We start from the raw sequence: 50481 nt of genomic DNA, 5'->3' as shown, positions 1-50481 counted from the left end.
CAAACTTTATATTGATGTGGTGGTGAAGGCGAAGAGGTCACACCTGTTCCCATGCCGAACACAGCAGTTAAGCTCTTCAGCGCCGATGGTAGTCGGGTTTACCCCCGTGAGAGTAGGACGCCGCCACGTCATTTAAAAAACCTTCAGGATTTATTCCTGAAGGTTTTTTGTGGTTTTTATTAAAACTCATCCTTTCTCTTCTATATCAAAATCTATTTTCTTTCATTTCAATGTATAAGGTTGATAGATTCGGAGATACTAAGTGTAAAGACATAGAGACTAAAGAGAGGAGGAGAACGAATGAGCCGTAAAGATCATTGCAGTATATGTGAGAGAGAAACAGAAAAGGGAATTTATCTATTAAGGGTTTTTATTTGTGAAGATTGTGAGGGAGAAATGATCGACACACCAGCTGATGACCCGAAATATGATTACTTTGTGAAGCGTATGGCCAAAGCCCATCGTTCTATGATTCCGTCTTAATATAAATAAGCGTAGCAGCTATGAAGAAGAATACACATCCATCCTCATATCTAGGGTGGATTTTTTATTGTTTAGGAAATGTAAATTCCCATACTGCGAACGCGGAGACTTACTTCAGCCACATTATTTACATGCTACTGTTCGCCAAGGGATATTCTATTGCCGAATCGTTTATTGCTTGTCTGTGGCTCTTTATGTAAGCTTGAACATGGAAGAAGGTGATTCATATGAACCCTACATATATGCCGCTGTACGAAGCGCTTAAACGGAATATAGATCGAAATCCTTTATCTTTTCATGTTCCAGGCCACAAATATGGAAAAGTGTTTGAGAAGCAGGGTTATGAAAAGTTTCAATCCATTTTACAATTGGATGCTACAGAAGTAGAAGGTTTGGATGATCTGCATGCTCCAGAAGGTGTGATCCAGGAAGCACAGCAGTTAGCGAGTGAATTTTTCCATAGTGACCATACCTTTTTCTTAGTAAATGGTACGACGGTTGGCAACATGGCTATGATCTTATCTGTGTGTAACTCAGGGGAAGAGATTATTGTGCAGAGAAATTGTCATAAGTCTGTATTGAATGCTCTGGAACTTTCGGGTGCATCTCCTGTATTTATCTCTCCAAGGTATGAAAAGGAAACAGGACGACATAGTCACGTATCTGTAGAAGATGTCGAGCAAGCTTTAAGGGATCACCCTGACAGTAAAGCCGTTTTTTTAACGTACCCGGATTATTTTGGAAAGGTTTATGATTTGGAAGAAATCGCAGAGGTCGTTCATAGCTGGCGTATCCCCTTACTGGTTGATGAAGCCCACGGGGTTCATTTCCAACTCGGGACCCCTTTCCCAAAGGCTGCCTTAACTGCAGGCGCAGATGGTGTAGCTCAGTCTGCACACAAAATGGCTCCTGCCATGACTATGGCTTCGTTCCTTCACGTACAAGGGGACAGGGTCGATCTGAACCGGATTCATCATTATTTGCAAATGCTGCAGTCGAGCAGTCCTTCCTATCCTCTGATGGCGAGTTTAGACGTGGCGAGGGCTTATTTAGCTTCATGGAGTCCCTCTGATAAAGAGGAATTGTTTTCTTTCTTAGAAAAAGCGAAGTCCTTGTTCAGGTCGTATAACTATTGGGATGTGAGAGCAACGGATGATCCGTTGAAGCTTACGCTGGAGGTTACAAGCGGAACAGGATTTGAGTGGGCGGATGTCTTGGATGGTGTTGGTATCGTACCGGAACTTGCGACAACGAATCAAATTTTACTCGTGTTTGGTCTCGCCCCGAGTGTGGATTTGCTGCTATTGGAAGAACGACTCAAGACCTTGGATTCCCAATTAAAAAAGCATACAAACCGTGCTACAATAATAGAGGATCAAATCCAATTTCCGCCGGTTCAGAAGCTGGAATACAGCTATTCGGTCATGCAGAGAATGGACGTGGTGAGGTTGGATTGGCAAGAAGCTGCAGGACGTGTGGCAGCAGAAGCAATTATCCCTTATCCACCAGGCATTCCTTTAGTCATGAAGGGAGAGCGGTTGGATGAGCAACACATAGCTCAGGTGCATGCCTTGTTGAGTCAGGGTGCACGCTTTCAAAATACAGGTATGGAACAAGGTGTTCTTGTTTTTAAAGGAGAATAGATGTGAAAGGATTGTTTGTATCATTCGAAGGTGGTGATGGAGCTGGTAAATCCTCCATCCTGCGTGAGATTGGAAAAGAATTGAGAGAGCAAGGGTATTCCGTATTGGAAACGAGAGAACCTGGCGGGATCCGCATCGCGGAAAAGATACGAGAAGTGATCCTTGATCCTTCTCACACAGAGATGGACGGACGTACAGAAGCTCTGCTTTATGCGGCTGCACGTAGACAGCATCTTGTAGAAAAAGTCATCCCGGCATTAAACGAAGGGAAAGTTGTACTTTGTGACCGGTTTGTAGACTCCAGTCTTGCCTATCAGGGAGTGGCCCGCGACCTTGGTCTGGAGGAAGTACTTAAAATTAACGAATTCGCGATCGATGATCATATGCCGGATGTGACTTTGTTGTTTGATATCAAGCCTGAACGAGGGTTGGAGAGAATTGCTGCGAACCAGGGAAGAGAGAAAAACCGTCTGGACCTTGAACATATCGATTTTCATGAAAAAGTCTATGACGCCTACCAGCGACTGGCCGAACAAAATAAGGAGCGCATCAAGGTAATCGATGCTGATCAGGAGTTCGAATCTGTAAAAAGAGATGCGTCCCACGTTTTAAGCGGTTATCTCTCATCATAAATTCCAGCTATTTGTTATAATAGGAGAAAACACCCAACAGGAGGGTATGATTGCATGAAGATGATCATTGCGGTCGTTCAGGATAAAGATAGCAATCGTTTGACGGATGCCTTAGCAGAGAATGATTTTAAAACGACCAAACTATCAACAACAGGTGGGTTTTTACGAGAAGGAAATACCACGTTCATGATCGGTTGTGATGATGATGATGTGGATGATGCGTTAGATATTATTAAAGATAATTGCAGCCAACGGGAGCAGATGGTTGCTCCTATATCCCCGATGGGTGGAAATGCAGACTCTTACATTCCTAAACCAGTCAAGGTTGAGGTAGGGGGAGCCACTGTATTTATTTTGCCGGTCGATTCCTTTTTTCAGTTTTAACTTAGAAGGGGTACAAGTATGAAGATCAATCAAGAAATACGGACACAAATGGATGCGGCAAAAAAACATTCCTCTCATCAGACGAACGGGAAGCCTAGTTTTGATGCGATGGTGCAGTTCCAATCAAGGCAGCTTCAAGAAGCCCAATTGAACCGGCTGATGAATCATATAACAGCACAGGGGGAACGGGTGGCAAGGGCTCGGTCCTTCCGTGATTTGGCTAAATACAAGCGTCTCATCAAAGACTTCATGAAAGAATCCGTTCAATATGGGATGAACTTGAAGCATTCTCATAGTTGGAATGTACACGGGCAGACCCGTAAGTTGACGATTGTAGAATCTGTCGATGAGAAGCTATCTGAACTGACAGAGGCAGTCATGGATCAAGAAAAGCGAACGGTTCATCTGCTTGGATTGATTGGTGAAATCAAAGGTTTGCTCATTAATTTATATACGTAAGGACGGAAGTAGTATGCAGACTTGGACACAAATGAAAGACATCCAGCCTCTAGCTGCCCAAATGCTGATGAACAGTTTCAAAAAGGATCGGATTTCACACGCTTATTTATTTCAAGGCAACCGTGGGACCGGTAAACGGGAGATGAGCATCCTTTTTGCGAAAAGCATATTTTGCAAAAATAAAGAAGGGGCGGAACCTTGTCAGAGCTGCAGGGACTGCCACAGGATCGATTCAGGTAACCATCCTGACTTGCACTGGATTGAGCCTGAGGGACAATCCATTAAAAAAGAACAAATTCTTCATTTGCAAAAAGAATTTACTTATACAGGGTTGGAGTCAAATCGGAAAGTCTATATCATCGTTGATGCAGAAAAAATGACGGTCAACGCTTCGAACCGGTTATTGAAATTTTTAGAAGAACCGAGTCAGCAGACGACAGCGATGCTTCTGACAGAGAGTGGACCGACCATCCTCGATACCATCAGGTCCCGCTGCCAATTGCTCGCCTTTCAACCTCTGAATCCCTTGCGTGTCCAGGAAAAACTGGTTGAAGAAGGAGTCTCTGAATCAAATGCGAGACTTTTGTCCTCGTTAACGAATAACTTGACAGAAGCCCTCGAGATGAATGAAGATGAGTGGTTTGCGAATGTGCGAAAACTAGTGATACAATTAATTGAAGTGCTTCAAAATAAACCAAATGAAGGACTTTTGTTTATCAACCATCAGTGGATGCCTCATTTCAAGGAACGAACGCAGCTGCAGCGTGGTCTGGATGTATTGATGCTCTGGTTTCAAGATGTGATCAACCAACTTTTGGACCGGGAAGAATCGATTATTTTCACGACAGAGAGAGAAAATTTGAACCAGGCAGCAATGCGTTGGTCACGTCAGTCAGCCGCGCGAAGCTTAACAGATATTCTTGAGGCGAAACGAAAGATAAATCAAAATGTCCATCCTAATTTAGTGATGGAACAACTTACCCTTCAACTACAGAGGTGATGATCGAATGATCGAAGTTGTAGGTGTCCGATTTAAGCAGGCGGGTAAGGTATATTATTTCGATCCGGGGGGACTGCGGATGACGACGGATGATTATGTCATCGTCGAAACCGTACGCGGAATCGAATTCGGAAAAGTTGTCATTGCTAATAAATCCATAGATGAAGAAGACGTTGTTTTACCTCTTAAAAAAGTCATCCGTATGGCAGATGATAAAGATAAAGTGACGGTGGATGAAAACAAAGACAACGCCGCAGAAGCTTACCGGGTTTGCGAAAAGAAAATCCGTGAACATAAATTGGACATGAATCTTGTGGATGTCGAATATACGTTTGATCGTAACAAAGTCATCTTCTATTTTACGGCTGATGGCCGTGTGGACTTCCGTACATTAGTCAAAGATCTTGCGTCGGTCTTCAAGACGAGGATCGAACTGCGCCAAATCGGCGTCAGGGATGAAGCGAAAATGCTCGGGGGGATCGGTCCATGTGGACGGATGCTTTGTTGCTCAACATTTTTAGGTGATTTCGAACCTGTTTCTATAAAAATGGCCAAAGACCAGAACTTATCCTTGAACCCAGCGAAAATTTCTGGACTTTGCGGCCGCTTAATGTGTTGTCTCAAGTATGAAAATGATGATTACGAAAATGCGAAGAAAGAGCTTCCTGACCTCGGTGAAAGCATTGCGACATCCTTCGGTAAAGGAAAGGTCGTCGGGCTTAATATGCTGGAGCGTATGGTACAGATTGAATTCCGCGACAAAGAGCGCGTTCTTGAATACTCTCTGCAAGAATTGATCGATGAAGGAGTTCTTCAAACCGAAGCCTCAGAATAAAGGGTGGAGTCGAGCGTGAAGAAGAAAGCCATATTTGAACAAGTATCCCATTTCGAAAGTCAAATCGGTGAGCTCTATGAACAGCTCGGCGATTTAAAGAAACAGCTGGCCTATCTCTTAGAAGAAAACCAGCATTTATCGCTTGAAAATCATCACTTGCGACAACGGTTGGAGAAAGAAAATGAAAAGGATCAATCTTCCTCAGGATCCAAACAGGACAAGGGTGCAGTCGTTGGGGAAGGCTATGATAACCTTGCGAGGCTCTACGAAGAAGGCTTTCATATTTGTAATCTTCACTTCGGCAGCCCGAGAGACGAAGATTGTCTGTTTTGCTTATCTTTCTTGAACAAAAAGAAATAATTCCAGGTCCAAGCCTTTCCTTGCTCGTTCGAGGAAGGGCTCTCTTTATATCATGGCGATCGTGTAAGAGTGGATTTCGAGATGCTTGCGTGAGTTAGGGGTTACGGGAAATGATTCGCTTTCCGTGGGGCGGGCGCTGAGCCTCCTCAAGCTTCGCTCTGCGGGGTCTCAGCTGTGCCGCCATCCCCGCAGGAAAGCGAGCCGTTTCACAGCCACTATAAACTCATACGATAGTCTCGAAACTGAGTATCAAACTTATATATCATAGAAAATAGAGTGAAAAAAGAAAGGAAAGCGGAAATGGTTCAATTATATGGAGATGAACGAATTGATTTTTTATTAGCGAAAGAAAACATGCGGATCATCCAAAGTCCGAGCGTATTCGCTTTTTCGTTGGATGCGGTGTTACTCGCTGACTTTACTTATGTACCAAAAACACGAGGGAAAATCCTGGATTTATGTACAGGGAATGGGGTCGTCCCTCTTTTTCTTTCCACCCGCTCAAGCGTTCCGATTACCGGAGTGGAGATTCAGGAGCGGCTCTATGATATGGCCCTCCGTAATATCGAGCTGAATGAACTCGGAGATCAACTTGATATGATACATGGGGATCTAAAGGACATGCCCGGGCATTACGGTAATGACAAATTCGATCTTGTCACATGCAATCCTCCTTATTTTCCTACTCCGAAAGCGGATGAACAAAACTTGAATGAGCATTTGGCGATCGCCAGGCATGAAATCCATTGCAGTTTAGAAGACGTGGTAGAGTCCTGCAGCAGACTGGCGAAGTCCGGGGGAAAAGTATCGATGGTTCATCGTCCTGAGCGCATGGTGGAAATCATTCAATTATTCAAGAAGTATAAGTTGGAACCGAAACGTATGCAGCTTGTATATCCGAAAGAAAGAAAAGAGGCGAACATTTTACTGATTGAAGGAGTCAGAGACGGAAAGCCCGGACTGAAAATCTTACCTCCGTTATACGCTCTTACGGATGATGACGAATATACACCAGAACTAAGGGAAATTCTTTATGGAGAATAGTCATTTCGTCTATATGCTCAAATGTAAGGATGGGACCCTTTATACCGGTTACACGAACAACTTGGAAGCTAGACTGGAAAAGCATCAGAGCGGCAAAGGGGCTAAGTATACAAGAGGTAGGGGGCCGCTTGTGCTAGAAGCATATGAAGTGTATAAAACGAAGTCAGAAGCCTTACAACAAGAATACCGGCTGAAACGGATGACAAGGAAAGAGAAAGAAGGCTGGATTGAAAAAAGAAAGGAAGGAGTGAGCGTGGATGAACGTACAAAAAAGTTTCATGGATCATGAACAAGGAACGCTGTATATTGTACCCACTCCAATCGGGAACTTAGAAGATATGACCTTCCGAGCCGTCCGCACTTTAAAAGAAGTGGATATAATTGGTGCTGAGGATACGAGGAATTCTAGAAAATTGCTCAATCACTTTGAAATCTCTACGACACTTATCAGTTACCATGAACATAACAAACAGACGAAAGGGCCGGAGTTGATTGAAAGACTTCGTGATGGACAGAACATCGCCATCGTCAGTGATGCCGGCATGCCTGGGATATCAGATCCGGGAACAGATCTCGTTCAAAAAGCGGTGGAAGCGGATGTTCCAGTCGTTGTTCTACCAGGCGCGAATGCCGCCTTGCCTGCGCTGGCTGGATCCGGGCTATCCACAGAAGGGTTTTACTTTCATGGATTTCTACCTAGAAAAAAGAAAGATCGCGCCGCCGTTTTACAGCAACTTCAATCCATCCAAGCCACTCTGATTTTTTATGAATCTCCCCATCGATTGAAAGAGATGTTAAGCCATGTCCATGAAGTGCTTGGAGACAGAAAAGCCTCACTAGTCCGGGAACTCACGAAACGGTATGAAGAATATGTCCGTGGTGATTTGGGAGAATTAGTTGATTGGGCTCATGGTGAACAAGTGCGTGGAGAATTTTGTGTAGTGATTGAAGGATCCGACGATGTAGAACCTGCGGATAGCCAATGGTGGGCAAGTTTATCGGTCGTCGATCACGTCCAGCACTATATTGAAAACGATGGCATGAGGAATAAAGAAGCAATCAAGCAGACCTCTCTAGACCGGAAGCTTCCGAAACGGGATGTCTATCAGGCCTACCATGTAGAAGAAAAATAAAAAAGCATGAAAAAACCCCTTACTGTCAGGCCTGTGAACAGTAAGGGGTTGCTTTAACATATGTCTTTTTTCTCTCTATAACCAGTAAATCGTCTCTTATCTATTTATCTCTAAATCTGATTTATTTAAGGTTGTCTTGTAGTTCTGAAAGGAGCATTTGCGCGCCTTCCTTGCTTAGGACTAGATTGCCGTTTGCCAGTTTCATATTTTCATCTGAAACTTCCCCTGTGACATGGCAAGTCATGTTGGGCTTATATTTTTTTAGAACGATGCGATCATCGTCCACATAAATCTCCAACGCGTCCTTTTCGTTAATGCCTAGTGTGCGGCGAAGTTCGATCGGAATAACCACCCGGCCGAGCTCGTCGACTTTACGTACGATACCTGTAGATTTCATATTTCTGTCTCCCCTCAATCAAAAGTTTAGCTGTCATGTTTCGACATATGTCTCGACAATATAGTACCAACCATTCCCAGACGTGTCAATTACTTAAAAAGGGATAAGAATTTCCAACTCCATATACTGGTGCAGGTATTGAAAATGGGTGAGTGGAGCGTTTCATCCAGGCCTCTTTCCAACTCAACCCATCCCTTTCATCCCAAATCTGGTTGGTTTATCCAACCTGTCTATATACATTTTATTTTACCAGAGTATTTACAGATGTGAAATTATAATGTTTGGTTCTTTTGACAGTTTTACGTAAAATTCGGTATATTTTAATGTTAGGAATGGAAATAAAGGAGATAAATCGATAGAATGATACCATGACCTTTTATGACTTATGGTATGAAGATTTTGAGGAGGGAACAGGATGCCTGAGGAAAATAAGACGTTTTATATAACGACACCTATTTATTACCCTAGTGGTAATTTGCATATTGGACATGCCTACACGACCGTAGCGGGTGATGCGATGGCACGCTACAAACGTTTGCGAGGATACGATGTCATGTATTTGACTGGAACGGATGAGCATGGTCAGAAGATCCAGCGGAAGGCTGAGGAAAAAGGAGTCTCCCCCCAAGCTTACGTGGATGATATTGTGAGCGGAATTAAGCAGTTATGGGATAAACTCGACATTTCCTATGATGACTTCATTCGTACAACACAGGATCGCCACAAAGTAGTGGTAGAGAAGATTTTTGATTACTTAATGAAAAAAGGCGACATTTATTTGGATGAGTATGAAGGCTGGTATTGTACGCCGTGTGAATCCTTTTTTACAGAACGTCAGCTTGAAGACGGTCGCTGTCCGGACTGTGGCGGTGAGGTAGAAAAAGTAAAAGAAGAATCCTACTTCTTCAAGATGAGCAACTATGTGGATCAATTGCTTGAGTTCTATGAAAAGAACCCGACATTCATCCAACCTGAAAGCCGTAAAAATGAAATGATCAACAACTTCATCAAACCAGGTCTTGAGGACTTGGCTGTTTCCCGTACGACGTTCGATTGGGGAATTGGAGTGCCAGGAAACGAGAAGCACGTCATTTACGTATGGATCGATGCGTTAAGCAACTATATTTCAGCGCTTGGCTACGATAGTGATGATGATTCCAAATACCAAAAATACTGGCCGGCCGATGTTCAACTCGTCGGAAAAGAGATTGTACGTTTCCATACCATCTATTGGCCGATCATGCTGATGGCTCTGGACTTGCCTTTGCCGAAGCAGGTATTTGCCCATGGGTGGATCTTGATGAAAGACGGAAAAATGTCCAAATCCAAGGGGAACGTCGTGGATCCGGTCCAACTGAGCGATCGTTATGGTCTGGATGCTTTACGCTACTACTTGCTTCGTGAGGTACCATTCGGTTCTGATGGGGTGTTTACACCAGAAGCTTTCGTTGAGCGTACAAACTATGACCTTGCGAATGATCTCGGGAACCTGTTGAACCGTACGGTCGCGATGATCAGTAAATATTTCGATGGTGAAATTCCAGCCCTGAAATTAGGGGAGGACGAATTTGACCAAAGCCTTGAAAAACTTGCCCAAGAGACGAGAATCTCTGTCGAAGATTCACTCGAGAACATGGAGTTTTCTGTGGCTCTTGCCGATCTTTGGAAATTCGTCAGCCGTACGAATAAATATATTGATGAAACACAGCCATGGGTGCTGGCTAAAAATGAAAACCAAAAAGAACGCCTTGGTAATGTCATGGCTCACCTGGCTGAATCACTTCGTCAAATTGCCGTGATGCTTCAGCCGTTCTTGACACAGACTCCTGAGCGTATCTTCCAGCAGCTCGGAGTCACAGCAGATGAGCATAAAGCATGGGAGAGCCTCAGTGAATTCGGAATCCTTCCTGCTGGAACGCAGGTACAAAAAGATCAGCCGATTTTCCCGCGCCTTGAAGCGGAAGAAGAGACTCAAATCATCAAGGACATGATGAAGAAATCAGCTCCTCAAAAAGAAGAAAAGAAAGAGGAGAAAAAGGATCAAGCGGAAGAAGTAACGATCGACGATTTCATGAAGCTTGATTTCCGTGTCGCTGAAGTCCTGAAAGTCGACAAGGTGAAAAAAGCAGATAAGCTGTTGAAAATCCAATTGGACCTCGGATATGAGCAGCGCCAAGTGGTTTCTGGCATCGCTGAACATTACACTCAGGAAGATCTTGTTGGAAGAAAAGTTATTTGTGTAGCCAACTTGAAGCCGGTCAAACTTCGTGGAGAATTGTCTGAAGGAATGATTCTTGCGGGTGAAGATGACAATGGCCTTTCTTTAGCCTCCGTGGATCAAACGTTGAAAAATGGTACGAAAGTGAAATAACACACCAATAAAAAGGGAAAGCTCTCCATAGTGCTTTCCCTTTTTTTACATGACGATTATTTGATGAAGGTGGGAAAATGAATGTTGTTTGATACGCACGTCCACTTGAATGCAGATCAGTTCGAGGAGGACTTGGAAGAAACAATTGAAAGAGCTCAAGAATCTGGTGTCCAGTATATGACCGTTGTAGGCTTCGACAGGAAAACGATCCCGAAAGCAATGGAAATTGCCGAGCGGTATGAGAACATCTATGCCGCTGTAGGCTGGCATCCGGTTGATGCCATAGATATGACGGATGAGGACCTTCAATGGATCGAGGAATTGTCTCAGCACCCGAAAGTCGTAGCAATCGGGGAAATGGGACTCGATTATCATTGGGATAAATCACCGAAAGACGTGCAAAAAGAAGTCTTCCGTAAACAAATCCGTCTGGCAAAGAAAGTGAAGATGCCGATCATCATCCACAATCGTGAGGCGACTGATGATATCGTTGAAATTCTTAAGGAAGAGAATGCATCGGAAGTCGGTGGAATCATGCACTGTTACAGCGGTCCTGTCGAAACAGCGCAGGAATGCATTGATATGAATTTTATGATCTCCTTAGGAGGTCCTGTCACTTTTAAAAATGCAAAATTACCGAAAGAAGTGGCGAAAGCGGTGGATCTTAAGCATTTGTTAGTAGAAACGGACTGCCCGTTCCTTGCTCCGCATCCGAACCGCGGGAAACGAAATGAACCGGCGTATGTGAAGCTCGTGGCCGAACAAATCGCCGAGTTAAAGGGAATTTCCTATGAAGAGGTCAGTGAAACGACGACCTCGAATGCTCTCGAATTCTTTGGAATCCAGTCGTAATAACGAAGACCTTGGAGGGTATATTACAAAACTCATCCAATTGTATGGGAACTGTAACATGTTTGTTATGTTAATCATCTAGGTAAAATAGCATAATAGAGGAGTCAGTGATGGTCATGCTGGCTCCTCTATTTTTGTGTAAAGAGGATCCATTTGACATGAGTTTGTCACTTGACTACAATAAAACGCGTGCTTTAGAAAGGAGGCCAAAGGATGAAAATAGGAAACTTGTTAAAATCAGCCATTAGTCACATAATGGTATGGGCAACTGTGATTGCCGTCCTATGCATCGCCTTTTTAGTAACCGTTTCGTATGAAGCTACTAAAGCTTCTGTGCAAGTGACACAAAATGGGCAGAAAGAACTAATACGCACTCATGCTGATACAATCGATGAATTATTATCAGAGCTCGATGTCACGGTCCAACAACATGATGAATTATCACATAACTTATCCGATCCGGTTGAGTATGGAATGGATGTCACGTACATAGCATCTAAGTCTATCAATCTAGCCATCGATCGTAACCATACAGAAGAATACTTTACAACAGCCTCGACGGTGGAGGAATTCTTTGAGCAGGAGGGTCTAGAGTTCAAAAAACGGGATGAAGTTTCCCATGATCCGGATGCTCTCATTGAAGAAGGCATGGATATCGATGTCCAGCAGGCCTTCCAAGTGACCGTCAATGATGGTGGGGAATCCGGAAAAGTCTGGACGACCGCATCCACGGTTGACGAATTGCTTCAAGAAGAGGGAATCACTCTGAACAAACTGGATGAGTTGAATCTCAGTGAAGAAGAAGAACTCTCCGCCGATAAAAAGGTCATGATTACAAGAGTTGAAAAAGTGACCGATATTGTAGAAGAGGAAGTTGATTTCACAGTGGAAACAAAGAAAGACGACTCTCTTCCAAAAGGGGAAAAGAAAGTCGTTTCCAGTGGTGAAAAAGGTTTGATTACGAAGGAATATGAAGTCATCTTGAAAAACGGTGAGGAAGCAAGCCGTGAACTGGTCAAAGAAACAGTGGAACAAGAGAGTAAGACGGAAGTAGTTGCTCTTGGAACGAAAGTAGAGAAAAAAGCGACAGTTGCTGCTACAAGCTCCTCCAACTCGTCCGACTCGTCCAGCTCTTCCCGTTCTTCTTCTTCAAGTGAAGCTTCTACAACGGTTTCGCGAAACGATACAAGTGGAGCGAAGACCTTATATATGCATGCAACGGCCTATACGGCGAACTGTACAGGCTGTTCCGGTATTACAGCTACAGGTATCAATTTGAAAGCCAATCCTAACCAAAAAGTCGTAGCCGTCGACCCCAGCGTCATTCCGCTTGGAAGCCGCGTCTGGGTAGAAGGATATGGCTATGCCATTGCTGGGGATACAGGCGGAGCTATTAACGGAAACAGAATCGATTTATTCGTTCCTTCCAAAAGTGAAGCCCTGAAATTCGGATCTCGTAATGTAAAAGTAAAAATATTGGATTGATGGAGATAGCAGAGGAATCGTTCCTCTGCTTTTTTCCGTGTATAGAGTCATGGTATGCTATGGAAAGATGATGAAGGGAACGCAACAGGAGGAAAGACAGTGAAAATTAAAGAAGTGATTGTCGTGGAAGGGAAAGATGACACCGCCCGAATTAAATCAGCCGTGGATGCAGATACCATTGAAACGAATGGATCTGCGATTGATGAGAGCGTTCTTGATCAAATTAAACATGCCCAGGATAAAAGAGGGGTCATCATTTTTACGGATCCTGATTATCCTGGGGAACGGATCAGACATATCGTAAGCCAACATGTTCCTGCGTGCAAGCACGCCTTTTTACCAAAACATTTAGCACGGGCGAAACATGACAAGGGGATCGGAATCGAGCATGCGACGGTTGCTGATATCCAGGAAGCACTTTCTGCGGTTTATGAACTCGTAGATATCCAGGAAGGTGAAATAGCAAAAGCTGATCTCGTCAACTACGGGCTCATCGGAGGACCGAGAGCTTCCAAGCGACGTGAGAAATTAGGGATCGCCCTTCAAATAGGCAAGACGAACGGAAAACAGTTATTGAAGCGATTGAATATGTTTCACATTACATCTCAGCAGCTAAATGAAGCGATGGATCAGATCATACAGGAGGAAAGAAATGAACAATAAAGCAGTAGCCACACCGACAAGAACAAAAGAAATCTTGAAGAACTACGGGTTCTCCTTTAAGAAAAGCTTGGGGCAAAACTTCTTAATTGATGTGAACATCTTAAAAAATATCATTGCAGAGGCGGGGATCGACCGTTCGGCGAGTGCGATAGAGATTGGACCAGGGATCGGGGCGCTAACCGAACAGCTGGCTCAGCACGCCGATCGTGTCGTTGCCTTCGAAATTGACCAGCGTCTCCTTCCGATTTTGGAAGAAACTCTTGGGAACTACGACAATGTAGAAGTGATCAACCAGGATATTCTCAAAGCGGATGTCGCCCGTGTGATCGCTGACCATTTCACGCCTGGTCAACAGGTCCGTGTCGTAGCTAACCTTCCATATTATATTACGACACCAATTCTGATGAAACTTCTGATGGATCGGTTACCCATCGACAGCATCACGGTCATGATCCAAAAAGAAGTAGCCGATCGTATGGCTGCTGAACCGAACACGAAAAGTTATGGTTCTCTTTCCATAGCCGTCCAGTATTACACCGAAGCAAGTGTGGTCTTGAATGTACCTAAGACCGTCTTTATGCCTCAACCGAATGTTGACTCTTCCGTTCTTCATCTGGAAATGAGGGAGAAACCACCCGTCGATGTTGAGGATGAAGAGTTCTTCTTCGATGTCGTAAAAGCGACATTCGGTCAACGCAGAAAAACGTTAATGAATAACTTAGCCCGTCATTTCAAAGGGGAAATGGATAAGGAAGAGCTCAGAAGTCGTTTGGAAAAGGTCAACATTGATCCTTCAAGAAGAGGAGAATCCTTGTCGATGCAGGAATTCGCCGATCTAGCCAATGTTTTATATAAGTAACGGGAATTAGACACAAAGCCCATGTTCACACATACACTACAGTAGTGTATAGAGTGAGGTGGGGAAGTGATGATATCAAGTGGAGACCTTGTAACACGGAAATCCTATCAGCACGACATCATTTTTCGAGTGAAGTCAGAGAAGGGACCGCTCTTAAAATTGATGGGCGAACATGTACGACTCGAGGCCGACGCCCCTCTCGATGATCTTGAAAAAGTAACTGGAGCTGAGTATCACCGTAGAAAAAGTGAAGTGGATGAGAAGGAAGCCTATTCCTACCGTTTGTTTCGTCAGGATTACAGGCTCCTCAAAGAAAAAAGGGAAGCAGAAGCGGGAAGCGGGTATGCAGATAAGAAAGAAACCAATTACTTTCAAATACCGCCCCGTATTCTTCATATAGATGGAGATCCATTGTTTTTGAAAAAGTGTATTGCTTTATATGAACAACTTGGTTTGCAAGTCCATGGACAATATCTCCACGAGAAAGAAATGCCGAACCAAGTCCTGTCTCTAATCGAAAAAGTGCACCCGGAAATTGTCGTTTTGACGGGACACGACTCTTACTCCAAAGCGAAAGGAACCATCAGGGAGTTAGAGTCTTATCGTCATTCCAAATATTTCGTAGAAGCTGTCCGAAACATAAGGAGGAAATACCCGAATTTCGATCAAATGGTCGTCTTTGCGGGTGCCTGCCAATCCCATTTTGAATCGATTATAAGGGCCGGAGCCAACTTCGCGAGCTCCCCAGCCAGAGTTAACATTCATGCCATCGACCCGGTCTATGTCGCTGCCCGTGTGGCGTACACTTCGTTTATGGACCATATCAACATATGGGAAGTTATTCGCAATACCATAAGCGGAGAAGATGGCCTTGGCGGAATTGAAACCAAAGGGTTGCTCCGTATTGGCATGCCCTATACCGAAAACCAAACGGAAGAAACCGAAGAAACATAAAACCAAGCCGTCATCACGCCATGACGGCTTTTTTATATTCATCTTCAACTAATGGCAGGATTGGGGAAGACTCGATTTCGAGATGTTTGTGTGGATTTAGGGGCTCCGGGAAAAGGTTCGCTTTCCGTGGGCGAGTGATGAGCCTCCTCGAGCTAACGCTCTGCGGGGACTCATCTACCACGCACTTCCCACAGGAGTCTCACCTTATCCCTCCGCCCCTTTGCCCTATGAGGTTCTCGAAATCCCTCTTATAGTACCTTGCCTGAAACTGTTTTAAATCCTTCTTAAAAACCGCGTTGATATAGGATTCTCAACCAAAAAAGCTCCTAATGCTGGAAGGTAGTTTCGAGAATTCCTTCCGGTAAGTGGGCGGAGGGGAATGGCGAACCTCCTGCGGGAAAAAAGTGCATGGTGAGACCCCACAGGACGCAGTCCGAGGAGGCTCACCGCGCTCCCGCGGAAAGCGAGCTATTACCCGCAGCCCCATCCACTCCACAATAATTTCGAAACTGAGGCTTACCCAATCAGGAGCTTTAGTGGAAGAGGGATATGTACGAATGAGAAGAGATGAAAAAAGTTTACATACTTTTCCTTGAAATGGATAAGCTAACCAGGACCGATTATTTATATCATTCTGTTGCATTGTTAAGACGCAGTTGGTATAATTAATAATTTTATTTGACTTTGTCCCAGGTCTGTGATAAACTAATTTACAGTGAGGTGGAGTGCAGTGGCTAAAACGTTAGTAGAAATCAAGCAATCCCTTGAAGGGCAAATTGGTAAACGCCTAACTTTGAAAGCAAATGGCGGACGCCGTAAAACAATTGAGCGATCCGGTGTATTGGCAGAAACATATCCTGCTGTTTTCATTGTAGAGCTGGATCAAGAAGAAAATGCTTTTGAACGTGTATCTTACAGCTATGCAGATGTACTTACAGAGACAGTCGAATTAAACTTCGACGACCTACAGACTATGGCACTTGAGCAGTGAACCCACCGTTTACTGCTTTTTTATTTTGTCTGCAAAACGGAATACCATTCACAAAGATTAAAGAAGGAATCATTACCATCCTTACATACAACTCCCTTGCTTGTCCGTGACATGTTTCGCACATACTAACATTGTCGTAGCTGAGTGAAAGCGAAAGGAGCTGAAGACGATGGGACGTAAGCGCAGCATGATGTCCGATTCGTTGAAAGAAGAGATCGCGAAAGAACTTGGGTTTTACGACAAGGTAGAAAAAGACGGATGGGGCGGCATTTCTGGGCGGGATGCCGGCAATATGGTAAAACGAGCTATTCAAATGGCAGAAGAACAAATGGTGAACAACCAGCAGTAAACTTTCCCCCTGGCGCTTGATGCTCCGGGGGCTTTTTACATTCTCATCACCTTCACCAACCCATCAAGTATGGTACAATGCTTTCAGAATCATATGGAAGATGAGGTGCTTGCATGCAAATACTTGAAAAAGCTCCTGCGAAAATTAATTTATCTCTTGATGTTTTACATAAACGTGCGGACGGGTTTCATGAAGTAGAGATGGTCATGACAACTGTGGATCTAGCTGATCGCATTGAATTGACCCTCCTCTCTGAAGATGAAATCAAAGTGGAATCGGAAAGCCGTTTTGTCCCGAATGATGAGCGTAATTTAGCCTACCGAGCGGCTCAATTGTTGAAAGATCGTTTCCGGGTGACCCAGGGAGTTAAGATCTTTATTGAAAAGAACATTCCTGTAGCTGCTGGGCTTGCTGGAGGAAGCAGTGATGCTGCAGCTGTTTTGCGTGGTGTGAACCGGATGTGGGAATTAGGTTTGAGCATGGATGAATTAGCTGAACTCGGGTCGGAAATTGGTTCGGATGTGTCTTTCTGTGTCTATGGAGGAACGGCTCTTGCGACCGGACGAGGAGAAAAAATCCAACACCTGCCTGCTCCTCCTCCATGTTGGGTTGTCCTTTCCAAACCTACGCTCGGCGTATCAACACAGTCGGTCTATAAGAATCTTGATTTGAGTGCTGCTCAGCATCCGAATACGGAAGCCATGGTAAAAGCCTTGAAAGAAGGTGACTACTACGGCATTTGTAAGAACGTCGGCAATACACTCGAGGGTGTGACGCTCCAGATGCATGAGGAAGTTGGTCAAATTAAAGAGCAGATGAAACAAGCAGGAGCTGATGCGGTTCTCATGAGTGGAAGTGGCCCAACCGTCTTTTCTCTTGTTGAACACGATGCACGAGCTCAGAGGATCTATAATAGTTTAAAGGGTTTTTGTACGGAAGTTTTCATGGTTCGTATGCTCGGTTACAGAGAACCACTTGATAAATAACGTACGAATTTGTTATATTTAATGAAAACATTCGGATTTAGAGGTGTCTTTGTATGAAAAGAAGCGAAAGACTTGTGGCCATGACTCATTATATTCTCGATCGACCCCGTGATCTTATTTCTCTTCCTTTTTTCTCAGAAAAGTATGATGCTGCCAAATCATCCATCAGTGAAGATTTGGGAATCATCAACAAAATGTTTCAACATGAGGGAATCGGCTATTTAGAGACGATTTCTGGAGCGGCAGGGGGAGTAAAATATATCCCTGCTTTCTCAAAAGAAGAAAGTCATCGTTTTGTTGAAGAGTTGTGTGAAAAGCTGGAGGACCCGGCACGACTCCTACCGGGTGGTTATTTATTTATGAGCGACTTGCTCGGAGATCCGGAAACGACGCGTAACATCGGCAAACTGTTCGCTTCTGCTTTTCGTGATAAAGACATTGATGTAGTGATGACGGTAGCAACGAAAGGGATTCCTCTCGCTTACGCCGTCGCTTCCTACTTGAACGTTCCCGTAGTGATTGCCAGAAGAGATCCGAAAATTTCTGAAGGATCAACGGTGAGCATTAACTACGTTTCCGGTTCGACACGGAAGATTCAGACGATGGTTCTAACGAAGAGGTCTCTTCCTCAAGGATCAAGGGTTTGCATCATTGATGACTTCATGAAAGCTGGTGGAACCATCAATGGAATGCGGAACTTATTAATGGAATTTGATGCTGAATTGGCAGGAATCGGCGTTCTTGCTGAAGCGGAAGACGATGAAGAAGATCGTGTCGTGGACGATTATTTGTCAGTTGTACAAATTATGAATGCAGATGAACGTAAATCCTCCATAGAGGTCCGACCGGGCAATTTATTGGAAAATATATAAAAATATAATTGTGAAAAGAGCCCTCATCCTTTTGTATGAGGGCTTTTCTCATGGTTTCACACCCGAATATACAGAATCATAAAAATTTTTTAGAAAAATTAGCAGGATTTTTTCCCGTTTTGTGGAATTTGTTTTACATAAGTTCTTTTGTATAAAAGGTGGTGAATCTAATGGAAGTAACTGACGTAAGACTGCGACGCGTGAATACTGATGGAAGAATGCGAGCAATTGCTTCTATTACCTTGGACCAGGAGTTTGTTGTCCATGACATACGGGTGATTGATGGCAACAATGGACTGTTCGTGGCGATGCCGAGCAAACGTACTCCGGATGGGGAGTTTCGTGACATTGCACACCCGATTAATTCAGGTACTCGTGGAAAGATCCAGGACGCTGTACTTGAAGCTTATCACCGTGCTGGTGATGAGGAAGAAGCTGAGGTGGAATTCGAAGAAGCCGGCGCTTCCTAATACTTACGCACAACAAGAGTCTAACCGAACCAGGTTAGGCTCTTTTTTTGGTCTTAGACCTTGGTCGGATTTCCGTCCGTGTTCCTCCTCTAAATGTTGAAATACGTGTAGTATTGAGATATGATTCAAAGTGGATATTTAGGATGGAGGTACGTTCATGACTAATCGATATGCTGTCGTTCTAGCCGCTGGCCAAGGTACACGTATGAAGTCAAAACTTTATAAGGTGTTGCATCCCGTATGTGGAAAGCCGATGGTCCAGCACGTTGTCGACCAGTTGAATACATTAGATTTGCAAGAATTGATCACTGTAGTAGGTTTTGGTGCTGAAAAAGTCCAGGAACAGCTTGGTGAAGATAGTCATTATGTTATCCAGGAGGAACAGTTGGGAACAGGCCACGCTGTACTGCAAGCGGATGATATTTTGGCGGATAAAGAAGGGACGACCGTGGTTGTCTGTGGCGACACGCCATTGTTGACCGGGGAAACGCTTCAAAAGCTTCTGGATCATCATGATGCAGAAGGAGCAAAGGCGACGGTGCTGACTGCCCATGCCGAAGACCCGCACGGCTACGGACGCGTCATTCGTGGCGGAAATGGCCAAGTGGAACGAATTGTTGAGCAAAAAGATGCGTCTGATGAAGAACAGGCGATTCAAGAAATCAATACAGGTACGTATTGTTTTGATAATGCTATGCTGTTTGATGCACTTAAGAACGTCTCTAATGATAATGTTCAAGGCGAATATTACCTGCCGGACGTCGTTGAAATTCTGAAGGGTCAAGGGGAAACCATCAGTGCCTATCAAACACCGGAGTTTTCGGAATCTCTTGGTGTTAATGATCGTGTTGCTTTATCAAAAGCAGAAAAGCTAATGAAACAACGGATAAACGAGCAACATATGAGAAATGGGGTTACGCTTGTCGATCCTGAACAAACGTATATTGGTCCAGATGTGACTATAGGAAGAGATGTTGTCATCTATCCTGGAAGCGTCTTGGAAGGGACAACGACCATTGAAGATGATGCTCTTATCGGCCCTCATTCTACGATCACGAATTGCCATGTGGGCAGTGAGACGACAATTAAACAGAGCGTCGCTGCTGATAGTAAAATCGGTTCCCGCGTTCAAATTGGACCATTTGCTCACATCCGTCCGCAATCATCTCTAGGCGACGATGTGAAAGTTGGTAACTTTGTGGAAGTGAAAAAGGCTTCTTTCGGCGATGGAAGCAAAGCTTCTCACCTAAGCTATATCGGGGATGCTGAGGTTGGAAGTGGTGTCAACATCGGTTGTGGTACCATCACGGTGAACTACGATGGGGAAAACAAGCATTTGACGACGATTGAAGATGATGCATTTATCGGATGCAATTCAAACTTAATTGCTCCTGTCATCGTAGGAAAAGGAGCTTATGTAGCTGCGGGCTCCACGATCAACCAGGATGTCCCGTCCGAGGCTTTGTCGATTGCCCGTTCCCGTCAGACGAACAAAGAAGGCTATGCAAGTAAAATGAAATCGATCAAAAAAGATTAACGGAGGGTTCCATCCATGGCAACTGGATATAAGGATTCAAAACTGAAAGTATTCTCACTCAACTCAAATCCTGAGTTAGCGAAAGAGATTGCTGATAACATCGGAGTAGAGCTAGGTAAATGTACAGTCACGAGCTTTAGTGACGGAGAGATTCAAATCAACATTGAAGAAAGTATCCGTGGGTGTGATGTGTATGTTGTCCAATCCACATGTGAGCCCGTCAACCAACACATCATGGAACTCCTAATCATGATCGATGCTTTAAAACGTGCGTCTGCTAAATCAATCAATATTGTCATGCCTTATTACGGCTATGCAAGACAAGACAGAAAAGCGCGTGCCCGCGAGCCAATTACAGCGAAATTGATTGCGGATCTTCTTGAAACGGCAGGAGCTTCCCGCGTATTGATGCTTGATCTGCACGCACCACAAATTCAAGGATTCTTCAACCTGCCAATCGATCACCTTGTCGGTGTACCGATTCTATCCGACTATTTTGAGGAGAAGAATTTTGAGGATGTTGTCATCGTTTCTCCTGACCATGGAGGCGTAACGCGTGCTCGTAAAATGGCGGATCGTCTAAAAGCTCCTATTGCGATTATCGATAAGCGCCGTCCACGTCCAAACGTTGCAGAAGTCATGAACATTGTCGGTAACATTGAAGGCAAGACCGCGATTTTAATCGATGACATTATTGATACAGCAGGAACCATTACACTGGCGGCCAATGCCCTTGTCGAGAACGGTGCCAAAGAAGTGTTCGCTTGTTGTACGCACCCAGTGCTATCTGGACCTGCCATTGAGCGTATCGATAATTCGAAAATTAAAGAGCTTGTGGTTACAAACACAATTCCACTTGGCGAAGAGAAATCAAGCGAGAAAATTACAGAGTTGTCTGTAGCTGGCTTGATCAGCGAAGCTATTGTCCGTGTGCATGAACGTCAATCCATTAGTATTTTATTTGATTAATTTTGAATGATTAGGTTTAACTCTTGTTTTTAACGGGAAACTGAAATAATGATTGGTAAATTACTGGAGGTTGATTAATTTGGCTATTACATTAAAAGCAAATCAAAGACAAAATCTCAAGCAATCTGTAACCCGTGAAATTCGACTCGAAGGTAACATTCCTAGTGTCGTATACGGGAAGGATAAAGAACCGATCACGGTTGCTGTTAACAGCATAGAGTTACTTAAAACCGTTCGTGATGAAGGTAAAAACGCGATTATCTCTCTTGATATTGAAGGAAAAGACACCGTGGATGTCATGTTGCATGAATATCAAGTCGATCCATTGAAAGATGAATTGATCCACGCAGACTTCTATGTTGTAAACATGTCTGAGGAAATGGATGTCGAAGTTCCTGTACACTTAGAAGGTGAAGCAGCAGGAAGTAAAGAAGGCGGCGTCGTCCAGCAGCCGCTTTACGATTTGGCTGTACGTGCGAAGCCACGCGATATTCCTGAGGAAATCGTTGTTGACATTTCAGAATTGAACATCGGTGACAGCATCATGGTTGGTGACTTAAAAGAGTCCCGCAAGTATGAGATTACCGAAGATGAAAATACGACGATCGTATCTGTTACTCCACCGGAAGAGATGCCGGAAGACGAGCCGGATACAGATTCTGATGCTGAACCTGAAGTTATCAATGAGAAATCAGAGGATGCAGAAGAAGATTCTGAAGAAAAAGAAGAGTAAGAGGAAACACCCAAAGGGCGTGGCCAAGAAGGCGCGCCCTTTTTAATCGTTCGTCTTTTATATTCCTGGGGTCATAAGTCAATCAATGGTGGTAAAGAAGCTTTATATCTGTTGATGGGCTTATGCTCTTGCTGTACCCAATTTTGGTGTCCTGCGGTTTAAGAACCAGTGTTGAGGGGATTGTATAAACACCCGACAGATTAGGAGCAAGTTTTTGCATGGGTGGAACGCATTTTGACATCTTTCCGCGTTTCCATTTGATATAATGAATCAATAGTATAAAGACAGAAAAGGAAGTTATGTATGAAGTGTATTGTAGGACTTGGTAATCCAGGGAAAAAGTATGAAGAGACCCGTCACAATATCGGGTTTATGATTATAGATGAATTAGCTTCTCGAAATCAGTGGTCCTTGAGTCAGAAAAAATTTAACGGTTTATTCACAATGGAGCGCTTCAACGGGGAGAAAATCATTCTTTTGAAACCTCAAACGTACATGAATTTATCTGGTGAATCACTACGGCCGTTGATGGAATTTTATGATATTGAAGTTGAAGATGTGTTGGTGGTCTATGATGACTTGGATTTGCCGCCAGGGAAGATTCGTTTGCGCAAAAAAGGCGGCCATGGCGGTCATAATGGCATTCGCAACATTATCGATCAATTGGGAACAAAAGAATTCAAACGGCTGCGTGTCGGTGTAGGTCGTCCGGAAGGTTCAAAAACAGTCATCGATCATGTGTTAGGTGGCTTCTCTAAAGAAGAACAAGGACCAGTAGAAGAAAGCATTGATCATGCGGTGAAAGCTTGTGAAGCATGGATCGAGCAACCATTTAACGAAGTGATGAATGATTTTAATGTGAAGTGACGGGATTACTGTGTTCGTATAACAGTCCCGAATGACGGTAAAACTATCTACCATCAACCCCTCAAGGAGGATGGAAATGAAAATACGTTATTTTTGCCGTCATTGTGAAAACCAGGTCGGAGAATTAGATGCGAAACATGTGGATGTGTCCCAGTTGGGCTTTGATATCTTAAATGATGCGGACCAAGAACAAATGGTTCATATGACAGCGAGCGGCGACATGGACATCAAGACCATTTGTGACTCGTGCAAAGAATCATTAGACGACAATCCACATTACCATGAGCTCGACTTTTTTATACAGTAACTCTTGATTTCTGACCAATCGGAAATCTGGGTGGTGGAGGAATTCGTTATGCAAGGTATTAAGGATTATTTATTTCCGCAGGATGATATTCATTCTGTTGTCGAAGGCTTTAAATCAGGGATGAAGGAACAGATGGTGGCCGGATTGTCCGGGGCTTCGAGAAGTTTGATGGTTTCCATGCTTCAAGAGTCCTTGGAACGACCAGTAATCATCGTGACTCACCAACTGATTCAAGCACAACAATTGTATGAGGATATGCAAGAATTGGCCGATGCTGAACATGTTCATCTGTATCCGGTCAATGAACTGATCGCATCGGAAATCGCTGTTGCGAGCCCTGAACTGAGAAGTCAGCGTATCGACGCATTAAGTCAGTGGCTGTCTCAGGAAAAAGGGATTCTGATTGCGCCTGTGGCTGCACTAAAACGAATGATGCCACCGAAATCTTACTGGGAGCAAAGTCAGCTCCCTTTTCGTGTTGGGGAAGAAATCAACCTCGACCAATACTTAGAACGCTTGGTGAACATGGGTTATGACCGAACAGAAATGGTTGCGACACCAGGAGAGTTTTCTTTGCGTGGGGGGATTATGGATGTGTACCCACTGACCGCTGAGTTTCCGTATCGGATTGAGCTGTTCGATACAGAAGTGGATTCAATTCGTACGTTTGATTCCGAGACGCAGCGCTCGCATGACAAACGGGATGCGGTCCAAATTGGGCCGGCAACGGAATTGCTGCTCAAGGACGAAGATTTTGCAAGAGCCCATGATCGTCTGGAGAACGCCCTGAGCCATTCTTTGAAGAAATTAACGAAGCAGGATGCGAAAGAGACACTCGCTCAAGTGGTCGAGCATGATTTGGATCTCTTGAAAGCCAAAGAACATTTCCAGGAAATTTATAAGTATATAGGATATTTCTATGAGGAACCTGTCAGTCTACTAGACTACCTGCCGGAAACGGGCCTCGTCATTCTTGATGAAATGAGCAGGATCCAGGAAACGGCTAATCGTCTCGACCAGGAAGAAGCAGAATGGCATAATAGTATGCTGGAAGCCAACCAGACCGTACGAGAGCTTCATCTTTCTTTTGACTGGCAGGATGCCTGGATGAAGATCCGGCATCCTCGTCTTTATCTATCCGTTTTTATGAGGCACATTCCCAATACGCAACCACAGAATATTGTGAATATCTCGAGTCGACAGATGCAGCAATTCCATGGGCAGATGAATTTATTGAAAAATGAAATGGACCGCTGGGAAAAGCAGGATTTCTCTGTCGTGATCCTCGCTCCCGATGAAAACAGAAAGTCCAAGATCGAAGGTGTCCTTCGTGACTATGATATGGAAGCGGTCATTGCGGAAGGTGAAGTCCAGCTTCCGTTGGTGAAACCGACCATTATCACAGGTAACATCAGTCATGGGTTCGAATGGCCGATGCATAAGCTTGCGGTCATGACCGAAAATGAGCTGTTCAAGAAAAGGACGGCCAAACCGAAACGCAAACAAAAAATGTCGAACGCCGAGCGGATTAAAAATTATCAGGAATTGAAGGTCGGCGATTATGTCGTCCACGCCAGCCACGGAATCGGAAAATATTTAGGAATTGAAACGCTGAAAATGGGCGGTAACCATAAAGATTTTCTTATGGTCAATTACTCCGGAAATGACAAGTTGTATGTACCGATCGACCAAATCGATCTGATTCAAAAATATGTAGGCTCAGAAGGGAAAGAGCCGAAAGTTTATAAGCTTGGCGGCAGTGAGTGGAAAAAGGTGAAAAGCCGAGTCCAATCCTCGGTCGAAGATATTGCTGATGATTTAATTCAGCTCTATGCCGAACGTGAAGCTTCCAAAGGATTTGCCTTCAGTGAAGATGGAGAAATGCAAAAAGACTTCGAAGCGGCTTTCCCTTACGAAGAAACGGAAGATCAAATTCGCTGTATTGAAGAAATCAAATCGGATATGGAACGTGTGCGCCCGATGGATCGTCTGCTTTGTGGAGACGTTGGTTATGGGAAGACAGAAGTTGCGATTCGTGCAGCTTTCAAAGCGATTGTTGATGGGAAACAGGTGGCTTTGCTTGTGCCTACGACAATTCTTGCTCAGCAGCACTATGAGACCCTTCAAGAGCGTTTCCAGGGTTTCGGGATTAATATCGGCCTTATGAGCCGCTTCCGTACGAAAAAGCAGCAGAAGGAAACGACAGATCGTCTAAGGAAGGGTCTCGTCGATGTGGTCGTAGGAACACACCGAATCTTATCCAAAGATATGCAGTTCAAGGACTTAGGCTTGTTGATCGTCGATGAAGAGCAACGTTTCGGAGTGAAACACAAAGAGAAAATCAAACAGTTGAAAAACAATGTGGATGTGCTGACGTTGACGGCTACTCCAATCCCAAGAACCTTACACATGTCCATGCTTGGGGTCAGAGACTTGTCTGTTATCGAAACGCCACCTGCCAACCGTTTCCCGATTCAGACGTACGTGCTTGAATATAATCCGATTTTCCTTCGGGAAGCGGTGGAACGAGAAATGGCCCGGGGCGGACAGGTGTTTTTCCTTTTCAACCGGGTAGAAAACATTGAGCGGATGGCTCAGCAAATTGCCGAACTTGTCCCTGAAGCGAGAGTCACTTTTGCTCATGGACAGATGAATGAGACCGAGCTTGAGAATGTCATGTTCTCCTTCCTGGAAGGCGAATTTGATGTGCTCGTCAGTACGACAATCATTGAAACGGGTGTCGACATTCCGAATGTGAACACACTTATCGTCTATGATGCTGATCGCATGGGCTTAAGTCAGCTGTATCAACTGCGTGGTCGTGTCGGGAGGTCGAACCGGGTCGCCTACGCATACTTTACCTATCAAAAAGACAAAGTGCTGACAGAAGTTGCCGAGAAACGTTTGCAGGCGATTAAGGAATTCACGGAGCTCGGGTCCGGGTTTAAAATTGCCATGCGTGATTTGTCCATACGTGGAGCGGGGAACCTTTTAGGAGCACAGCAACATGGATATATCGACTCTGTCGGGTTTGATATGTATTCCCAGATGCTGAAAGATGCCATCGAAGCGAAACGACAAGGGAAAGAACCGGAGAGTATCCAGCCATTCCAACCGGAGCTTGATATGATGCTTGATGCTTATATTCCAGATGAATACATCGCTGATGAAAAACAGAAAATCGACATGTATAAATTGTTCCAGGCGATTGAAACGGTCGAGGATATCCATGACTTGCGAGATGAGTTAATCGACCGGTTCGGTGATTATCCGCAAGAGGTGGATAACTTGTTCCGTGTTTCTTCTATACGTCTGCAAGCGAAACGTTCAAGGATCGAAAACGTGACGGAGAAGAAAAAGAAAATCGAAATGCTGATGGAAGCCGAGCAAAGCCAGCGAATCGATGGAACCAAACTTTTCGAATTTGCGAATCAATACGGTCGTATGGTCCAACTGGGCACAGAGGATTCCCAATTGAAGGTGACCTTTACATGGGATCGTAAGACAGAATTCAAACGATATGAGCTTGTCGAGGAATTTATTAGCAAGCTGCCTGAGATGATGAGAGAAGTATCAACGGCTTGATGATTGTACCTCATCCCTGGATAGGGATGAGGTTTTTTTATCTATTTAATCCATCTTCAGATCCGATGAGATCCAGTTCCGGTGCCTAGCTTCTCGAGGTCATAGGCCTCACACGATGTGGGGTCGTTCGACGTTGCAACAGGACGTTACGTTCTTAGTCGAACAACATCCATCTTTTGTGAGGGAAAGCGCCTGACAAAAGATGCTCTGCTTATGCTTTTCGAAGCTGCCCAAGGCACCTCCACATTCCAAGTCGTCCAATTCCGGCTCCCAGACACTCGAGACATAAGTCAATCCACTCCATGGAGAAAGACCACTCCATTACGTGTTTTGTCTTATGCTTGTCGTGTCTAAACGGTCGCCTCCACATCCGGTGAGATCCAGTTCTGGTGCCTAGCTTCTCGAGGTCATATGCAAATCATCTTTGTGAGAAAAAAGCACCTCACAAAAGATGCTTCGCATATGCTTGTCGAAGCTGCCCAAGGCACCTCCACATTCCAAGTTTACATTTTTTATGAAAAAATCCATCCAAAGGGTGTATAGGTTTTTATTGCTGTATCATACTATCTTTAATCACCCGCTTGTTCTGCTTGCGCTTCAACAGGTATAGATAGGCAGTCATCACAGAAAAGGAGGCAGCATAAAGAATGAAAGCAACTGGTATTGTACGCCGTATTGATGATTTAGGACGTGTTGTTATCCCGAAAGAGATCCGCCGTACGCTCAGGATCCGTGAAGGTGATCCTTTAGAGATTTTTGTAGACCGTGAAGGTGAAGTCATACTTAAAAAGTATTCACCTATCAACGAGTTGGGTGATTTTGCAAAAGAGTACGCAGAAGCGCTCAGTGAGTCTTTAGAAGCTCCTGTGTTGATATGCGATCGTGATGAATATATAGCGGTGGCGGGAAGTGCGAAAAAGGATTATATGAACCGGTCGATCGGATCTAAGATTGAGGAAGTCATGGATTCTAGAACGATGTCTTTTGAGAAGCATCCGGAGCCGGTTGAATTGACTCGGGGGCAGGAAGAAGATGTGATCTCATATCTTATTTATCCTATCATTGCGCAAGGAGACCCCATCGGCTGCGTCGTCGCCTTCAACAAAGAAGGTTCTCCATTGGAAGACGGGGTCAGCAAAGCTGTCCAGACAGCCGCTAGCTTTTTAGCCAAACAAATGGAGTAGCAAGTAAGGTCAGATCCGAGCGGGTACGGGGTCTGACCTTTTCCTATGATATAATGAATGTTCTGAATACATATAAATTAGAAAGGGTCCAATATGACCAAGTTACATTCACGCTCTGTTTTACAAGGAGCATTCATTCTAACACTAGCCGGATTAATCAGTAAGGTCATCAGTGCAGGGTATCGCGTCCCGCTTCAGAACTTAACCGGAGATCTTGGCTTTTATGTCTACCAACAAGTGTATCCCATTCTCGGTATTGCCTTAATTCTTGCCTTGTATGGGTTTCCAGCAGCCATTTCAAAAATCGTGTCAGACATAGGCGATGAATCATCGCCTCTATCCATTCCGTCGTTTTACCTGCCTGTTTTCTCGTGGGTGATGATGGCATCGGGATTGATTTTTGCTGCTGGATTTCTATCTTCCTCGTGGATTGCATCTGTGATGGGAGATGAAAGATTAACCGCTTCCTTGCAGACGGCATTCTCTGTCTTTCTGTTTGTTCCATTTGTTTCAATCGTTCGAGGCGCGTTTCAAGGACGCAATGATATGGGCCCTACAGCTGTATCGCAGATCATTGAACAAGTTTTCAGGGTCGGAATTATCATAGGTTCTGCTGTTTTAGTCATGCAGGGAACGGACGTTTATACAATAGGACTAGGGGCGTCACTCGGGTCCATGGCAGGTGCGGTCGCCGCGTTTTCATTCCTTTTTTATTGGTTGATGAAAAAAGGGGACATGTGGACATGGCGAAGGTGGGACAAACATGTTTCTTATAAGCGTACGATTTTTTTGCACGGCATCCTTATTTGTTTAAACTACATGCTGCTTTTGTCTTTGCAGCTCGTTGATGCTTTGACATTGGTCCCGCATCTTTTAAAAGCAGGAGTAGAGCTTGAAGATGCGCGTATGTGGAAAGGGGTATTCGACAGAGGACAGCCGCTCATTCAATTAGGGACGGTGCTTGCTTCTTCGCTGGCTCTCGCTCTGATTCCTTCTGTCACTAGATCAAGGTTGAATCAGAATCCTGAAAAAGTGAAAAAGTCGGTGGTGAGCGCTGTGAAAATGACTGTTTTCCTTTCTGCTGGAGCAACGGCGGGGCTGATTTTCTTATTTCCTGCCATCAATCAGTCCTTTTTCCAGGACGATCAAGGAACGAGTGCGTTAAGAATTCTGATGCTCGTCATCCTTGGCAGCTCCCTCTCTATTACGTTCTCTTCCATATTGCAGGGGCTTGGCTATATGAAACAAACCGCCATGATGATTGCAGGGGGGCTGATCATTAAATGGGTGGGAAATATGTTCTTGATTCCTTTTTTGGATTTACATGGAGCAGCAATCGCCTCGGTGATGGCTGTCGCTTTTGTTTTGATCGGAAATATCGTAACCTTAAGACATGAAGTTCCTTGGGAAAAATGGACCAGCCTTCCCTGGAAAGGGATCCTAATCTCTCTTATAGGAATGATGTTCGGACTATGGCTCGCTAAAATGCTTGCCTTCCTGGTTTTTGACTTAAATGCAAGGTTACCTTTATTCCTATACACATTGTCTGTGACAGGACTTGGTGCTTTGATTTATGCCGTCCTTCTTATAAGAACGGGCAGCTTCACAAATGAAGAATTACATGTCATACCTTTTCGTAAGGTCGTATGGAAACTTTCGCCGAAAGGAATGGACCAATGAACACCATAACAATCATCGGACTTGGGGCTGCGGATCTAGAGCAGCTTCCGCTAGGGGTCTACCGCGAATTGACACAAAACCAATCCCATCTCTATGCACGAACGCTCGATCATCCGGTCATCCAAGCGTTACAAAAAGAAGGAGTCACATTTGAAAGTTTTGATTCCGTATATGAATCACATGATCAATTTGGAGATGTGTACACAGAAATCGCCTCCCGTCTTCTTGCTTTTTCCCGTCAGCAGGATTTAACCTATGTTGTCCCTGGACATCCGATGCTTGCTGAACGAACGGTTCAATTGTTGATTCAAGCGAGGGACAGAGGGGAAGTCGCCCTTGACATCAAAGGCGGGCAAAGCTTTCTAGATGCTACGTTCACCGCGCTTGAAATCGACCCGATTGAAGGATTTCAGTTTGCGGACGCTACAGATTTGAAACGGGAAGAGCTTCAGTTTTTGAATCATCTGATCCTCTGTCAGGTTTACGATTCTTTGATTGCATCGGAAGTTAAATTGACATTGCTCGAAGATCTACCATCCGATTATCCTGTAACCATAGTCACAGCTGCCGGGAGTGAACATGAAAAGATTGTGACGGTTCCTCTCGAAGAGCTGGACCGGCGTGTGGAAGTGAATAATTTAACGAGTGTTTATATCCCGCCTATTAAAAAAGAGGCTCTCAATCACCATTTTTTCCGCCTGAGAGAAGTCATCAAGATCCTGAGGAGTCCGGAAGGCTGCCCTTGGGATCGCAAACAGACGCACGAATCATTAAGGAAATATATGATTGAAGAAGCCTATGAGTTTATTGATGCCGTCAACCGCATGGATGACGATCATATGGTAGAAGAGCTTGGCGATGTGCTGCTTCAAGTCATGCTGCACAGCCAAATTGGGGAAGATGAAGGATATTTTACAATCGACGACGTAATAGTATCCATAACGGAAAAAATGATCCGCAGGCATCCCCATGTGTTCGGTGAAATGACAGTGGATTCTTCAGATGAAGTGGTTACCAACTGGGAGGCCATTAAAGCAGAGGAAAAAGGGGAAAAGCCTGATTCTATCCTTGATTCCGTACCCGAGAGTTTCCCAGCTCTCCTTCAAGCGGAAGAGTTGCAGAAGAAAGCGGCCAAAGTAGGATTCGATTGGGATACTGTCGCCCCTGTCATTGAAAAAGTGGAAGAAGAGTGGCAGGAATTTAAGGAAGCACGCGATGCCGGAGACCGTGAAGAGATGGAAAAAGAATTCGGAGATTGGCTCTTTGCCATTGCTAATCTTGCCAGGCACTACAAAATAAGTAGTGAGAATGCGCTGCAGCGGACGAACCGTAAATTCAGAACCCGTCTTTCATCTATGGAAAAGGATGCACAAACAGAAGGACAGCAATTAAAAGATTATGATTTGGATTCACTAGAAGAATTATGGGTAAAAGCGAAAGCAAAACATAAAGGAGCGGAATGACACATGCGTTTGGATAAATTTTTGAAAATCTCCCGTTTAATCAAAAGACGTACGCTTGCGAAAGAAGTCGCTGATCAAGGGCGTATCAGTATCAATGGTGCCCAAAGTAAAGCGGCAAGTAACGTAGCGGTCGGAGATGAACTGACCATTCAATTCGGACAGAAAGTACTGACGATTGAAGTGAAATCATTAAAAGAGAATGTCACGAAAAATGAAGCAGCGACTCTTTATGAAATAAAAAAAGAAGAGCCTGTCAATCAATCGTGACAAAAACCACTGCCAAATTCGGCAGTGGTTTTTTCTGCTTTTATGTCTTTCTTTTATATGCCTGACCCTGGCATAGCTCTCGTTGGTGCCAGGCACCGCCCGTGTGTAAACGGGTGCCTGGCACTGAATAGCATTTAGTCGGTGCTAGACACGGCATACATTGGTTGGCGTTTATGTTTTATGCCTGTCGTGTCTCGGGTCGCCTCCACATTATGTGAAGTTCAGCTGCAGCGCCTAGCCCCTGGGGCTGCCTAAGGCGCTTCCGCATTCTAAAGTTCCAGTTGCGGCTCCCAGACATTCGAGGTCATAAGTCAATCCACTACGTGGAGGAAGACCACTCCACTACGTGGCTTGTCTTATGCCTCTCGTGTCTCCCGGGCCGCCTCCACATTACGTGTTCTAATCTCCTCTTTTTTCTCATAGCTTGTACTAGAGAAGGGGGCTGTGATGAGATGGAAGGTTATGAAAAGAATCAAGGGATACGCAGTCAGCAACCGGTGGAGCATAATGTGAAAGTATGGAATAGAAGAAATATAGAGATCTCAGGTGTGAAAGAGGTGGATAGTTTTGATAGTGAAGAGTTCCTCCTCCAGACATCGATGGGATATCTTGTTGTCCGGGGGCAAAACCTGCAAATGAAAAACTTGGACCTGGACTCTGGAGTTGTATCGATCAAAGGGAAAATGTATGAGATGACTTACTTGGACGAGCACCAAGGGGAGAAAGCTAAAGGCCTGTTTAGCAAGCTGTTCAAATGACCCTCACCACTCAGTTCATCACGATCCTTGCCATGATTGGGGGAGGGATGTTTGTCGGCGCTTCATTGGATACGTTTGAGCGCTTTTTCGGAAAAAGAAAGAGGGGCTGGCTTGAAATCATTTATCAACTGAGCTTTTGGCTCTTTCAAGCCTCTTTTCTCTTCTATTTATTGTACCTTGCCAATTATGGAGAGTTGAGGGTTTATGTTTTTGTAGCTATCGTTTGTGGCTTTGCTGCGTACCGTGCATTGTTTCAGAACCTTTACTTAAAAACACTTGAAATGTGGATTCGGATCAGCATGGCTGTTTTCCGTTTTTTGAAGAAGACCGGGTATTATTTAATTTTCATACCCTCGAAATCCATCATTTTCCTTATAATTTCTTTACTTCTTGGCGTTTATAAGATACTTTTAAAGGGTACCATTATATTGTTTCTTGTCGTATTTTATCCAATCCGGCTAATTTTTCAAATCATTTGGCGACTCTTGCCGAAAAACATGAAAAACTACTTAAGGGATTTAGCAGGGTTTTTGGATAAAATGAAGAATACAATGAACAAATGGATGAAACGAATCAAGAAGTAAAGGAGGCTTACTTTCATGGCAAAGAGACAAACGGAGTCTGTGGCACGTCTGGATTCTACATACATGAAGCACTACGATGCCTATATGGACAGACACCAACGTAAGAAAAAGCGATTAGTCCGCCGTCTCGTTATGTTTGCCCTGTTAGTGTCGATCGTTGCTGGCTCCATGGTGTTTTATTCTATGAAACAACAGTCCTTGTATGCAGATAAGCAGGAGAAATACGAACAGTTGCAGCAAGAGATGACCGCTTTGAAAAAAGAGGAAAAAGGTTTAGAGCAGGAAATTGAACTTCTTAAGGATGAAGAGTATGTGCTGCAGATTGCGCGGACGAACTATTTCTTCTCAAAAGAAGGAGAAATTATATTTAAAATGCCTAATGAGGACCCGTCATATTGACACTCTTTTCAAAGCTTATATATAATATATAAGAAGGATAATTTTTTTATCGAAAATTTAAGGAGGAGCATTTTTTTTATGTCAATTGAAGTAGGCAGCAAGCTGCAGGGTAAGGTAACGGGAATCACTAATTTCGGAGCGTTCGTCGAGCTTCCAGATGGTAAGACGGGTTTAGTTCACATTAGTGAAGTTGCCGATAACTACGTAAAGGATATTAATGAGCACTTAAGCCAGGGAGACCAGGTGGATGTGAAAGTCATTAATGTCGGAGATGATGGAAAGATTGGTCTTTCCATTAAGAAAGCAAAAGAGAATTACGGTCGTCGCCCACAGAAACCTCGTAAGCCGGCTGAATCATTCGAACAGAAAATGAACCGTTTTATCAAGGATAGTGACGAGCGTCTAGCATCACTGAAGAAGCACACGGAATCCAAACGTGGAGGTCGAGGTGCTAAAAGAGGATAGCTTGCTGTCTAGGACAATGAGTAAAAGGTGCACGTCTTCATAAATAAAAAGCAGATCCGTCACGGATCTGCTTTTTTGTATGCCATCATCTCCTCCATTAAAGCTTTCTACTCTTGAAGACTCGGTTTCGAGACTTTTGTTGGGTGGATGGGGGCTGCGGGGAATAGCTCGCTTTCCGCGGGAGCGCGGTGAGCCTCCTCGGACTGCGTCCTGTGGGGTCTCAACAAGCACTTTTTTCCCGCAGGAGTCTCGCCATTCCCCTCCGCCCCTTTGCTATATAACTATCTCGAAACCACTTTCCAATCTTCAGCTTTTCAGTTTGATGGTAGTATAAGGATGAAACTCCCATGCGGGATGATTGAACCCTCAAAGCTTGATACAGAGCGTTATATGCCTACAACAATCGGGATAGAGGAAGACCTTCCAACTTGGCAAAGGGGTTCGTTATCCCCTTTATCGAATGGGGTGGTTGGGAAGCTGCGAGACTCCCGTGGGAGAAAGGAGATCGGCGAGATCCCGCAGGGCTTAGCCCGAGGAAGCTCGCCACTCCCCCACAGGAAAGCGAGTAGCTTCCCAGCCACCCCTGGCGTTCAACCCGGGCAACGAACCCCGGAAAGTCTCGAAACTGAGTCTTACACAATCCTGCCATATTGTTTAAGAATAATAAATAAAGAAAAAAGTCGCGTCTCTGTAATAGAGACGCGACTTTTTTAGGACAAGAATGTTTCTGATGACCCGTACGGGATTCGAACCCGTGTTACCGCCGTGAAAGGGCGGTGTCTTAACCACTTGACCAACGGGCCAATATGTATGGCAAAAAATAATGGTAGCGGCGGAGGGGATCGAACCCCCGACCTCACGGGTATGAACCGTACGCTCTAGCCAGCTGAGCTACACCGCCATTTGATTGAATGCTCTCTCGGAAGCACAAAAAATATATTACACCATGATAATTAAACTGTCAACAAGAAATAAAAATATCAGATAACTCTGTCTATTTCGCTAGGGAATGAGGAAGATTTTTGGTAAGTAGAGGGGTTCGGATGGGGAGATTTTGTAGAAACGACCTTTGTTCCTGTGAAAAGCATCGAAGTTTTTGTTTCTGCTCTCCTGTTGTTTTGACAAAATGCTTGTTCTGGGTGTGGTTTAATAGGTTTCACAAAGAAGGAGTGATGAAAATGTTAGGAACTGTATCAAAACGAGAAAGTCGTCAATCAGCCGTCCGAGGATCCGGGATCGTGAGAGGGTTACAAAAGGCTTCATTCGGTACGTTTTCCTTCATGGCAAACAAAGGGGTCTTCCACATGGTGCTGGCGTTATTATTAGGACGAGCCATCATTTTATCTTCCATGGCCCCTTTTGGCGTAGCATTTTTAGCGGTGATCTGGTGGCTAAAGCGTCCGCTTGTCATACCCGTCACAATTATGATGGCCGCCGGGGCTTCTACATACAGCTACGGTCATGCGGGTTTTATTGTAGGGGCGTCGACGACTTTTTTGCTCTTAAGTCTGGCATTGCGCAAAACAAGTCACCCCCAGAAATGGCTGCCGATGATCGCGTTAATGGCAAGCTTGATTCCGAGAACGGCGAGTCTCGCTTTGCTGGATCGTTGGCAGCTGTACGAACTTACTTTGATGGTGGCAGAAGGAGTACTAGCTTTTATCCTTGTACTCATCTTTATGCAAAGCATTCCGCTTTTAACACCACAAAGATATCAACCATCGTTAACAAATGAAGAAATTGTTTGTTTAATCATATTATTGGCTTCTGTATTAACAGGAATGATCGGCTGGCAGGTCCAGGGCGTTGCCGTCGTCGATATTTTTGCTCGGTACTTAGTCATTTTGATGGCCTATACTGCCGGAGCTGCAATTGGATCAACGGTCGGTGTAGTGACCGGAATGGTTTTAAGCTTATCCAATATGGATCATATCTATCAAATGAGCCTGCTCGCTTTCTCAGGCTTATTAGGGGGGTTATTAAAAGAAGGGAAAAAAGCCGGGGTGAGCGCTGGACTCATCGTCGGTACTTTACTGATCGGTTTCTACGTGAGTAGTGGAGCTGATCTTCCATCTTCGCTGTGGGCTTCGGCCTGGGCGGTGGCTTTGTTCATGCTGACTCCGAATTCGTGGGTCAAGCAATTATCAAGATACGTTCCGGGGACGGATGAACACCATTCGGAACAACAAAAATACTTACAAAAAGTGCGAGACGTCACGGCTGTCAGGGTCGGGAAGTTTTCGGACGTTTTTCAGGCTTTATCGAAAAGTTTCACTCATTTAGAGTCTCCAAAGGAGGATAGCGGGGAAGCAGAGGAAGTGGACTATTTTTTAAGTCATGTCACGGAAAAAACCTGCCAATCATGCTTTAAGAAAGAAAAATGTTGGGTCAATCAATTCGACGACACCCATAACTTAATGACGGATCTTATGCATGAGTTGGATGAAAGAGGGGAACCCAGCCGTGTCATGCGAAAAAACGTCGATCAGCATTGCGTCAAGCCGCAAAAGTTGATTGATACGATGAATCATGAACTTTCTTTTTATCATGCCAATAAAGAATTGAAGCGCCAGGTGCACGAAAGCCGGAAATTTGTAGCGGAGCAGCTCCAGGGCGTTTCTGATGTCATGAATAATTTTGCAAAAGAAATTGTGAAAGAGCGGGAGCACCATGAACACAAAGAACAGGTGATTTACCATGCACTTGAACGAATGGGGATGGTCATTCAAAAATTAGAAATCTATTCCTTGGATGCGGGGAACATGGACCTCGAATTAATTGTTGAGATAGATAATTATAGAGGGGAAGGAGCGAAGATCATTGCACCTGTCCTTTCGGATATTCTGGGAGAAACCATCGTTGTCACGATGGAAGAAATCTCTCCATATCCAAACGGAAGGTGTTATTTATCATTTGGATCAGCGAAGCATTACTCGATTGAATCAGGGGTTGCGCATGCAGCTAAGGGAGGAGGGTTCGTTTCAGGGGACAGCTTTACAATGATGGAATTGGGAAGGGGGAAATATGCATTAGCGATTAGTGACGGAATGGGTAACGGGGAACGTGCTCATGAGGAAAGTATGGAAACGCTGAGGCTGTTAAAACAGATTCTACAATCGGGCATACAGGAGTCCGTAGCCATTCAGTCGATCAATTCCATATTGTCTTTACGGACAAATGATGAAATTTTTTCAACGTTGGACTTAGCGGTGATTGACCTGCATCAGGCGACGTCCAAGTTCATTAAGGTCGGCAGTACGCCGAGTTATATAAAACGAGGAGATAAAATTTTCACTGTCGAAGCCGGAAACCTGCCGATGGGAATCATCCCGGATGTCGACGTAGATATGAGGAGTGAACAATTGCAGGCAGGAGACTACTTAATTATGATGAGCGATGGGATCTTGGAAGGTCCAAAGCAAATTGGGAACGTAGACATGTGGCTCAAGCGGAAAATCAGGGAAATATCCGACGAAGATCCACAAGCGATGGCTGATCTTTTATTAGAAGAGGTGATACGAACACAATCTGGAACGATCGTGGATGATATGACGATCATCGTAGCGCGGATCGATCGTTATATGCCGGAGTGGACGTCGATTCCTTCGGTGAAAAAAGAGGCCTGATGATAGTATAGAATTCCTCCTTTTCGGCGATGATGGAAGCAACGAATCAGGAGGGATATGCACAATGAAACCAGGCCGATTAAAGCAGATTCTTTTATTGACGGATGGATGCTCGAACCATGGAGAAGACCCTGTCGTCGTCGCAGCGCTTGCGAGGAATCAGGGAATAACGGTCAATGTGATTGGCGTTCTTGACGACCGGCAAAGTGGCAAGCCACAAGGGCTTGAAGAAGTAGAATCGATTGCCGAAGCAGGTGGAGGCGTCAGTCAAATTGTATATCAAAAAAGTTTGTCCCAAACCGTGCAAATGGTGACGAGACAAGCCATGACCCAAACGATTCAAGGGGTTGTTAATAAAGAATTACAAGAGATACTCGGTAAAAAACAGACCATTGAAGAACTTCCTCCGGAGCAGCGGGGAGAAGTGGTGGAAGTGGTGGACGAACTCGGAGAGAGCTGCGACCTTGAGGTGCTTGTGCTCGTGGATACTAGCGCCAGTATGCACCATAAGCTTCCGACGGTGAAGGATGCTCTTTTCGATTTGTCCCTCAGCTTGAATGCGAGGTCAGGATCAAACCAATTCAGTGTATATGCTTTCCCTGATCCGAAAAAAACCATTACGAAAATGGTGGGATGGACGCCGGAATTGGGTGAAATACATGGGATCTTCTCCAAATTGAACAGTGGAGGATACACGCCGACAGGACCTGCGCTCAAAGAAGCGCTTTATGCGTTTGCAGGGAAACCTCTCGATGAGCGGTTGAGAAATGAGGAAGATCCATATGAAGAAACAGGTTTTTGACTTACCCCCTGGAAGTCGAGTAACCGGTAAATGGAGCGGTCGTACTTATACCATCATCAAAAAAGTGGGTGCGGGAGCCTGCGGGACTGTTTTTTTATGCCGTTCCCATCAAGGGGACACGTATGCCCTTAAGGTTGGGGAAGATAGTTCACGCATGATGTTGGAAGTGAATATGCTCAAAAAATTCAGTAAGGTCCAAGGGGTGAAACTTGGACCTTCTTTTGTTGATGTGGATGATTGGGTGGATCGGTCAGGGCGGACGCACCCTTTTTATGTAATGGAGTACGTAGAAGGAACTCCCGTGACATATTTTTTAAAAGGGAAGACGAAGGACTGGATCGGCATTCTGGCTATTCAATTACTTGCGGACCTTGAAAACCTCCACAAAGCGGGGTTTGTATTTGGTGATTTGAAGACGGACAACTTATTAGTCTCCGGTTCAAAAGTCCGCTGGATCGATGTGGGGGGAGTAACGGCTTTAGGTCGTGCCATTAAAGAATACACCGAATTCTATGATCGGGGGTATTGGAACATGGGCTCCCGTAAAGCAGAACCGACGTATGATTTATTTGCCCTCACAATGATCATGATGGAAATGGGCCACCCCAAGAGGTTTGAAAAAGGAAGCCATCCCAAAAAAACGCTGGAAAACAAACTGGCAACATCGCCTATCCTGAAACCCTATCGGCGGGTGATTCAACAATGCTGGAAAGGGAATATACAAAATGCGACACAAATGAAAGACCACCTTTCTGGTGTACTGATGAAACGGAAAGACCCTCCTGCTTTGTCCCGTCAGAGGCGAGTCTATAACAAAAAAAGTGAGAATGCCGAACTTGCTGCTTTAACTTTGACCTCCGGTGTGTTTTTGGCGGTGTCGATCGTGAGTTTCTTCTTCTAATTCGAATACCTTGTAAAGGTAAGAACAGTTGGGAAAGGGAGAGGATGGCAGCTCCTTTTTAAAATTAACGAGGAAATGGATGCTTATCTTTTGAAGTGCTTACGAATAGTGATACGATAGGAAGAGATATACAGAGAGACAGGGGGAACACACCTGATGGATCATGCTGTCCAGACGTTCATCTCGAAACATCAAATGATCCAGCCACATCAGACCCTGTTGGTGGCTGTGTCTGGAGGGCCGGATTCGGTCGCTCTTTTGCATTTTCTGTGTACGATGAAAAAAAGTTTTTCTCTTCGTTTGATTGCCGTTTCTGTCGATCATCAATTAAGAGGAGAAGAGTCCGAAGAAGATCTTCGCTTTGTTGAGAGCCTTTGCGAAGAATGGGGAGTCGAATTTGTCGGAACCTCTGTGGATGTCCAGACGTATAAGAAAGATACAGGGAAAGGTACGCAGGAAGCGGCCCGGGAGTTGAGGTATGCGTTTTTTGAAAAGATGATGTATGCCTATGAAGCGGATGCTCTTGCAATGGGACATCACGGTGACGATCAGGCGGAAACGATTCTGATGCAGCTCATGCGCAGCGCACGACCGGAAGCGGTCCAGGGGATGCCAGCAAGCCGCCCGTTTGCTTGCGGTAAAATCATTCGTCCATTTCTTGCGGCCTCTAAAAACCAAATTGCTTCTTACCTGGAAGCACAAGCACTAGAAGTGAGGATGGATCCATCCAATGAGGAAACCGAGTACACTCGGAATGCAATCAGGCAGTATCTATTGCCTTTTATGAAAGAGAACAATCCCCAATTTCATAAGCACATGCAAGTATGGAGCGAGAGAGCGAGAGAAGAAAGGTCATACATAAATGAGCAGGCCCAAAAAGTCTTGGAAACTGTCCATTTTTCTTCAAATGTTGAGAAATTCGTACAATTATCAAAACAAACTTTCAAAACATTCCCGCTTGCTTTACAAAGGACAGCCTTTCATCTAATATTGAACTATCTGTATGTGAACCAAAACGAAGACATTTCTTACTTGCATGAAGAAATGTTCATGAACCTTTTAAATGATGAAAAACCGAATGCTTCCCTGGACTTTCCGGAAGGGTTAAAAATCATCCGTGCCTATGATGACATCACCTTTTCATTTGCGAAAGTACAAGAATGGAAAGAGTACTCCTACATTCTCGAAATGGAAGAGGAACTTCAACTTCCTGATGGATCACAAATCAGGGCGGATTGGTTCAGCGGGGACGGCACAGAAGATGCTTATACGTATCTATGTGATTCGCATCACGTAAAACTTCCTCTCGTCGTTCGCACGAGACAGGAGGGAGACAGAATACGTTTGAGAGGGATGAACGGCTCGAAAAAAGTAAAAGATATTTTTATCGACCAAAAAATCCCGGCCCGTCTGCGCCCAACCTGGCCGATCGTTACAGATCAAACAGGAAAGATCCTTTGGGTCGTCGGTTTGAAAAAAGGCGGGGAGCGTACCAGCCTTTCATCAGGTCCATGGCTTCGGTTACATTATAAAAACAAAGCAGACACGTAGGAGGAGCAATCATGCATAACGAAATTGAAAAGGTCTTGATTTCCGAAGAGGAAATTCAGGCGAAGTGTAAAGAGCTGGGAGCGGAACTTTCGAAAGAATATGAAGATCGTTTTCCTTTGGCGATCGGGGTACTGAAAGGCGCCCTTCCGTTCATGACTGACTTGCTGAAACGCATGGAAACTCATTTGGAAATGGATTTCATGGATGTTTCCAGCTATCACGGAGGTATGGAATCTTCAGGAGAAGTCAAAATTGTTAAAGACCTTGATACGAAGGTTGAGGGTCGCGATATTTTGATCATTGAAGATATTATCGATAGTGGTCGAACACTTGCCTATCTCGTCGACTTGTTCAAGTACCGGAAGGCCAAGTCGATCAAAATCGTTACTCTGCTTGATAAACCGACGGGACGAACCGCGGATATCAAAGCAGATACAGTCGGGTTCGAAGTTCCTGATGAATTCGTTGTCGGGTATGGCCTGGACTATGAAGAAAAGTATCGTAATCTTCCGTATGTCGGAGTGTTGAAGCCTGAGGTTTATGGAGGCTGAGGGGCAACCTGCGATGGCAAGTTTGAAAGTGTCTATGTCAAGGGTAATTAGTTGTGTCGGCCGTTTTTGGTATGGTAGTATTTACTATAGTTTTTCTCGTTTGGGAGGAGGTAGGCAATGAACCGGATCTTTCGTAATACCATATTTTACTTACTTATCTTCCTCGTGGTTATCGGCGTGGTCGGTCTATTCCGAGGTCAAGGTGATCCGCAAACAGAATATAATGTCGATGAATTTTATGATAAATTGAATAATGGTGAAATTCAGGAAATGACGATTCAGCCTGTCAATGGGGTGATTCGTGTAACTGGTACAGAACAGGGAGCCGAAGAGGGCGAAACTTTCGTCACACAACTTCCTGCTAGTGATGAAGTGATTGCTCAAATTACACAGACAGCTCAAGAACAGAGCAATCTGACGGTTGAGCAAGAGGAGCAGCCTAGTGCATGGGTGACTTTTCTAACGTCCATCATCCCGTTCGTCATTATCTTTATTTTGTTCTTCTTCTTGCTTAACCAGGCGCAAGGCGGCGGAAGTCGTGTCATGAACTTTGGTAAGAGTAAGGCGAAGATGTACTCAGAAGAGAAGAAGAAAGTGCGTTTTAAAGATGTTGCCGGAGCAGATGAAGAGAAGCAGGAGCTTGTGGAGGTCGTTGACTTCCTGAAGGATCCTCGTAAATTCTCTGCTGTAGGTGCCCGTATTCCTAAGGGTGTCTTGCTGGTAGGACCTCCAGGTACAGGTAAAACATTACTTGCACGTGCCGTAGCTGGTGAAGCGGGAGTACCATTCTTCTCCATCAGTGGTTCTGATTTCGTTGAGATGTTCGTCGGAGTCGGTGCATCACGTGTCCGTGACTTGTTCGAAAATGCGAAAAAGAACGCACCAGGCATCATCTTCATTGATGAAATTGATGCCGTCGGTCGTCAACGTGGAGCGGGTCTCGGTGGCGGTCACGATGAGCGTGAGCAAACGTTGAACCAATTGCTTGTTGAAATGGATGGTTTCGGTGTCAATGAAGGGATCATCATCATCGCTGCAACTAACCGTCCTGATATCCTGGACCCAGCCCTTCTACGTCCAGGTCGTTTTGACCGTCAAATCACAGTCGATCGTCCAGATGTCAAAGGTCGTGAAGCGGTACTTGCTGTACACGCGAAGAACAAACCGCTGTCTGAGAACGTGGACTTGAAGACAATCGCGCTCCGTACACCAGGTTTCTCTGGTGCCGACTTGGAAAACTTATTGAACGAAGCTGCTCTAGTAGCTGCGCGTGGAGATAAGAAGAAAGTCGATATGGATGACGTAGATGAAGCGATTGACCGTGTCATTGCAGGTCCAGCCAAGAAGAGTCGTGTTATTTCTAAGAAAGAGCGCGATATTGTTGCCCACCACGAAAGTGGACACACGGTGATTGGCATGGTGCTTGATGATGCGGACATGGTTCATAAAGTTACAATTGTTCCGCGTGGGCAGGCGGGCGGATATGCCGTCATGCTTCCTAAAGAAGATCGTTACTTTATGACGAAACCAGAATTGTTCGATAAGATTACAGGATTACTCGGTGGTCGTGTAGCCGAAGAAATCATCTTCGGTGAGGTAAGTACTGGAGCTCACAATGACTTCCAGCGTGCAACAAGCATCGCACGCAAAATGGTCACAGAGTATGGCATGAGTGAAAAACTTGGTCCGCTTCAGTTCGGTTCTAATTCGGGTGGGCAAGTCTTCCTTGGACGTGACATCCAGAACGAACAGAACTACAGTGACCAGATTGCTTATGAAATCGATCAGGAAGTGAAGAACTTCATTCAGTACTGTTATGACCGTGCGAAAACGATCCTTACTGAAAATAAAGATAAGCTTGAGTTGATTGCGAAGACACTATTAGATGTCGAAACACTGGATGCAACTCAAATCCGTTCTCTATTTGATAAAGGTCGTCTTCCGACGGATGAAGAGCTTGAAGAAATCGCACGTGAACACAATGCGAAGATCAAGAACAACACGTCTTCCAACAATGAGGATGTCCGTGTGACGATTCAATCCAAAGAAGATGAACAAGCAGATGAGACAGAGACTCATGAAGAAACGAAGGAAGAAACAAAAGAGGAAGGTCCATCTGATTCAGAGGATCGTCGTTCTTAAAGGTTCATGAGCAAAGCCACATCAGCCCTGAAAACGGGAGGTGTGGCTTTTTCTGTTTCTTTAAAGAGCGAAACATTGGGTTCTTGTGATATGATGGTAGCCGAAGGAAATGACACGGGAGGCTTCATGTATGAATTTTGTCCTTGATGTGGGAAATACCAATACTGTGTTAGGCGTATTTGAAAATAACTCTTTGAAGTACCAGTGGAGAATCAAAACCGATCGTCATAAAACAGAAGATGAGTTCGGAATGTTGATTAAATCACTTTTCGATCACGAAGGATTGCGTTTTGAAGATATGGACGGCGTCATTATCTCGTCCGTCGTACCACCGATTATGTTTGCACTTGATCGTATGTCTCGCTATTATTTTAAAAAGCAACCGATGATCATAGGTGAGGGAATGGTGGATCACGGATTGCCGATGAAATACCCGAACCCGAATGAAATTGGAGCAGATCGAGTGGTCAATGCGGTAGGTGCCATTGATGAGTATCCCCTTCCTTTAGTCATTATCGACTTTGGAACAGCTACCACATATTGTTATATTAATGCTGAAGGGGAATACCTTGGGGGTGCCATTGCCCCGGGGGTTAATATTTCGATGGAAGCTCTTTACGCGAAAGCGGCCAAACTTCCAAAAATCGAAATCAAGAGTCCGGAACATGTGATTGGTCAAAGCACAGTTGAAGCCATGCAGTCTGGCGTCTACTATGGATATGTAGGTCAGGTCGATGAAGTCGTTCGTCGTATGAAGGAAACATCCGATCAGACACCGACGGTCATCGCTACAGGTGGTCTTGCCAATTTAATCGCCGGTCAATCAAGGACGATCGATCATGTCGATCCCTACTTGACGTTGAAAGGTCTTCATAAGATATATCAAAGGAACAAAGAGAAAAAAGCGTTTAAAGGAGAATGAATAGCATGTCAGATTATTTAGTGCGTGCCATAGGTTTCGACGGACAGGTCAGGGCTTATGCCATTCAGTCAACAGAAACAGTCGAAGAGGCAAGACGCAGACAAGATACGTGGGCAACGACATCAGCAGCACTAGGACGTACATTAACCATCAGCGGTATGATGGGAGCAATGCTTAAAGGGAATGATAAGCTCACAGTGAAGGTCGAAGGAGACGGCCCTGCAGGAGCCATTATTGCAGATGCAAACTCTAAAGGGGAAGTCCGTGGATATATCAAAAACCCTCATGTTGATTTTGAATCCAACGCCCAAGGGAAATTGGATGTGGCTCGTGCGGTAGGAACGTCAGGGACGTTGAGTATTGTGAAGGACTTAGGTATGAAAGATCACTTTACAGGTCAAGTCCCACTGGTTTCTGGTGAGATTAGTGAAGACTTCACCTATTACTTTGCAAATTCTGAGCAAGTGCCTTCAGCTGTTGGAGCTGGGGTGCTTGTAGATACGGACTACTCTATTCTTGCTGCTGGGGGATTCATTGTCCAAATGATGCCAGGAGCTGATGAAGAAACGACGAGCCAAATTGAAAAGAGACTTTCAGAAATGCCTGCGATTTCTTCTCTCGTACGTGATGGCAAAACCCCTGAAGAAATTCTGCACACGGTTCTTGGAGAAGACAATGTGCGTGTACTGGACACGGTGCCCGTGAAGTTTCAGTGTCACTGTTCACGAGAACGAGTGGAAATGGCCATTGCCAGCCTTGGAGATGAAGAAATTGAACGCATGATTCACGAAGATCAGGGTGCAGAGGCGAAGTGCCACTTCTGTAACGAAGATTATCAGTTTAATGTAGAAGACCTAAAAGAATTGCAATCCCAAGACACGGATTCCACATCATAATATAATACCGAAAATGATAAAATAAAAGGCGAAACCACGGTTTCGCCTTTTCCTTTAACGATGCATGATTGAAATGTTTGACAATTGTATTCTTATTCAGTACATTAGGTTTAAATCCTATTAAAATACTTGGTTTTGGGAGTGAGTGTATTGAGAATCGTAAATAACGTAAGCGAATTAGTCGGGCAAACTCCATTGGTCAAACTGAACGGAAGCGCGGATGAGGACAGCGCAGATATCTATCTTAAGCTGGAGTACATGAATCCGGGCAGTTCTGTTAAAGACCGTATTGCTCTTTCCATGATTGAAGAGGCTGAAAAAGATGGAAGTCTCAAAGAAGGGGACACCATTGTAGAACCGACGAGTGGGAATACGGGGATTGGTCTGGCTATGATCGCAGCGGCCAAAGGTTACAAAGCCATACTCGTTATGCCGGATACGATGAGTCAAGAACGTCGTAACCTGTTGCGCGCCTATGGAGCAGAACTCGTTCTCACTCCAGGGAGTGAAGGGATGAAGGGCGCCATTAAAAAGGCAGCTGAACTCCAAGAGCAGAAGGGCTATTTCATGCCTCAACAGTTCAACAATGAAGCAAACCCACTCATTCACGAAAAAACGACCGGACCGGAAATTGTCGAGCAGATGGGTGACCAACTAGACGCTTTCGTTGCGGGTATCGGCACAGGCGGAACCATTACGGGTGCAGGTAAAGTGTTGAAGGAGAAATACCCGGATATCAAAATTTATGCGATTGAACCAGAAGAGTCTCCGGTCTTATCTGGTGGAGATCCTGGTCCACATAAGATCCAAGGAATCGGGGCAGGCTTCGTACCTGGCATCCTGAATACGGAAATTTATGATGAAGTCATTAAAGTGACGAAAGAAGATTCGTTCGAAGCTGCAAGGGAAGCCGCCAGAAAGGACGGAATTCTGGGAGGAATCTCTTCCGGCTCCGCTATTCATGTGGCGAAGCAGGTGGCCAAAAAGCTTGGCAAAGGGAAGAAGGTTGTAGCGATCATCCCTAGTAATGGGGAGCGTTATCTATCTACTCCTCTTTATCAGTTCGACGAAGAATAAGGATAGACAACTGCACCTCTATGGGGTGCAGTTTTTTATTTATGTTTTCAACCGTGCACGTGTGATAGAAATTTTGAAATGATGTAAGATAGGGGAAGAGAATGATGGAAACGAGGGAAACCTATGAACACCAAATTAAGAACTTCTGAAAAAACATTCGACCTAACAAAGGAAACTCTTGTGATGGGGATACTTAATATTACACCAGATTCTTTTTCTGATGGTGGGCTTTATTTTGATCTCGATCACGCTGTAAAACAAGCGAAGATGATGGAGGAAGAAGGCGCGCATATCATTGATATCGGCGGTGAATCCACACGACCTGGGCATCAACCTGTAACGGCTGAAGAAGAACTGGCTCGAGTCATCCCTGCGATCCAGGCAGTCAAAAAGGCGGTTCCCCTTCCTATTTCCATTGATACTTATAAAGCAGAAGTGGCTGAAAAGGCAATGGAAGCAGGAGCGTCGATCATCAATGATGTATGGGGAGCGATTAAAGAACCCGCCATTGCTGAGGTTGCTGCCCGTTATGTTGTACCTATCATCCTTACCCATAACCGGTCAGACAGAAATTACGAGTCTTTATTGGACGACATGAAAAATGACCTCCGAAAAAGCATTAAGATAGCCAAGTGTGCAGGTGTTATAGAAGAGAACATTATCCTCGATCCAGGTATCGGTTTTGCGAAAACTCAAGCACAAAACTTGGAAGTCATGCGAAACCTAGCAGATTTAAAGGGACTTGGTTACCCTATTTTATTAGGTACCTCCAGGAAATCATTCATCGGTACAGCCCTGGATCTTCCGAAAGGTGAACGGATGGAAGGGACAGGTGCAACCGTCTGTTATGGAATGGCACAAGGCGTGGATATTGTGAGGGTGCATGATGTAAAGCCCATTGTACGAATGACGAAAATGATGGATGCTATGCTCGGGAAGGGTGAAGGAATTGGATAAAATATATGTGAATCAAATGGAGTTCTGGGGTTATCACGGTCTCTTTCCGGAAGAGAACAAACTTGGACAACGGTTCTATGTGGATCTTGAGCTCGAGTTGGACTTGAAGCCAGCAGCCGATTCCGATGATATGACAAAATCGATCGATTACGGGGCCATCTACGAGGTCACTAAAAAAACAGTGGAAGGAAAACACTACAAACTTGTCGAAACGGTGGCTGAAAAATTGGCTCATGAACTCTTTGGTGAGTTTCCACTGTTGCAAGGGTGCCTTGTAAAAGTATATAAGCCTGACCCTCCGATTCCGGGTCATTATAAGTCGGTTGCAATTGAAATTTACCGGAGACGGGAAACATGAATATCGCGTATATTGCTTTAGGTTCGAATATTTCACCACGTGGATCATTTCTGAAAGACGCTATTTCTCTGCTGGATGAGCATGAGGGGATAACCGTCCAAAAAAAATCGGCGGTCTATGAAACAGCCCCTGTCGGATACACGGAACAAAACGATTTTTTAAATATGGCCATTCAAGTGGAAACAGATTTGTCCCCTTCCTTATTGCTGGAGTACTGCCAGGGCATTGAACAGGGACTGGGGAGAAAACGCGTGATAAAATGGGGGCCGCGCACGATCGACCTCGATATTTTGCTTTATAATCAAGAACATATGAAAACAGAGCTATTAACGATTCCCCATCCTCATATGCACGAGCGGGCATTTGTAATGGTGCCTTTAGCAGATGTGGATGCTCAAGCTTATCTCCCTCATTTACAACAAACCGCGGGAGAGATTCTTAGGTTGCTTCCTTCAGAAGAAGTGAGAAGCATGAAGAAGTGGGGGAATATTTAGTGCCATCGGGTATGGTCAAACCGATGATGTACAAGATATTTGTATTCGGTGGATGTTAAATTAGAGGGTGTAAATGCAAGAATCCTTACCCTTTCAACATTGACACGCCCATAGTACTTTTTTATACTAAACGATAGTTAGATGCTGCCAGTCCCACGCTGGCAGTTTTTGTTATTGTAACGGTAAGTACCCAAAAAGATCAGGGAATGGAGTGATAGCAATGACAGAAGAACTCAATGAACATATGCGGGTGCGTCGCGATAAGATGAATACTCACCGCGAACAGGGCATCGACCCATTCGGTGACAAATTCGACCGTACGGATTACGCCCAAGAATTAATAGAGAAGTACGATCAATATACGAAAGAGGAACTCGAAGAAAAGCAGTTCCCAACAACCATCGCTGGACGTATCATGACAAAGCGTGGAAAAGGAAAAGCAGGTTTTGCACATATTCAGGACGTGACTGGCCAAATTCAACTTTATGTTCGTAAAGATGAAATTGGAGAAGAAGCTTACGACAATCTATTCAAATCTGCTGATTTAGGAGATATCGTAGGAGTTTCCGGTGTGATGTTCAAGACAAACGTAGGTGAACTTTCCGTAAAAGCGGCAGACTATCAATTGCTTACGAAGTCTCTACGTCCACTTCCTGAAAAATTCCATGGCCTGCAAGATGTCGAGCAGCGTTATCGTCAGCGTTACTTAGACCTTATAACAAATCCTGATAGCAGAGACACGTTCGTCCTGCGCAGTAAGATCATTCAGTCTATGCGCCGTTATCTAGATGGGTTGGGTTTCTTAGAAGTAGAAACTCCATTGATGCACGGGATTGCAGGTGGAGCTTCCGCCCGTCCTTTCATTACACACCACAATGCGCTTGATATGCAGTTGTATATGCGTATCGCTATTGAGCTGCACTTGAAGCGTTTGATTGTAGGTGGATTGGAAAAAGTATATGAAATCGGCCGTGTATTCCGTAACGAAGGAATCTCTACTCGTCACAACCCTGAGTTTACGATGATTGAGCTGTATGAAGCCTATGCGGATTATCATGACATCATGAACCTTACCGAAAACATGGTTGCACATATCGCTAAAGAGGTTCTCGGTACAACGAAAGTCTCCTACAATGAACAGGAAATTGATCTGGAACCAGAGTGGACACGTCTCCATATGGTAGATGCTATCAAAGAACACACAGGTGTAGACTTCTGGGAGCAGATGTCAGATGACCAAGCGAAAGAGCTTGCTAAAGAACATGGTATTGATATTAAAGATACGATGACATTTGGTCATATTGTAAATGAATTCTTCGAACAGCGCGTGGAAGAAAAGTTAATCCAGCCTACCTTTATTTATGGCCATCCAACAGAGATCTCTCCTCTCGCGAAGAAGAATCCAGAGGATGGAAGATTCACAGACCGATTTGAGTTGTTCATCGTTGGTCGTGAACATGCGAATGCTTTCTCTGAGTTGAATGACCCGATTGATCAAAGAGAACGATTCGAATCTCAGTTGAAAGAACGAGAAGAAGGAAATGATGAAGCTCATATGATGGATGAAGACTTCCTGGAAGCCCTTGAATATGGAATGCCTCCAACGGGTGGTTTGGGAATTGGAATCGATCGTCTAGTCATGCTGCTGACAGACTCCCCTTCTATTCGTGACGTTCTGCTGTTCCCGCAAATGAGAAATCGTGAATCATAAGCTTTTCAATCCCTCCGGATTCTCTGGGGGGATTGTTCTTTTATCCATAGGTTAATCATTATATGAAGGGCAATAATCTGAATTATCTTTTTACGAAAAACCTATTGCGTGGTTTTATATCCCGTGATATATTATTACTTGTCGCGTTAAGAGAGCGGCAAGCCGCAAACGGCTTAACAAAATAAATCATAAAAAGTTGTTGACGAAAACAACCACACATGATATATTAATTAAGTCGCTGTTTTGAAGCGTCAAACAAAACATTTGATCTTTGAAAACTGAACGAACCAACCAGTACGTCAAAACATTTCTTCTTTTATAGAAGAGATTTGAAACAAAGCACATTCGGTGTGCAAATGAGCAAGTCAAACTTAACTTTTATGGAGAGTTTGATCCTGGCTCAGGACGAACGCTGGCGGCGTGCCTAATACATGCAAGTCGAGCGCGGGAAGCGAGTGGATCCCTTCGGGGTG

The 50481-nt window shown here is 44.6% G+C and carries 50 protein-coding genes, 2 tRNA genes and 2 rRNA genes; 51 read left to right on the top strand and 3 right to left on the bottom strand.

Translation table 11 applies throughout. The features are described from left to right. Positions 1 to 15 precede the first annotated feature (15 nt). The 12 genes from rrf to rsmI all read left to right on the top strand — a co-directional run bounded on the left by rrf (position 16) and on the right by rsmI (position 7973). Positions 16 to 129 (top strand): 5S ribosomal RNA (gene rrf, locus GLV98_RS19250). A gap of 171 nt (positions 130 to 300) precedes the next feature. Continuing rightward, positions 301 to 483, top strand: coding sequence for a sigma factor G inhibitor Gin (locus GLV98_RS19245; RefSeq protein ID WP_160917613.1), 183 nt, complete (start codon positions 301 to 303; stop codon positions 481 to 483). Positions 484 to 710: 227 nt separating this feature from the next. Then, positions 711 to 2126 (top strand): aminotransferase class I/II-fold pyridoxal phosphate-dependent enzyme, encoded by a 1416-nt coding sequence (locus GLV98_RS19240; protein ID WP_160917612.1) that lies wholly within the window; start codon positions 711 to 713, stop codon positions 2124 to 2126. 2 nt (positions 2127 to 2128) lie between these two features. After that, positions 2129 to 2758: a dTMP kinase gene (gene tmk / locus GLV98_RS19235; protein WP_160917611.1), complete on the top strand. Its 630-nt coding sequence runs from the start codon at positions 2129 to 2131 to the stop codon at positions 2756 to 2758. A gap of 54 nt (positions 2759 to 2812) precedes the next feature. Continuing rightward, complete coding sequence (locus GLV98_RS19230) at positions 2813 to 3142, top strand: cyclic-di-AMP receptor (protein WP_160917610.1); 330 nt, start codon at positions 2813 to 2815, stop codon at positions 3140 to 3142. A gap of 18 nt (positions 3143 to 3160) precedes the next feature. Further along, a complete protein-coding gene (locus GLV98_RS19225; RefSeq protein ID WP_160917609.1) occupies positions 3161 to 3601 on the top strand; it encodes a YaaR family protein in 441 nt (146 codons plus the stop codon). A gap of 13 nt (positions 3602 to 3614) precedes the next feature. Beyond that, a complete protein-coding gene (gene holB / locus GLV98_RS19220) occupies positions 3615 to 4601 on the top strand; it encodes a DNA polymerase III subunit delta' (RefSeq protein ID WP_160917608.1) in 987 nt (328 codons plus the stop codon). 7 nt (positions 4602 to 4608) lie between these two features. Further along, the gene (locus tag GLV98_RS19215; RefSeq protein WP_089654613.1) at positions 4609 to 5436 is read left to right on the top strand and encodes a PSP1 domain-containing protein; all 828 of its coding nucleotides are present in this window, start codon (positions 4609 to 4611) and stop codon (positions 5434 to 5436) included. A gap of 15 nt (positions 5437 to 5451) precedes the next feature. Next, positions 5452 to 5796, top strand: coding sequence for a DNA replication initiation control protein YabA (yabA, locus tag GLV98_RS19210; protein WP_160917607.1), 345 nt, complete (start codon positions 5452 to 5454; stop codon positions 5794 to 5796). Positions 5797 to 6096: 300 nt separating this feature from the next. Next, complete coding sequence (locus tag GLV98_RS19205) at positions 6097 to 6840, top strand: tRNA1(Val) (adenine(37)-N6)-methyltransferase (protein WP_160917606.1); 744 nt, start codon at positions 6097 to 6099, stop codon at positions 6838 to 6840. Further along, positions 6830 to 7129, top strand: a complete 300-nt coding sequence (locus GLV98_RS19200) for a GIY-YIG nuclease family protein (protein WP_160917605.1) — start codon at positions 6830 to 6832, stop codon at positions 7127 to 7129. Before GLV98_RS19205 ends, GLV98_RS19200 begins: the two co-directional genes overlap by 11 nt. Continuing rightward, a complete protein-coding gene (rsmI, locus tag GLV98_RS19195) occupies positions 7098 to 7973 on the top strand; it encodes a 16S rRNA (cytidine(1402)-2'-O)-methyltransferase (protein ID WP_160917604.1) in 876 nt (291 codons plus the stop codon). Before GLV98_RS19200 ends, rsmI begins: the two co-directional genes overlap by 32 nt. A gap of 121 nt (positions 7974 to 8094) precedes the next feature. Here the strand turns inward: rsmI and GLV98_RS19190 are convergent, their stop codons facing one another. After that, on the bottom strand, positions 8095 to 8370 hold the full coding sequence (locus GLV98_RS19190) for an AbrB/MazE/SpoVT family DNA-binding domain-containing protein (RefSeq protein WP_075038313.1): 276 nt from the start codon (positions 8368 to 8370) through the stop codon (positions 8095 to 8097). A gap of 415 nt (positions 8371 to 8785) precedes the next feature. Between GLV98_RS19190 and metG the strand changes: the two genes are divergently transcribed. From metG to GLV98_RS19065, 25 genes are all read left to right on the top strand, one after another. Next, a complete protein-coding gene (gene metG / locus GLV98_RS19185) occupies positions 8786 to 10741 on the top strand; it encodes a methionine--tRNA ligase (protein WP_160917603.1) in 1956 nt (651 codons plus the stop codon). Between the two features lie 81 nt (positions 10742 to 10822). Then, entirely contained in the window at positions 10823 to 11593 is a 771-nt protein-coding gene (locus GLV98_RS19180; protein WP_160917602.1) for a TatD family hydrolase, read from the top strand. 213 nt (positions 11594 to 11806) lie between these two features. Next, positions 11807 to 13078: a G5 and 3D domain-containing protein gene (locus GLV98_RS19175; protein ID WP_160917601.1), complete on the top strand. Its 1272-nt coding sequence runs from the start codon at positions 11807 to 11809 to the stop codon at positions 13076 to 13078. Between the two features lie 99 nt (positions 13079 to 13177). Then, on the top strand, positions 13178 to 13741 hold the full coding sequence (gene rnmV / locus GLV98_RS19170; protein WP_160917600.1) for a ribonuclease M5: 564 nt from the start codon (positions 13178 to 13180) through the stop codon (positions 13739 to 13741). After that, positions 13731 to 14600 carry a 16S rRNA (adenine(1518)-N(6)/adenine(1519)-N(6))-dimethyltransferase RsmA gene (rsmA, locus tag GLV98_RS19165; RefSeq protein ID WP_160917599.1) on the top strand — a complete coding sequence of 290 codons (870 nt, stop codon included), beginning with the start codon at positions 13731 to 13733 and terminating at the stop codon, positions 14598 to 14600. Before rnmV ends, rsmA begins: the two co-directional genes overlap by 11 nt. 69 nt (positions 14601 to 14669) lie before the next feature. After that, positions 14670 to 15554: a sporulation peptidase YabG gene (gene yabG / locus GLV98_RS19160; RefSeq protein ID WP_202410141.1), complete on the top strand. Its 885-nt coding sequence runs from the start codon at positions 14670 to 14672 to the stop codon at positions 15552 to 15554. A 730-nt stretch (positions 15555 to 16284) separates the two neighbouring features. Next, positions 16285 to 16545, top strand: coding sequence for a biofilm formation stimulator Veg (veg, locus tag GLV98_RS19155; protein WP_035511778.1), 261 nt, complete (start codon positions 16285 to 16287; stop codon positions 16543 to 16545). 169 nt (positions 16546 to 16714) lie between these two features. Beyond that, the gene (locus GLV98_RS19150) at positions 16715 to 16894 is read left to right on the top strand and encodes a small, acid-soluble spore protein, alpha/beta type (protein ID WP_089654602.1); all 180 of its coding nucleotides are present in this window, start codon (positions 16715 to 16717) and stop codon (positions 16892 to 16894) included. A 113-nt stretch (positions 16895 to 17007) separates the two neighbouring features. Next, entirely contained in the window at positions 17008 to 17880 is an 873-nt protein-coding gene (ispE, locus tag GLV98_RS19145) for a 4-(cytidine 5'-diphospho)-2-C-methyl-D-erythritol kinase (protein ID WP_160917597.1), read from the top strand. A 53-nt stretch (positions 17881 to 17933) separates the two neighbouring features. After that, positions 17934 to 18752: a pur operon repressor gene (gene purR, locus GLV98_RS19140; RefSeq protein ID WP_160917596.1), complete on the top strand. Its 819-nt coding sequence runs from the start codon at positions 17934 to 17936 to the stop codon at positions 18750 to 18752. Between the two features lie 170 nt (positions 18753 to 18922). Then, positions 18923 to 19222: a septation regulator SpoVG gene (gene spoVG, locus GLV98_RS19135; RefSeq protein WP_075038302.1), complete on the top strand. Its 300-nt coding sequence runs from the start codon at positions 18923 to 18925 to the stop codon at positions 19220 to 19222. Between the two features lie 157 nt (positions 19223 to 19379). Next, positions 19380 to 20759: a bifunctional UDP-N-acetylglucosamine diphosphorylase/glucosamine-1-phosphate N-acetyltransferase GlmU gene (glmU, locus tag GLV98_RS19130; RefSeq protein WP_160917595.1), complete on the top strand. Its 1380-nt coding sequence runs from the start codon at positions 19380 to 19382 to the stop codon at positions 20757 to 20759. Positions 20760 to 20774: 15 nt separating this feature from the next. Then, positions 20775 to 21728, top strand: a complete 954-nt coding sequence (locus GLV98_RS19125) for a ribose-phosphate diphosphokinase (protein ID WP_089654598.1) — start codon at positions 20775 to 20777, stop codon at positions 21726 to 21728. Between the two features lie 79 nt (positions 21729 to 21807). Next, on the top strand, positions 21808 to 22461 hold the full coding sequence (locus tag GLV98_RS19120; protein ID WP_160917594.1) for a 50S ribosomal protein L25/general stress protein Ctc: 654 nt from the start codon (positions 21808 to 21810) through the stop codon (positions 22459 to 22461). Positions 22462 to 22764: 303 nt separating this feature from the next. Next, the gene (pth, locus tag GLV98_RS19115; RefSeq protein ID WP_160917593.1) at positions 22765 to 23328 is read left to right on the top strand and encodes an aminoacyl-tRNA hydrolase; all 564 of its coding nucleotides are present in this window, start codon (positions 22765 to 22767) and stop codon (positions 23326 to 23328) included. A gap of 76 nt (positions 23329 to 23404) precedes the next feature. Beyond that, entirely contained in the window at positions 23405 to 23635 is a 231-nt protein-coding gene (locus tag GLV98_RS19110) for an anti-sigma-F factor Fin family protein (protein ID WP_160917592.1), read from the top strand. A gap of 48 nt (positions 23636 to 23683) precedes the next feature. Continuing rightward, complete coding sequence (gene mfd / locus GLV98_RS19105) at positions 23684 to 27220, top strand: transcription-repair coupling factor (RefSeq protein ID WP_160917591.1); 3537 nt, start codon at positions 23684 to 23686, stop codon at positions 27218 to 27220. A gap of 647 nt (positions 27221 to 27867) precedes the next feature. Continuing rightward, entirely contained in the window at positions 27868 to 28404 is a 537-nt protein-coding gene (spoVT, locus tag GLV98_RS19100) for a stage V sporulation protein T (RefSeq protein WP_160917590.1), read from the top strand. Positions 28405 to 28497: 93 nt separating this feature from the next. After that, positions 28498 to 30084, top strand: coding sequence for a putative polysaccharide biosynthesis protein (locus GLV98_RS19095; RefSeq protein WP_160917589.1), 1587 nt, complete (start codon positions 28498 to 28500; stop codon positions 30082 to 30084). Next, a complete protein-coding gene (gene mazG, locus GLV98_RS19090; protein WP_160917588.1) occupies positions 30081 to 31547 on the top strand; it encodes a nucleoside triphosphate pyrophosphohydrolase in 1467 nt (488 codons plus the stop codon). The genes GLV98_RS19095 and mazG overlap by 4 nt, the downstream gene beginning before the upstream one ends. 3 nt (positions 31548 to 31550) lie before the next feature. Then, positions 31551 to 31814, top strand: coding sequence for an RNA-binding S4 domain-containing protein (locus GLV98_RS19085; RefSeq protein WP_089654590.1), 264 nt, complete (start codon positions 31551 to 31553; stop codon positions 31812 to 31814). Positions 31815 to 32266: 452 nt separating this feature from the next. Continuing rightward, a complete protein-coding gene (gene yabP, locus GLV98_RS19080; protein ID WP_089654589.1) occupies positions 32267 to 32572 on the top strand; it encodes a sporulation protein YabP in 306 nt (101 codons plus the stop codon). Then, positions 32569 to 33156 carry a spore cortex biosynthesis protein YabQ gene (gene yabQ, locus GLV98_RS19075; protein WP_160917587.1) on the top strand — a complete coding sequence of 196 codons (588 nt, stop codon included), beginning with the start codon at positions 32569 to 32571 and terminating at the stop codon, positions 33154 to 33156. Before yabP ends, yabQ begins: the two co-directional genes overlap by 4 nt. A gap of 15 nt (positions 33157 to 33171) precedes the next feature. Continuing rightward, on the top strand, positions 33172 to 33555 hold the full coding sequence (locus GLV98_RS19070) for an FtsB family cell division protein (protein ID WP_089654587.1): 384 nt from the start codon (positions 33172 to 33174) through the stop codon (positions 33553 to 33555). A gap of 78 nt (positions 33556 to 33633) precedes the next feature. Continuing rightward, positions 33634 to 34020 (top strand): S1 domain-containing RNA-binding protein, encoded by a 387-nt coding sequence (locus GLV98_RS19065; protein WP_089654586.1) that lies wholly within the window; start codon positions 33634 to 33636, stop codon positions 34018 to 34020. Between the two features lie 731 nt (positions 34021 to 34751). Here the strand turns inward: GLV98_RS19065 and GLV98_RS19060 are convergent. Beyond that, positions 34752 to 34823: transfer RNA gene (locus GLV98_RS19060), tRNA-Glu, on the bottom strand. A 21-nt stretch (positions 34824 to 34844) separates the two neighbouring features. Then, a tRNA-Met gene (locus GLV98_RS19055) sits at positions 34845 to 34921 on the bottom strand. A gap of 277 nt (positions 34922 to 35198) precedes the next feature. Between GLV98_RS19055 and spoIIE the strand changes: the two genes are divergently transcribed. From spoIIE to GLV98_RS18985, 14 genes are all read left to right on the top strand, one after another. Beyond that, entirely contained in the window at positions 35199 to 37646 is a 2448-nt protein-coding gene (gene spoIIE, locus GLV98_RS19050; protein WP_160917586.1) for a stage II sporulation protein E, read from the top strand. Positions 37647 to 37710: 64 nt separating this feature from the next. Then, positions 37711 to 38448, top strand: coding sequence for a vWA domain-containing protein (locus tag GLV98_RS19045; RefSeq protein WP_160917585.1), 738 nt, complete (start codon positions 37711 to 37713; stop codon positions 38446 to 38448). Next, the gene (locus GLV98_RS19040) at positions 38429 to 39349 is read left to right on the top strand and encodes a protein kinase domain-containing protein (RefSeq protein WP_160917584.1); all 921 of its coding nucleotides are present in this window, start codon (positions 38429 to 38431) and stop codon (positions 39347 to 39349) included. The genes GLV98_RS19045 and GLV98_RS19040 overlap by 20 nt, the downstream gene beginning before the upstream one ends. A 156-nt stretch (positions 39350 to 39505) precedes the next feature. Beyond that, the gene (gene tilS / locus GLV98_RS19035) at positions 39506 to 40900 is read left to right on the top strand and encodes a tRNA lysidine(34) synthetase TilS (protein WP_160917583.1); all 1395 of its coding nucleotides are present in this window, start codon (positions 39506 to 39508) and stop codon (positions 40898 to 40900) included. Positions 40901 to 40911: 11 nt separating this feature from the next. Further along, positions 40912 to 41451 carry a hypoxanthine phosphoribosyltransferase gene (gene hpt, locus GLV98_RS19030; RefSeq protein WP_160917582.1) on the top strand — a complete coding sequence of 180 codons (540 nt, stop codon included), beginning with the start codon at positions 40912 to 40914 and terminating at the stop codon, positions 41449 to 41451. Positions 41452 to 41568: 117 nt separating this feature from the next. Further along, on the top strand, positions 41569 to 43593 hold the full coding sequence (ftsH, locus tag GLV98_RS19025) for an ATP-dependent zinc metalloprotease FtsH (RefSeq protein WP_160917581.1): 2025 nt from the start codon (positions 41569 to 41571) through the stop codon (positions 43591 to 43593). A 130-nt stretch (positions 43594 to 43723) separates the two neighbouring features. Beyond that, complete coding sequence (locus GLV98_RS19020; protein WP_146818716.1) at positions 43724 to 44515, top strand: type III pantothenate kinase; 792 nt, start codon at positions 43724 to 43726, stop codon at positions 44513 to 44515. 5 nt (positions 44516 to 44520) lie between these two features. Beyond that, the gene (gene hslO / locus GLV98_RS19015; RefSeq protein WP_160917580.1) at positions 44521 to 45411 is read left to right on the top strand and encodes an Hsp33 family molecular chaperone HslO; all 891 of its coding nucleotides are present in this window, start codon (positions 44521 to 44523) and stop codon (positions 45409 to 45411) included. A gap of 150 nt (positions 45412 to 45561) precedes the next feature. Then, on the top strand, positions 45562 to 46488 hold the full coding sequence (gene cysK / locus GLV98_RS19010) for a cysteine synthase A (protein ID WP_202410140.1): 927 nt from the start codon (positions 45562 to 45564) through the stop codon (positions 46486 to 46488). Between the two features lie 123 nt (positions 46489 to 46611). Next, the gene (gene folP / locus GLV98_RS19005; protein WP_160917578.1) at positions 46612 to 47445 is read left to right on the top strand and encodes a dihydropteroate synthase; all 834 of its coding nucleotides are present in this window, start codon (positions 46612 to 46614) and stop codon (positions 47443 to 47445) included. Continuing rightward, positions 47438 to 47803, top strand: a complete 366-nt coding sequence (gene folB, locus GLV98_RS19000; protein ID WP_160917577.1) for a dihydroneopterin aldolase — start codon at positions 47438 to 47440, stop codon at positions 47801 to 47803. Before folP ends, folB begins: the two co-directional genes overlap by 8 nt. Then, complete coding sequence (folK, locus tag GLV98_RS18995) at positions 47800 to 48297, top strand: 2-amino-4-hydroxy-6-hydroxymethyldihydropteridine diphosphokinase (protein WP_160917576.1); 498 nt, start codon at positions 47800 to 47802, stop codon at positions 48295 to 48297. The genes folB and folK overlap by 4 nt, the downstream gene beginning before the upstream one ends. A gap of 220 nt (positions 48298 to 48517) precedes the next feature. Beyond that, the gene (gene lysS / locus GLV98_RS18990) at positions 48518 to 50008 is read left to right on the top strand and encodes a lysine--tRNA ligase (protein ID WP_160917575.1); all 1491 of its coding nucleotides are present in this window, start codon (positions 48518 to 48520) and stop codon (positions 50006 to 50008) included. Positions 50009 to 50385: 377 nt separating this feature from the next. Then, a 16S ribosomal RNA gene (locus GLV98_RS18985) occupies positions 50386 to 50481 on the top strand; the annotation flags it as partial.

The sequence above is a fragment of the Halobacillus litoralis genome (assembly GCF_009856415.1).
Lineage (GTDB): Bacteria > Bacillota > Bacilli > Bacillales > Halobacillaceae > Halobacillus > Halobacillus litoralis_C.
The sequence above is the reverse complement of the archived record's forward strand: the minus strand, read 5'-3'. Positions and strand labels throughout refer to the sequence as shown.

Excerpts from the sequence above, each read along its gene's own strand:
- GLV98_RS19245 (WP_160917613.1), top strand. The coding sequence starts at position 301 with ATGAGCCGTAAAGATCATTGCAGTATATGTGAGAGAGAAACAGAAAAG.
- GLV98_RS19240 (WP_160917612.1), top strand. The coding sequence starts at position 711 with ATGAACCCTACATATATGCCGCTGTACGAAGCGCTTAAACGGAATATA.
- GLV98_RS19230 (WP_160917610.1), top strand. The coding sequence starts at position 2,813 with ATGAAGATGATCATTGCGGTCGTTCAGGATAAAGATAGCAATCGTTTG.
- GLV98_RS19225 (WP_160917609.1), top strand. The coding sequence starts at position 3,161 with ATGAAGATCAATCAAGAAATACGGACACAAATGGATGCGGCAAAAAAA.
- holB (WP_160917608.1), top strand. The coding sequence starts at position 3,615 with ATGCAGACTTGGACACAAATGAAAGACATCCAGCCTCTAGCTGCCCAA.
- GLV98_RS19215 (WP_089654613.1), top strand. The coding sequence starts at position 4,609 with ATGATCGAAGTTGTAGGTGTCCGATTTAAGCAGGCGGGTAAGGTATAT.
- GLV98_RS19205 (WP_160917606.1), top strand. The coding sequence starts at position 6,097 with ATGGTTCAATTATATGGAGATGAACGAATTGATTTTTTATTAGCGAAA.
- GLV98_RS19200 (WP_160917605.1), top strand. The coding sequence starts at position 6,830 with ATGGAGAATAGTCATTTCGTCTATATGCTCAAATGTAAGGATGGGACC.
- rsmI (WP_160917604.1), top strand. The coding sequence starts at position 7,098 with ATGAACGTACAAAAAAGTTTCATGGATCATGAACAAGGAACGCTGTAT.
- GLV98_RS19190 (WP_075038313.1), bottom strand. The coding sequence starts at position 8,370 with ATGAAATCTACAGGTATCGTACGTAAAGTCGACGAGCTCGGCCGGGTG.
- metG (WP_160917603.1), top strand. The coding sequence starts at position 8,786 with ATGCCTGAGGAAAATAAGACGTTTTATATAACGACACCTATTTATTAC.
- GLV98_RS19180 (WP_160917602.1), top strand. The coding sequence starts at position 10,823 with ATGTTGTTTGATACGCACGTCCACTTGAATGCAGATCAGTTCGAGGAG.
- GLV98_RS19175 (WP_160917601.1), top strand. The coding sequence starts at position 11,807 with ATGAAAATAGGAAACTTGTTAAAATCAGCCATTAGTCACATAATGGTA.
- rsmA (WP_160917599.1), top strand. The coding sequence starts at position 13,731 with ATGAACAATAAAGCAGTAGCCACACCGACAAGAACAAAAGAAATCTTG.
- yabG (WP_202410141.1), top strand. The coding sequence starts at position 14,670 with ATGATATCAAGTGGAGACCTTGTAACACGGAAATCCTATCAGCACGAC.
- GLV98_RS19150 (WP_089654602.1), top strand. The coding sequence starts at position 16,715 with ATGGGACGTAAGCGCAGCATGATGTCCGATTCGTTGAAAGAAGAGATC.
- ispE (WP_160917597.1), top strand. The coding sequence starts at position 17,008 with ATGCAAATACTTGAAAAAGCTCCTGCGAAAATTAATTTATCTCTTGAT.
- purR (WP_160917596.1), top strand. The coding sequence starts at position 17,934 with ATGAAAAGAAGCGAAAGACTTGTGGCCATGACTCATTATATTCTCGAT.
- spoVG (WP_075038302.1), top strand. The coding sequence starts at position 18,923 with ATGGAAGTAACTGACGTAAGACTGCGACGCGTGAATACTGATGGAAGA.
- glmU (WP_160917595.1), top strand. The coding sequence starts at position 19,380 with ATGACTAATCGATATGCTGTCGTTCTAGCCGCTGGCCAAGGTACACGT.
- GLV98_RS19125 (WP_089654598.1), top strand. The coding sequence starts at position 20,775 with ATGGCAACTGGATATAAGGATTCAAAACTGAAAGTATTCTCACTCAAC.
- pth (WP_160917593.1), top strand. The coding sequence starts at position 22,765 with ATGAAGTGTATTGTAGGACTTGGTAATCCAGGGAAAAAGTATGAAGAG.
- GLV98_RS19110 (WP_160917592.1), top strand. The coding sequence starts at position 23,405 with ATGAAAATACGTTATTTTTGCCGTCATTGTGAAAACCAGGTCGGAGAA.
- mfd (WP_160917591.1), top strand. The coding sequence starts at position 23,684 with ATGCAAGGTATTAAGGATTATTTATTTCCGCAGGATGATATTCATTCT.
- spoVT (WP_160917590.1), top strand. The coding sequence starts at position 27,868 with ATGAAAGCAACTGGTATTGTACGCCGTATTGATGATTTAGGACGTGTT.
- GLV98_RS19095 (WP_160917589.1), top strand. The coding sequence starts at position 28,498 with ATGACCAAGTTACATTCACGCTCTGTTTTACAAGGAGCATTCATTCTA.
- mazG (WP_160917588.1), top strand. The coding sequence starts at position 30,081 with ATGAACACCATAACAATCATCGGACTTGGGGCTGCGGATCTAGAGCAG.
- GLV98_RS19085 (WP_089654590.1), top strand. The coding sequence starts at position 31,551 with ATGCGTTTGGATAAATTTTTGAAAATCTCCCGTTTAATCAAAAGACGT.
- yabP (WP_089654589.1), top strand. The coding sequence starts at position 32,267 with ATGGAAGGTTATGAAAAGAATCAAGGGATACGCAGTCAGCAACCGGTG.
- yabQ (WP_160917587.1), top strand. The coding sequence starts at position 32,569 with ATGACCCTCACCACTCAGTTCATCACGATCCTTGCCATGATTGGGGGA.
- GLV98_RS19070 (WP_089654587.1), top strand. The coding sequence starts at position 33,172 with ATGGCAAAGAGACAAACGGAGTCTGTGGCACGTCTGGATTCTACATAC.
- GLV98_RS19065 (WP_089654586.1), top strand. The coding sequence starts at position 33,634 with ATGTCAATTGAAGTAGGCAGCAAGCTGCAGGGTAAGGTAACGGGAATC.
- spoIIE (WP_160917586.1), top strand. The coding sequence starts at position 35,199 with ATGTTAGGAACTGTATCAAAACGAGAAAGTCGTCAATCAGCCGTCCGA.
- GLV98_RS19045 (WP_160917585.1), top strand. The coding sequence starts at position 37,711 with ATGAAACCAGGCCGATTAAAGCAGATTCTTTTATTGACGGATGGATGC.
- GLV98_RS19040 (WP_160917584.1), top strand. The coding sequence starts at position 38,429 with ATGAAGAAACAGGTTTTTGACTTACCCCCTGGAAGTCGAGTAACCGGT.
- tilS (WP_160917583.1), top strand. The coding sequence starts at position 39,506 with ATGGATCATGCTGTCCAGACGTTCATCTCGAAACATCAAATGATCCAG.
- hpt (WP_160917582.1), top strand. The coding sequence starts at position 40,912 with ATGCATAACGAAATTGAAAAGGTCTTGATTTCCGAAGAGGAAATTCAG.
- ftsH (WP_160917581.1), top strand. The coding sequence starts at position 41,569 with ATGAACCGGATCTTTCGTAATACCATATTTTACTTACTTATCTTCCTC.
- GLV98_RS19020 (WP_146818716.1), top strand. The coding sequence starts at position 43,724 with ATGAATTTTGTCCTTGATGTGGGAAATACCAATACTGTGTTAGGCGTA.
- hslO (WP_160917580.1), top strand. The coding sequence starts at position 44,521 with ATGTCAGATTATTTAGTGCGTGCCATAGGTTTCGACGGACAGGTCAGG.
- folP (WP_160917578.1), top strand. The coding sequence starts at position 46,612 with ATGAACACCAAATTAAGAACTTCTGAAAAAACATTCGACCTAACAAAG.
- folK (WP_160917576.1), top strand. The coding sequence starts at position 47,800 with ATGAATATCGCGTATATTGCTTTAGGTTCGAATATTTCACCACGTGGA.
- lysS (WP_160917575.1), top strand. The coding sequence starts at position 48,518 with ATGACAGAAGAACTCAATGAACATATGCGGGTGCGTCGCGATAAGATG.